We start from the raw sequence: 57,671 nt of genomic DNA on the forward strand, positions 1-57,671 counted from the left end.
GCGTGTAATACAATTCCGGCGGCTTTTGGCTGCTGACGCAATGCATGACTGTGCTCGCTTAGCAGCCCGAGCTGCCGTACATACTCCTGTGACTGACGGTTTGCGGTTTGCAGCAAATCGTCCAGTCGACGATTTAATTCTTGTGAGTCAAGCTGAGAGTTTGAGGCTGACTCTGACAATGGCATCTTTACAGATGATGATGCGTCTAATCCCCTTGACTGTTTTGAATGTTCAGTGAATTCGTGTGTATGTGCTTGTGGAGCAGCCGACATCTGTTTCCATTCCTGATGCCACGCCTGATCTGCCGGATCGAGCGCGCTCCGTTGCTCTTCAAGCAACTCTATGGCGGTGCGTTCCGTCTGTTCGAATACAGTCCGCCAATCATCCAGCAGCCGTACATAAGTAGGCTCCAGTCCCTCGGTAGCGGATTTAATCACTTCCACATGCCAACTTTCCTGCTGCTTCCAATGCCGAATTTCCTCCAGCACACGTAAGGGCAGAAAAGACCCATAAGTACTCAGCATCGTTTTTTTACCTCCCGTATCCTACTATGGCTATCCGGCCGATCTGGCAGATCTGCCCTGGATGCATACGTACCCAGTATATTCGCTGTCTCATCAGGAATATGTCTATGAACTCCCTTAATCCGGTCACATCTGTTACGTAAAACAATAAATACCCATGGAAAACGAAAAAGAAGCCCAGCTACGGCACGGGTTAAGTGTCCATAGACAGGCTTCTTCAAGGGGAAGAATAGAATACAGTTCTTCGAAAAATAATTCTTTACTTCGTAGTCGTTTGTTTGTGGGCATCAGCGATGGTTTTCTTGTCCTCCAGCTCCTGTACACTGCTTAGAAACGTCGATACCCGTCGCAAATATTCACGAGGGTGCTCTCTGAAAATAAGCTCATGTATCCCGTTTTTGACAATCCATACACTGGAAAGCGGGTTGGTTTGATTGGCAGCGAGCTTTTCCGCAATAGGATAAGGAGCTTTTTCATCCTGTGTACCATGCACAAACATGATCGGGAACGGATAGTTTTCCTTTTTAACCTCCTGATATGGAATCTGATGCAAGCTGGTGCCGTTCAAGACTGGAAACAGCAACTCCAGAATTTCCAAAGACGGATGTCTTGGCAGATTAATTTGATTGTGAATGTTATGGTACAGCGTATCCGGCTCCAGCAGGAAGGTGCTGTCCAAAATCATTGCGTCCACATCCTTGGTTTGCAAGCCCGCCTGAAGAGCGGTTCCTGCCCCCATGGAGAAGCCCCATACGATAATCTCCGACGAGCCGCGTTGCTTCGCAAGCTGAATTGCTCCGAGGAGCTGTTGGGATTCTGCTTTGCCTCCGGTTGCGACTGCTTTGCTGTTTTGTGACGCAAATCCATAATCGAACATGACCACATTAAAGTTCAAACTGTGGGCATAATGCGCCAGATCATACATGGGAATCCAGCTTTCTTCGCGGTTAGCCCCATAGCCATGACTGAAAATAATCGTTTTCCGCGATTGATCCGCCGGGATATACCAGCCTTGTACGATGCGGCTACCATCCTTGGCAGGGAAGCTGACTTCCTCATAAGGCATGTTTTTGGCCTGCATCGGATTAGAGTACAGTGGTGCAACGGTGGGATTCGTAAGTACCCATGCGATGTAAGCATGCAAGGCAATAAAACAAAACAACAGAAAAAAGACGACCGACAGCAGCAGAGCAATCACAACGTGCTTGAACCGCAGCAGACGGGGATTAAAGAGTGGGGTGGACGGCTCCTGAACAGCGGTCTGTAGCTGAGCGTTGCGCTGGGATGTCGAAATCATGTAAGAGCCTCCTTATATAAAATTGATCTTCGTTTCATAGAATTTAGGTATAATTCCACTTGAAAATAGTAGTGTAGGTCCGTATAGATACCTATTATCGTATGATGGGGATTATCCAAAGTCAACGCCTGAACCGGAAAAGTAAAAATGATGCAAAGAATTGTCGATGTTTGTTCTCGTTCTGTAATATGGTTGTCACAAAAACATCGGTTTACAGTAGCCGCGACTATTCTATATAATTTATGTAACCATGTTTCATAGTGTGAAACGAATATGGATACAAGAGGAGCGGTTCACGATGGAAGACCGTAAATTAACCGTTCGCGCTGTAGAGCGTGCACTTGATATACTGCTGTGTTTTACCGCAAATTCGGATCTTGGCCTGACGGAGATTGCCTCCAAAATTGGTCTACATAAAAGCACGGTTCATCGGCTGCTGACTACGTTGGAGGATCGGGGCTTTGTCGTTCGGAATGCCGAAACGGAAAAATATCGACTGGGCTTCCGCATTTGGGAGCTATCCACGCATTTGTCCCAAAGTGACGAGCCGGCGGTGCTGTTACAACCTGCAATGGAAGGACTACGTGACCGTCTGGGTGAGACGGTCAGCTTGTACTTACGGGACGGCAGCATGCGTATTCGCATACAAGCCGTGCAGAGCAATCAGGCGATCCGCAGGGTCGCGCCTGTAGGTGCGCGTATGCCGCTGGCTGTAGGGGCCTCCAGCAAGGTGCTGGCGGCCTTTATGCCGCCGCAGGAGCTGGAAGCCCTGCTAAGCGGGGATGAATGGCCGCCCTCAGTAGACCCGGAGGTCTATAAAGCCCAGCTGCAGGACATTCGCGAGAAAGGCTATGCGACCAGCTATGAAGAACGGGAACCAGGGGCTGCTGCTGTGGCAGCGCCAATTGTGAACCGGAAGGGACAGGTCACTGCGGCTTTATCTGTATCTGGCCCGGTCAGTCGACTTGCACCCGAGACGCTACATGACTTTGCTCCGATTTTGATCGAAGCGGCGAAGGAAATGGGGCTTATGCTCCCGTAACAAGAATGAACACAGTTGAAGCAAGCAGAGTGATTTGATGGGGAACGTCTCCTTGGTAAAGGGAACCTAAAAGGGTTGCCAAAGCCATAAATTTGAAGTAGTCTGGTAAGGAAGGCGGGATGTCTGTTATATCCGCCTCATGTGAATAGAAGTATCACAGTTACTGGGGGAGCCTGTAATGCCGGGCTGAGATGGAATCGTGCAAGATTCCGGACCCTTTGCACCTGATCTGGATCATACCAGCGTAGGGAAGTAATCGGCCATTGAAATGTATACGCGGCTGCTGTCTTCAGTGGCGCATTGGAATGGATTACTCCATATGCGTACTGTCTGGATAGCTGTCTCGTTAGATTAGCCGGTTCCCTGGGGAACCGGCTTTTTTGCATAGATCAGCGCCACCCTGGGAATGGTTCCGGATCGGTGTGTCATTTCATCGAAACGGGAGGAATGGACAATGAAGCCGACAGAAGCAGAAGGAACAAAAGGAACAGAATTGAAATCAGCAGAAGTAAGATTGGTAGGAACAAAAGAAGTTGAGGTAGAGAAGACAAACAGGGAGCAAGCCAGTGGGGTAACGCCCTTTCCAGGGAGCCGTAAGGTATATAGTCAAGGCTCACGGCCGGACATTGCCGTGCCAGAGCGCGAAATTGCTCTTCATCCTACACATACGCCGCAGGGCACGGAGCATCATGAGCCATTGCGTGTATATGATACAAGCGGTCCCATGACCGACCAAGCCTATCAGGTCGATATCCGTCAGGGCCTGCCTCCATTACGGCGAGCTTGGGCACTGGAACGGGGCGATGTGGAGGCTTACGAGGGACGCGCCGTCAAGCCGGAGGATAATGGACTGAAACCTGGCTCCAAACGGGAGACAGTGGAATTTCCCGGCGTGACCAACCGTCCGCTTCGTGCTTCGCAAGGGCGTACAGTGACGCAAATGCATTATGCACGGCGAGGGATCATTACGCCCGAAATGGAATTTGCGGCGATCCGCGAAGGGGTCGAGCCTGAGTTTGTACGGCAGGAATTGGCGGCTGGACGAGCCATTTTGCCTTCGAATATCAATCACCCGGAAAGTGAGCCAATGGTCATTGGGCGTCATTTTCACGTGAAGATCAATGCGAACATTGGTAATTCTGCGGTTACCTCCTCCATCGAGGAGGAAGTGGAAAAAATGACCTGGGCTGTGCGTTGGGGCTCCGATACGGTTATGGACCTGTCCACAGGCCGTAATATCCATACAACACGTGAATGGATCATTCGGAATTCTCCTGTACCGATTGGGACTGTACCGCTGTATCAGGCACTTGAAAAGGTGAACGGCGAAGCAGAAGCGCTGACGTGGGAGCTGTATCGCGATACGCTGATTGAGCAAGCGGAGCAGGGAGTGGACTATTTTACAATTCATGCGGGTGTATTGCTGCGATATATACCGATGACGGCGAATAGAATGACGGGAATTGTATCCCGGGGCGGGTCGATCATGGCAGCCTGGTGCCTTGCGCACCATCAGGAGAATTTTTTGTATACGCATTTTGAAGAAATCTGCGAAATTATGAAAGCCTATGATGTGGCCTTTTCTCTCGGGGATGGTCTACGTCCAGGTAGTATCTATGATGCGAATGATGAAGCACAGTTTGCAGAGCTAGAAACGTTGGGCGAGCTAACGCAAATCGCATGGAAGCACGATGTTCAGGTTATGATTGAAGGGCCAGGACATGTCCCTATGCATAAAATCAAAGAGAATGTGGATTTACAAATGGAGATTTGTAAGGAAGCTCCTTTCTATACCTTGGGACCGCTCACGACGGATATTGCCCCCGGATATGATCATATTACTTCAGCCATCGGGGCGGCGATGATCGGTTGGTTCGGGACGTCCATGCTGTGCTATGTTACGCCTAAGGAGCATTTGGGTCTGCCCAATAAGGATGATGTCCGCGAGGGTGTCATTACCTACAAAATTGCGGCACATGCTGCCGATCTGGCGAAGGGTCATCCACGGGCGCAGCAGCGGGATGATGCTTTGTCCAAGGCACGCTTTGAGTTCCGGTGGCGGGATCAGTTCAATCTGTCGCTTGATCCCGAGCGGGCCTTGTCTTACCATGATGAAACGCTACCGGCAGAGGGCGCCAAGGAAGCACATTTTTGCTCGATGTGTGGTCCCAAATTTTGTAGTATGCGCATCACGCAGGACATTCGCGCCTATGCAGCGGATAAGGGGCTGAACACTCAAGAAGCAGTAGCTGCCGGGATGCGTGAGAAGGCAGAGCAGTATCGGGATGGAGGTCAGTAAGACGAACGTGTGAGTTTAGGAACAAATGAATTAAAAAAGCCGTGGTTCTCTACAGTCGATGTAGGAAACTACGGCTTTTTAGCTTATGTAAAGCGGATCATGCAACCGGATAAACGGCGCCTTATTTTTTACCCATTTTTTCATTTAAAATGTCCTGAAAGCTGAGCTTCTTTTCCGAGCTATCTTCTTTCTTCTGCATACTCACCGCGTTGGCACGTTGGTATTGGTGGTGAAAGGGCATCAGGGTGTGGACGGTTAAGTTCATTGTATTCATGTAGGTCATTCCTCCAATTCCATATTGTCAAATTCAGATTGAGTTGCTTAGAACGTCTGTATAGGACTATTTGTATGTACTTGATGTCGTAATGCTATGTAGGTTGCTTGGTAATGTTTCAATCATTATACCCACATTTTTTCAAAGTAAAACGCTTTTGACATAAAACAGGAAGATGGTCATATGTGTCCAAAATGTCGATTAGGAGGATGGTCGTTTTAGAGGAAAATGTGCCTAGGTCTAAAACAAGGGCTAGAGGCCCGTTTTCTTAGTTTAGTAGTCGGGATTGTGTTTTTTTGTCGAATAACCTTGTAAAAGGAGAATTTTGCGGAATCCAAGTCAGGATTGAGGCAGTCTGGTGGCGAATTAAAGTGTCAAAGTTGTATTGACTTTATGTTTGGTAGTAGATACCATGAACTGGTTGTCAGCGTATTTTGGCAACAAGAGTCAGCCAATCCATCTGGCGATTCATCCTTTGAAATGTTATAGAAAGGATTAGAGCATATATGAAAAAAAGTATTGCAGATATCGCATTTATTATTCTGGGTGCGTTTTTTTTCGCGCTAGCTGTTAATCTGTTTGTGATCCCGAATGAGTTTGGCGAGGGGGGCGTTACAGGGGTTACGATCATTTTGTACTACCTGTTTCAGTGGTCTCCCTCGATCGTCAATCTGGTGATCAATGGCTTGCTGTTGATTGTCGGATATAAATTTTTGGACAAGAGAACGACCCTGTACACTATAATTGCGGTCGCTTTTAACTCGCTGTTTTTACATTTAACGGTCAACTGGCGGATTGATTCGCATGAGCCGACGATTAATGCTGTATTTGCCGGAGTTTTGGTGGGGGTCGGCATTGGCTTAATCGTACGGGTAGGTGGCACTACGGCGGGAACGGTCATTTTAGCCCGGATTGCCAACAAGTATCTGGATTGGAATATCAGCTATGGCTTGCTGTTTTTTGATTTGATTGTCGCATTCTCTTCCTATTTTATTATTGGTCCGGAAAAATTGATGCTAACTATCGTTATTTTGTACGTTGGTACAAAGGTGATGGACTTCATGATCGAAGGACTGAACCCGAAAAAAGCGGTCATGATCATTTCGGAGCACCAAGATAAAATTGCCGAGATGGTTATCACAAAAATGGATCGTGGAGTTACCGTCCTGTCAGGCCACGGATATTACACTAAAAATCCAAAAGAAGTGCTGTATATCGTCATTAGTAAACAAGAGGTGTCAGCGCTTAAAAAGATAGTGAAAGCCATCGACACAGCAGCATTCATTACCATTCATGACGTGCGGGACGTGTTTGGAGAGGGCTTTCTGGATATTTCGAAGTAGCTCGCGTGCGAAGGTAAGGTTATAAGAGAACGTGGCTAGAAGTCGGTCCTGAGGGATCGACTTTTTTTGTTTTATATAAATAAGATGAACTTGAAAAATGAATATCAAAACGGAGTAGGCGGAATGGTGCTGTACAAGCGAAGCGGTCGCTTTTGTCCCCGGATTTCTACCCTGGATTAGGGGCTTATTCAAGAAATCCGGGGGCGGTGGCGATGGGAAGCACCATCCGACTGCGCAGTGGCGCTATAGGTAACTCTTAAGTTCGGTTTGTATAAATAAAAAAATACCCCCGATTGCAGCTTTATCTGCAAAACGGGGGTTCTTTACATATGAAGTTCATAAACTTAGCTTTCGATCATCTGACGCAATACGGTTTGCAGAATACCACCGTTGTGGTAGTAGTCGATATCGACGGTGCTGTCTAGACGGGCAATTACCGGGAATTCGAACTTTGTGCCATCCTCGCGTTTAGCCACCACTGTAAGCTCTTGACCAGGCTTCACGTCATTGTCGATGCCAAGAATGTCAAACGTTTCACGACCGTTCAGGCCCAGGCTGGACCAGCCATAGCCCTCCTGGAATTGCAGAGGCAGTACACCCATGCCGACCAGGTTACTGCGGTGAATCCGCTCGAAGCTTTCGGCAATGACAGCCTTAACGCCCAGCAGAAGCGTACCTTTGGCCGCCCAGTCACGAGAGCTGCCTGTGCCGTATTCCTTACCAGCAATGACGATCAGGTTCTGATCGGCTGCCTGATATTTCATGGATGCATCATAGATGGACATTTCCTCATCCGTTGGCAAGTATTTGGTCACGCCGCCTTCAGTACCTGGAGCCACATTGTTGCGGATACGGATGTTGGCGAATGTACCGCGCATCATGACCTCGTGGTTACCGCGACGGGAGCCGTAGGAGTTGAAGTCCTTGCGTTCCACGCCATGTTCCTTCAAGTACAGTCCTGCCGGGCTTGAAGGGGCAATGTTGCCTGCTGGTGAGATATGGTCCGTTGTGACCGAATCATTCAACAGGGCAAGCACACGGGCATTACGGATTTCCTTGATATCCTGCACGCCATCCTGAAGTTTTTCAAAGAATGGTGGATTTTGAATATAAGTTGATTTTTCATCCCATTCATATAGTTCGCCTTCAGGAACCGGAATGGAGTTCCATTTTTCGTTAGCAGTAAATACATTCTCATATTTACGACGGAACATATCCGGGCTGAGAGACAGGCTGATGGCTTCCTTGATCTCCTCGGAAGTGGGCCAGATATCTTTCAGGTAGACAGGCTGATTGTCCTGATCGTAACCGAGAGGATCATTCACCAAATCAATGTTCACCGTGCCTGCCAGCGCATAAGCGACAACCAGTGGCGGTGAGCCGAGATAGTTGGCTTTGACCTGTGCATGCACACGGCCTTCAAAGTTCCGGTTGCCAGAAATAACTGCGCTAACCGTCAAATCATTGTCTGTGATGGCTTGACTCACTTCGTCAGGAAGTGGGCCGGAGTTACCGATACAGGTTGCGCAGCCGTAGCCTGCTACATGGAAGCCGAGGGCTTCGAGCGGTCCGATTAATCCGGCTTTTTGCAGGTATTCCGTCACGACGAGGGAGCCCGGTGTCAAGCTTGTTTTAACATAGCCTGGCTTTTTGAGCCCACGCTGCACTGCTTTTTTGGCCAGCAAGCCCGCACCGAGCATAACGCTTGGATTGGATGTATTCGTGCAGCTTGTGATAGCCGCAATAACGACTGCTCCTGTACCCAACTCGCTGGTGGAGCCGTCCGGATGGGTCAGCGGAATCTTCTGTGCGATTTTTTCATCGCTCAGTCCATAGCCGCCCTTGTCCACCGGGGTACGGATAATGCCTTCGAACGTTTCTTTCATGCGGCTAAGCTCAACACGGTCCTGCGGACGTTTGGGTCCGGCGAGACTCGGTACAACCGAAGCCAGATCCAGCTCAATGGTATCACTGAACACAGGGTCCGGTGTATCGGATGTGCGGAACATGCCTTGGGCTTTGTAATATTCCTCTACGAGGCTTACTTGCTCATCGGAACGTCCGGTGCTGCGCAGGTAGGCCAGCGTTTCCGCATCGACTGGGAAGAAGCCAATCGTTGCGCCGTATTCCGGTGCCATGTTGGCAACTGTCGCACGGTCAGCCAAACTGATGTTAGCCAGACCAGGCCCGTAAAATTCCACGAATTTGCCGACTACGCCTTTTTTACGCAGCATTTGTGTAACAGTGAGCGCCAGATCGGTGGCGGTGGAGCCTTCCGACAGGCTACCTGTCAGTTTGAAGCCAATCACATCGGGAGTGACAAAATACAGCGGCTGCCCCAGCATACCCGCCTCTGCCTCGATCCCGCCGACACCCCAGCCTACAACACCCAGCCCGTTAATCATCGTGGTATGGGAGTCTGTTCCTACGAGGGAATCTGGAAAGACGACCGTTTCACCGTCAATGGTTTTGGTAGCGGCAACGGAGGCGAGATACTCCAGATTGACCTGATGGACGATACCGGTGGATGGCGGAACGGCCCGGAAGTTGTTGAACGCCGTTTGCGCCCAACGCAGAAAACGGTACCGCTCCTCGTTGCGTTCAAACTCTACATTAATATTGTAATCCAGCGCATCACTGGTACCAAAAGCATCGACCATGACCGAGTGATCGATAACGAGATCGACGGGAACGAGCGGATTGATTTGCTTCGGGTCCCCGCCTGCTTTTTTCACCGTATCACGCATAGCTGCTAAATCGACAACCACCGGGACACCGGTAAAATCCTGTAGCACGATGCGTGCAGGAATGAACGGAATCTCCTTGTTGGTGTCCCGATCCTCAGCCCAGCCTGTCAGCTGTTGCACATGTTCTTCCGTAATGGCGCGACCGTCAAACTGTCGAACCGCGGCTTCCAGCAATACTTTAATGGAGAAAGGCAGCTTGGCGATACCGCTTTTTCCTTGTTCCTCCAGTGCCTTAAGACTGTAGTAGCGATAAGGCTTCCCGTTAACTTCCAGACTACGGGCGATGGAGAATTGATCTTTTCCTGACATAAGTATTACCTCCTTGAAGTGGATGCTTGGGGGAAAATAGGGATGTCGTTTTTTCGACGTCTTTCACAGTTGGTTTAAATTGGTTGCGTTCTCAATTACATCTTCAGTGCTTCATAACGTGTTAGAGGTTGAGATGAATGTAATTTGTTTCATTAGATGAAACATGATTTCAAAATGATTGCTTTTGGATTAAGTATACCGTTTTCAGACGGTTCCGTAAAGTTTTTTTGGCCTAAATGATGCGTTGCAGATTGGAAAATAAAACGTTCCGCTCCCTCGCGTTTCGATGTTCATACCAAGCTTTAGAGATTCATACTTATAGATAGAGAGCATTTCAGACCAGAGAGGGAAGAAAGGAAGTTATTCATCATTCCGGTTATCCCCGGAAAAGGATAGCGGGACGAATATGGAGGGATTGGGATGGGGGAGCGGGAATGGAAACAGGCCCTTTTTGCTTACGTGAATCAATACAATCGCAGTGAAGTGAATGGTGTACCGCAGCCGGATGAGTATCTGGAGGTGGGTCAGCGGATGGAACGAGCAGCACGTGCGGTCAGATTGGAGCAGTGGTACAACGAACGGGATGCTGTTCCCCTACGCAGCGAGACACGCGCCAAGCCGCTACGAATGGTGCAGGATACCCCGGATGAGGCTGTGGTAGATGTACAACTGCATGTCCGACTCTTTTATGAGAAGGGTGGGATGACTCACCGGGAGGATCGGATCGAACGGGAGCGTCTGACGTTCACACGCGAGGGTGAAGCCTGGCAGGTAGCGAGAATTGAGCGCGATCCGGCAGAAAGGAAGCCAGCGGGGGGAGAGGTTCCTTTTGAACAGGCTTCGTTTAATCAAGGAGGAAGTCTGCCGCTGCTGAATCGCGGTGTGCTGGGCTTCGGCTCATCAGCACGTCCCAGCCGATATCGCCGCGAAGAAGCAGCGGCCTATGCAGATCAGTGGTGGGATAGCTTCAATCCGGAGTTTGAAGGTTTTGATGTGGATTGCACCAATTATATCTCGCAATGCCTCTTTGCAGGGGGAGCACCGATCCACTATACTGGTAAAAGAGAATCGGGCTGGTGGTATAAAGGACGGGTCGCCGGACGTGAGCTGTGGAGCTACAGTTGGGCAGTTTCCAACAGTTTGGAGCGGTATTTGGGCTCCAGTTCATGGGGGTTGACTGCTGAGCAGGTGAGTCGCCCAGAGCAGCTCATGTTGGGGGACGTCATTTTTTACGATTGGGATGGTGACGGAACCTTCCAGCACAGCACGGTGGTCACGGCCTTTGATGCGGGCGGCATGCCGCTAGTCAATGCACATACGGTAAGCTCCAGACATCGTTATTGGGACTATAAAAATTCGTATGCGTGGACGGACAACACGGTATATCGCTTTTATCACATCGCCGACTATTTTTAAATGAGATGGTGGATAACAGGTACAGTGATGCAAATCAGTCACAATGACGAAAGCAGGAAAGCGGAGGATAGGCATGGCAAATCAAAAATTGACCGTAGGGCTAGTGTACGGAGGCAAATCGGGCGAACATGAGGTTTCGCTGCAAACGGCGTATGCGGTAATGAACGCTTTTAACTATGAGAAATACGAGATTATTCCTTTTTATATTACGAAGGCTGGCGATTGGCGTAGAGGGGCGCTATTAAGCGCTCCTCTGGCTTCTGTAGAGCAATTGAAGCTGGAACGCGCAGAGGGCGGCACCAAGGCGGCATTAGATACATTGTTCGGCAAGCTGTACGGAGAGCAGACGCTGGATGTACTGTTTCCGTTGCTGCACGGCACCTTTGGCGAGGACGGAACGATTCAGGGTCTGTTCGAAATGGCGGATATGCCTTATGTCGGTGCGGGAGTGCTGGCTTCGGCAGCAGGTATGGATAAAGGCGTCATGAAGAAGCTGTTTGAGCATGTAGGATTGCCGCAAGTGAAATACTGTTATTTTAATAGTACACAGTGGGCCCAAACCAGTCATGATCTGGTACGCAACATGGAAACCGAGCTAGGTTATCCTTGCTTTGTCAAACCGGCCAATCTGGGATCAAGTGTCGGTATTTCCAAAGCCAGTAACCGAGAAGAGCTGGAAAAGGCTGTAGATCTGGCTTTGCAATTTGACCTAAAGGTGATTGTCGAGGAGTACGTCGATGCCCGTGAGATTGAGGTCAGTGTACTGGGCAATGATGAGCCGATTGCCTCGGTACCGGGTGAAATTGTATCGTCGAGTGATTATTACGATTACGCTGCCAAATATACGGATGGCCAATCGGAAATGCTTATTCCGGCACCGTTGGATGAGGAAGTGGCAGATCGTATTCGTGAAGCCGCATTGCAAGCATTCCGAGCTCTGGAAGGCTGCGGGATTTCACGTGCCGATTTCTTCGTCAGACGCTCGGACGGACATATCCTTATTAATGAAGTGAATACAATGCCTGGTTTTACACCGTTCAGTATGTATCCATTACTGTGGAGAGAAACAGGCGTATCCTATGCAAGTTTGCTGGATCGCATGATTGCCCTTGCACTGGAGCGTTATGAGCGCAGGTCGGCACTGCACTACGAGAACTCATAAACGAAACAAAGGGGAGCTGATCACTCTCCTTTTTGTTCATATATATGGCATATCTTTGAGCACTACACTAAACCCTTAATGATGAAAGGTGGCGGCTACACATGGGATTTCAAACTGAATTTAACTCAGTGTGCAAATTCAAGAGCGAGCAAGAACTTTACGAACTCCTGGAATACGGACGTGGCAAAATGGTTAAATCCGGGCTGCGCGTGTTTCCGACAGGCCAGAAGGTCATCGCTTACAGCGTGGACAACGTGGCAGTAGCCATTGTGCAGATTGTGGGCTGTATCGCCGAAATTAATTTCCAGGGCGATGAAGTGACCGAAGTTGAGATGATCCTCATTCGTAAGCTGAATGAAGAGGAATCAAGAATTCAGACCGCATTGGCGGATGAAATGTTTTTTGGAGCACAGCAGCAATCCTAGCTGTTTTCTTCTTGCAATTTGTGCGATAACACCGAATCAGCAGGTGCTTTTCCGGGTATGATCAGTAGAAAAGGGTTTTAGGTCACAGAACGAAAGCGGCCTTACCATCTACTGCGACTGCTGAAAGGAAGACACCCTATGATCGTAAGGTTCGGTTATGTAGCCATGTCGGTTACCATTCAAAATGCATCCCCCTCTAAAACCATGACATTGAGCAGCTTTAACAAGATTGGAGACCGAGAAGCTGCAATCCGCAAGCTAGAACGGATAGCAGCCGAAAATCTCCATAATACTTTGAGGCTGCTGCGCCATAATCGCGCGAGTGATATCCAGGTCTATCGTTTCTCATCCAAGCTGATTCCGCTAGCGACCCATCAGGATCTGCGGGATTGGGACCCTTTTCAGGCGCTTGCTGCTGACTTTGCAGAGGTTGGGAACTATGTCAAGGCGAATAGGATGAGGGTATCGTTTCACCCCGATCATTTTACAGTGTTAAGCACCCCCCGTCCTGAGGTGTTGCAGAGCTCCATTAATGATCTGAAGTACCACAAAGCGATGCTGGAGGCCATGGGACTCGGTGCCGAAGCCAAGAACAACATTCATATTGGTGGTGCTTACGGAGATAAGGTGACCTCAGGCCAGCGTTTTGTAGAGCAGGTTAGTGCGCTGGATCTTTCGTTAAGAAAACGGTTAACGCTGGAAAATGATGATAAAACGTTCAATGCGGTGGAAACGCTGGAGGCTTGCAAATTGACGGGGTTACCGATGGTTCTCGATATTCATCATCAATGGGTGAATAATGAGGGGGAGAAGCCGTGGGAGCTATGGCCGGATATTTTGGATACCTGGAAAGGGGAATTGGCCCAAGCCGGATCTTCTGTGGATCATCCATTGCCGCCCAAAATCCATGCGTCCAGTCCCAAAAGTGAAAAAGATCCTCGGGGCCATGCGGACGGTGTTCTAGTGGAGCCGTTGCTTACCTTTTTGCGCAATATTGCCGGATATACGGATCGGATTGATGTCATGCTTGAAGCCAAACTTAAGGATGAAGCGTTATTCGGGTTGATGAATGAACTGCGCCTTCAGGAAGCTAATGGGGTTAAAGTGCTGGATGGAGCTTCCGTAGAAATTATGCCTTAGAAAGTAGCATTTTGCGGATAAAGCTCCCATTTAGAGAAACTTTATGCAGCTTATTGTGTATACTAGAATGTGTAAACTAGCAAACTTGTACTGAAACAGAGATGGTTAAGAGACTGTGTTGTAGAGCAGCTTCGTAAACCACGTAACAATGATATAGAAAGTAGAGTGAACACGTTGAACGAAAATGAAAACGAAAAGGTTCCCTATATCGTATCAGGAAAAAGCTATACTGCCGTGGCTATTAACGCGGCATCCAAAGCCGGGGAATGGATTAAAAGCAGGCTGGGAACTGTTGAACATTTGAATACCAAACAGTCTCCTACGGATCTAGTGACCGAGGTAGATAAAGGTGCAGAGCAGATGATTCGCAGACTGATTCTGACCCATTTTCCCGATCATGCTATTTTGGGTGAAGAGGGTGTAGAGCCGGGAGCCGAAGCTTCGGCCCGCGCATTAGAGGTTGCCCGTGAAGAGGAATATCTATGGATTATTGATCCAGTAGACGGGACTACCAATTTTGTGCACAGTCTGCCCTTTTACAGTGTATCTATTGCATTGGCCCATCGTGGAGAGGTGATTGTCGGGGTTATCTATGATCCGTCCCGTGATGAAATGTTTGTAGCGGAAAAAGGAAAAGGCGCTTATGTACATGGCAATCGCATGCAAGCATCGAGAGAAGAAACACTGGGAGATAGTCTGGTGTGCATCGGCTTCCCGCCGGATCGTACGTATGCACAACCGCTAAATATGAAAATTACGCAGGTTCTTACACCTCAGGTACGCGGCATTCGGGCGCTGGGCTCGGCAGCATTGCATCTGGCTTATGTAGCATCAGGACGGCTGTCGGCCTATTGCGAAATTGGTTTGAATGCGTGGGATGTGGCAGCGGGCGCTTTGCTGGTACAGGAATCAGGCGGCACCATTACCGATACATTGGGCAGACCTTATGACCTGAGTGTACGGCATATTGCAGCGACGAATACAGCTATTCATTCTCAACTTATTCAAGTGCTGAAAGAAGCAGACGCAACCGGGTTATAATTCTACGTAGAACATCATCATGAAGGAGGAAATCGCGATGAGCCAATCCGAAGAATTGGAACGCCAGCTCAGTGAACTGCTGACGGAAGGCGAAATTCGTGAGAATGAGGCCCAGAAGCGGGAAAGACTCAGTCCTAAATATGAGGTGCGGGTTCAGACTCATATCGATCCCATTGTTGAGGAGACGCGTAAATACCGGAGTATGGCACGGGAACTTGATGACCGATACGACGAATATATGAGCAAGGCGGACAAATCGAAACCAACCGATCAACGCTAAGCAAATACAAATACCTCTTGCCGAATGACCAAGGCATGGGGTATTTTGTATGTTATAAAGGAGGCGACATTCACTGATTACCTACTTTAAAAGCGCTTACAAAAATGCTGGAATCCATCATAAAATGGTACTGCTGATTACGGTGCTTATGCTGGTTAATTTTGCAGTTGTTGCAGTCATACTTAAGTACGTATTTCATATTTATGATAATCAAATGTACAAAAAAACATCCGAAGTACTCAATATTTCTTCAATCGGCATAGAAAATGAGCTGAAGGATGTGGAAAAAGTTACTTTCAAGGTAACAACGGACGAGCAGCTCCAACGTTATTTGCTGCAATTGGAAAAGGAAACGTCACCTTATACCAAAATGGTGCTGCGTAAAAAAATAACGAATAGGCTCGTCGCCTTTGCCGGCTCTGAGACCTATGTCTATTCTATGATAGTCATCGACAAAGAGGGACAGGTCATGAGCGCGGGCAACCGCGAAGGTATTCCCCAGGAGCTTCGATCCACCCTGTCGGAGCTGGCAGACGAACATGACGGTTCCAATGCATGGTATGCGGCAGGTCATTCCTCCTTGCTGGCCGCTCGGCAGTTCAAATCCTTTACCGATTCCAATTTTACACTGAATGGGCTCGGAACGCTTGCGATTCGTGTGCGAATTGACCGGATTGTAGCGGATCGTGTGCAGACCTCCGGCCGTGACGGACAACTGATGATTACAGATGGAAGACGGATGATTTATCCCGAAACACCACTTTTGAGTGAGAGTGATATCCAGGCGGAGCTTGGCCGAAAGCAGCCTTACGGGATTGCGACCTACTCAGGAGGAACCTTTTTCGCTGCTCAAATCAAATCCTCTTATACGGGGTGGACGTATTTGCATATGACCCCCTTCGATGATATGTTTCGCAGTATTACGATCATCAAAGAAGTTGTAAGCGCTATTTTTGTTATTATGCTTCTTATCGCATTGGCACTGGGGGCTAGGTTGTCAGGGAGCATTACCAAACCGATCGTTCAACTAATCCAGAACATGCGTAAAATAGAAAAAGGCGATCTCGACCGTTTGGAAGAAGAAGCACTTGGCGCGGTCCCCCTTTCCACACAGGATGAGGTAGGCTTGTTACATCGGACATATAAGAAAATGATTCGTCGCATTCGTGAGCTCATTAATGAGAATGTTGCCAAGCAGCTATTACTGCGGGAAACAGAGCTAAAGGCATTACAGGCACAGATTAATCCACATTTTTTATACAACACGCTGGAATCCGTGAACTGGCTCGCCAAGGCCAATAAGCAGGATCGGATTTCAGAGATGGTGGAAGCACTTGCTTTTCTATTGCGTAGTGCGGTCAGTTTTGAAGAGCAGCTGATTCCGCTTCGAAAAGAACTGGATATTGTAAGGAGCTACGTAACGATCCAAAAAACACGTTTTGATGAACGTCTCGTTTTCCATCTGGATGTCCCGGAAGAACTGATGGATGCACAAATTCCGAAGCTAACGCTTCAGCCCTTGGTGGAGAATGCCATCCATTATGCGTTGGAGCCGCGAATTGAACCCTGTCGGATTGCTATTATTGCGAGAGAAAGCGAGGGGGCTCTATTTCTGCAAGTTGAAGATGACGGACCGGGAATGACGCCTGATTTCTTGGAAAAGCTGCGGAGCGGGCAGGTCATGACTCGTGGGCAGGGCATTGGACTTACGAATATTCAGGAACGGATTAACCTGACATTTGGTACACCTTGGGGGATAGAGCTGCATAGCGAGTCAGGAACAGGAACGTCAATTCATGTCTGTATTCCATATGTGAAAGGGGATCAGGGTCGTGTACAAGGTGCTACTGGTTGATGATGAGCGTATGATTTTGGAAGGCATATCACAGGTGGTTGATTGGGGCAAAGCGGGAACGAGACTAGTTGGTACAGCACGTAATGGGATTGAGGCTTATGATCAGATTCAGGCCAGCCCGCCTGATTTTGTGATCAGCGACATCTCTATGCCTGGACTGGACGGTATCGGACTGGTTGCCAAAACGACGGAGCATTTTCCAGACGTTCGTTTCATTCTGTTGTCTGGTTACAAAGATTTTGATTATGCCTGTCGGGCCATGCAATACGGGGTGAAGCACTACTTGCTGAAGCCATGCAATGAGCGGCAAATTCATGAGGCTCTGACCGAGTTGGGGCAGGAGCGGGAGGAGCAGGAAGAACGCAAGCAGTTTGTAAACCGGATGAAGCTAGATTTTCAGCGTATGCTGCCTCATGTGAAGGAACACTTTTTGAAGGAGTTTATTTCCTATAAAACTTACGGTAGCCGCGATATCGCATTTTATGAGCGGTTATTCGGACTTGAATTGCAAGATAAGCAGGTTCGAATGCTACTGCTGCGGGTGGAGGAATCACATGAGCCGGAGCATTTGTTTGCATTGCAAAATATAGCGGCAGATTTGATGGATGATGTCTTGCTCAGTACGACCATGCAGGGGCAATTGCTCATCGTGCTGGAAAGTGAGGATGACACGTCACGGTTTATGAAACAGATTGAAGCGGTACGTGCGACATTTCATCGCTTTTACAAGCTGGAGGTAACGGTCGCAGTTAGTGAGTCGGATAGTATGCAGCATTCACGGGGGATGTATCGGGAGACACTGCATTGTATGAATCACCGTTTTTACACCGGGGAAGGCAGTCTGATTACGAAGGAGGATTTAGCGGCTGAGGATACCCGGGAGATGGCAGATTTGGAGCTGGACGAGGAGAAGTTCGGTCTGCTGATCAAGGCTGGAAATACGGTGGAGGTTGCACAGGAAGTGGATCGGTTGTTCGGTATTCTGTCCCGTATGAAGCTGGAAATTTCCGTGACCCGCTCCTATGTGCTTCAGCTCTATGCTGCTATGATTCGTATATGCCCTGAAGAAGAGCGTGCAGCGTTTACGAGCCGAATGGTGGTGCTGGCAGAGCAAAAAACGCTGGCATGTCTCAAATCTTTTGTACAGGAAGCTGCCGAACGAATGACCGCAATCTATTATAAAAGTAATGTGTATCGCCAATCTTCCACCGTTGATAAAATGATCACTATTATTGAGCAAAACTACAGAAAATCCGATCTGTCGCTGAACGGAGTGGCAGGTCAAATGCTGTATATGAATTCCGACTACTTAGGAAAAATTTTCAAAAAAGTGACAGGTGAAAACTTTTCACACTACGTCAATCGTTATCGGATCGAACGTGCGGCTGAGCATATTCGAGAGACCGGGGACGTGAAGGTATTTGAACTGGCGGAATGGTTCGGCTTCGGTGGGAACGCGCAATATTTTAGCCAGGTGTTCAAAAAGTGGGCGGGTATGACGCCTTCCGAGTATATTAAATCACATGAACGGGGATGAGCGGGCAAGTCTAGTTCTAACTTCCTTCCTAAAAAAAGAAAAAAGGAGCTCACGGCTCCCTTAAACTTTCAGGTATACATCATATTAACGTTAAAGTTTACACGTGTGACAATTTATATGCAGCTTGTTCATTAGTTGATTCTTCAAACTCAGGTTTGAAGCCCAAAGCAAGTACTACTTTCATTATAGTCTCCATAGAGGATACAGACGTTGAAGTTCCTAGTCTTGTCGCTTGGACTCGAGTGCTTTCTAAGCTACATCACGTTGTATAAGTCCAAGTTTTTTAAGCATGCGGACGATATCAAATAACAAGTCGACACTCAGATTTTATACCGTGAATTTTTTCGTTCTTGCAATACCTTCTCCCTTTGTTCTTTTGTTTTTTTTAGTAGCTCTGATTTTTCTATAAATGCTTCGTTAATACATTGTTCTAAACTATATAGCCATTTGTTTCTATAAATTAATGCTGCAAATATAAGTACCAAAGGTGCTATTATTTTAGATATTTCTTCAAGGTGTGCATCTTGTAATTTACTTAATTCAGCATTGTAATTTGTTTTCTCTTTCTTCAACTCATCACTCAAATACTGTTCTTTTTCCTCAATACTATTTATATTTTGTAGCTTTTCTTTATGCAATATAACTATGTACTCATGGGTCCAATCTATTGTTTTAGAGAACTGTTGTAGATAAAAAGTTATTGGGGATAATGCAAATGTTAATATAAAGGAAGTAATGGCTAGAATCAAGGTAAGTTGTTGAGAAAACTTTACTTGAGATGCAATACCCGCTCTCAAGTCCCTTATTTCTTCTATAGTAGCTTCATTAACCAGTTTTTTTCTAACCTTACTAAAGGTTTCAAGCGAGATGCTTCCCAGAGCCATAAAATGTCCGTTTGCACCGTACTCTAATCTGATATGTCTTCCAGCAGAACCAGCTTTGAATTTCATGTAATTCATCCTCCTTTTTATTATATATCGGTAGATTGTTAAGGAAGACAAAATGCCTAAAGCATGATATACCCATTTCCACTAATGGTTCAGAATAACGGGGGCTTATAAACGGAGTAGGTGGAATGGTGCTGTACAAGCGAAGCGGTCGCTTTTGTCCCCGGATTTCTACCTTGATCATATGCTTAATTCCAGAAATCCGGGGGCGGTGGCGATGGGAAGCACTATCCAACTGCGTAGTGGCACGATAAGAAACTTTTAAGTTCGGCTTTTATAGGTACAAGCAAGCCCCTCTGTTTTTTTAACTTAGGAAACCTGATTTGTGTATTCCAATGTTTCTCGGCTTTTGGGAAAATAACAACAGGAGCTAATGTAAACGCTGTCAAAATTGCGGAAATGCGTTGTCACTCGTGATTTGGCTCCTTTCTAGAACAGCGAAAAGGGGAGAGATAGGTGGGCAAAAAGGGATGGTTTCTGATCATAGCTATGCTGCTCGTTTTGACGACGGCATGTAGCGGAGCGGACGGCGGCAGCAATTCGGGCACAAGTGCAGACGGGAAAGTAAAGTTACGTATCGCTTGGTGGGGATCGGATACGCGTCATGAATACACGCAGAAGGTCGTTGATTTGTATAAGCAGAAAAATCCAAATGTAACGATTGATGTGGAATATGCCTCTTTTGATGACTATTGGAAAAAGCTCGCCCCGCAGGCTGCGGCTAATCAGTTGCCTGATATCGTGCAAATGGACATTTCGTACATTAGCCAATATGCGAAAAATGGTCAACTGGAGGATCTCGCGCCTTACTTGAATCAAAAAATTCAGGTCGCTGATGTGACCGAAAATGTACTCAAAACCGGCGTAATTGCCGGAAAGCAATATGGTATTCCAACCGGTGTCAATGTCCTGGGTTTCCAGTATGACCCGGCGTTGCTCAAAAAAGCGGGTATAGACAAAATCCCTGACAACTGGACATGGGATCAGTACAAAGAACTGGCTTTAAAGGCTGGTTCCAATAAAGTATACTTTGACAGCTCGATGGCTGCTGATATTTTCTTCCACTACTATTTGCGTACGCAAGGAAAGACTCTCTACAATGCGGAAGGAACAGGATTGGGGTATGACGACGATAAGCTGTTTGTTGACTTCTTCAGCGGATTGGCTGATCTGATTAAGAAGGGAGCGACCCCGCCTCCTGAAATTATGAACCAGACCAAGGGGATTCTTGAGGAATCCGATATCGTAAAAGGAACAGGCATCGGCATTTGGCAGTGGTCCAATCAGTATGTGGGCTTACAGCAGGTTGTTAACCGCCCAATGGCACTGGCTCCAATGTTTGGGCCGAATATGGAAAAAGGCGTATACATGCAGCCTACGATGTACTGGACGGTTGCTTCCCGTTCACAGGTGAAGGATGAGGCCGCAAAGTTTATTGATTTCTGGATGAATGATGTAGAAGCGAATAAATTGATTAAAGGCGAACGGGGCGTGCCGATTTCCTCCAAAATCAAGGAGGCTGTTGCGCCAGAGTTAAGCGAGCCTACGAAGCAGGTGTTTGAATTTGTAGCTTCCATGGAGCCGAAGGCTTCTCCAATGAGCCCGCCGCCACCAGTCGGATCGCCGGAAGTGATTGCGACTCTGACCGATTATATTGAGCAGGTCAATTTCGGACAGATGACGGCTGAAGACGCAGCGGCCAAATTCCGGGCTGATGCGAATACTATCCTTGCGAATAACAAGCAATAATGAGCGCAATGAGACCTTTAGGATATCTGACATCGTTTTAGCACAAGAACGACAAGATCCAAGGAACGTTTCGTTAAGTTAACCGTGCGTAGTCCAAAGCATGATTGCGCACGGTTGATTCGACGAACCAACTGCATAAGCACCCTTTGTAGATATCACAATAATATTCATATAACAACGAATTATTAACACTATAAAATTTTACCAATTCTTTAAATGCAACAGAAGGGAGGCTTGATGAGCTTGCGAAATCATCAGAGCTTGAAAGCCAATATGACCGGATATGCGTTTATCAGCCCGTTTATTGTGGGCTTTCTGGCGTTTACGTTAATTCCAATGTTTATTTCGCTGTATCTGTCCTTTACCACCTACAACCTGTTCACCCCGCCCAAATGGATTGGCCTGGGTAACTTCGAAAAAATGTTCACAGGCGACCCGAAATACTGGAATTCGATCAGGGTCACGTTTACGTATGTATTGGTCGGTGTACCGTTGCGACTGATTTTCGCGCTATTTGTGGCTATGATTTTGAATACCAAATCGCGCATGGTCGGCACCTATCGGACAATGTACTATCTGCCATCCATTATCGGAGGTAGCGTTGCGGTATCCATTATGTGGCGGAACATTTTCAGTAATAACGGCATAGTGAACAGCCTGCTTTCGACCTTAGGGGCGACTCCGGTGAAATGGTTTGGTGATCCGGATGCTTCGCTTACGATGCTGATCACCCTGTCCGTATGGCAATTTGGCTCCTCCATGCTGATTTTTCTGGCAGGTTTAAAGAACATTCCTGTTGAATTGTACGAGGCGTCCAGTGTAGATGGCGCTAAGCCAGTACGAAAATTTTTCAGTATTACGCTGCCGTTGCTTAGCCCCATTATTCTATTTAATCTGATTATGCAGACGATCAGCGCTTTTATGACCTTCGTCCCGGCTTATGTTATTTCTAAGGGTGAAGGAGGCCCGATGGATGGAACGATGTTGCATTCTCTGTATCTGTTCCGGCAGGCGTTTATGTTCAGCAACATGGGATATGCGGCAGCCATGGCCTGGGTCATGCTCATTATGATTGGGATACTGACAGCGATTTTATTTATAACCTCCAGATACTGGGTATTTTATGAAACGGAAAAGGGGCGCTGATACTGATGGCATGGAAAACGGTCAAATGGCCAATTTATCACATACTGGTTGCTGCACTGGCGCTCCTGATGCTTTATCCCGTTTTTTGGATGCTGTTCAGCTCGTTTAAAGAAAGTCGGACGATATTCGTCACGGCATCCTCGCTTTTCCCTACAGAATGGATCTGGCAAAACTATGTAACAGGTTGGAAAGGGACGACTGGCTACAACTTTGGCACGTACATTCTGAACTCGCTCACGATCGTGGTGATTTCAACGATTGGAGCTGTGCTTTCCTCCTCATTGATCGCATTTGGCTTCGCACGCTTGAAATTCAAAGGGCGTAACTTGTGGTTTGCTTTGATGATGGTGACGCTTATGCTACCAGGGGATGTGGTACTGGTACCGCAATATATTATTTTCACCAAGCTCGGTTGGATCAATACGATCTTACCGTTAGTGGTACCCTCCTTCTTCGGGATGCCGTTCTTCATCTTTCTGATGGTGCAGTTTATACGGACGATTCCAGCAGAGTTGGATGAGGCGGCGACGATTGACGGATGCGGCAAGTTCCGGCTGTATTTCAGAATTATTTTACCCTTACTTAAATCGTCGTTGGCTACAGCGGCAATCTTCTCTTTCTACTGGAAGTGGGAGGATTTGCTTGGTCCGGTACTGTATCTGAATTCGCCAGAGAAATATACCGTATCTATTGCACTCAAGATGTTCCTCGACAGCGAGTCGGCTTCCAACTGGGGAGGAATGTTCGCGATGTCTATCCTAAGCCTGCTTCCAGTTATCGCTGTATTCTTCGCATTCCAGAAGCAAATTGTAGAAGGAATGAGTACGAGTGGTTTGAAGGGGTAAGATCCAAAATCCATAGCGTGAGGACATGAAGCTTACGAGTGGAAATGGAAGGCATCCGGGATTGTACGATTGAATGGACGGGATTTGAGGGCGATGGCTGAGAGGTGAGTAAATTGTGGAAGTTTGATTTTGGTCCGGGGGAGCCTGCAGATGGCTACAAGGGAGTGTCTCCGGATTGCTTATATACAACTGAACAGGGCTATGGCTTTGAGACTACGGAGCATGTGTACGGTCGAAAAAGGCAGAGTGCAGCCAAGGATGCACGCACGCGGCTACGAAGCAGCTTTTGTATTCCACTGAACGCTGCATTTGTTGCAGATGTGCCAGACGGGATGTATCTCGTCACCGTACTGGTCGGCGATTCGCAGGCGGAAACGCTCACGCGATTCAAGGCTGGTGAAGGCAAGCACATGCTTCCCCCAGTACACACGCTGCCGGGCCAGTTCACCGAAGCACTGTTTGCGGTGCCTGTCCGGGGTGGCAAACTACGCCTCACCGTGTCAGGCACTGCGCCACGGCTCAATGCGCTGGAGATTGCGCCAGCGCCACAGACCCTCCGGCTATTCCTAGCCGGAGATTCCACGGTTACGGATCAGGACGCATTCGGCTATCCGTATACTGGCTGGGGCCAGGCTTTGCCCGCCCTGTTCAAGCATGATGTCTGCGTGGATAATCATGCCGTATCGGGACGAAGCTCCAAAAGCTTCGTGGACGAAGGAAGGCTGGATGTCATTTTGGGCGAAATAAAGGCAGGAGATTTCCTGTTCATCCAGTTCGGTCATAATGATCAGAAGCCTGATCCAGAGCGGGCTACAGAGCCTTTTACAACCTACAAGGAGCATCTTCGCCTCTACATCGACGGCGCAAGAAGCCATGGGGCAACCCCGGTACTGGTCACGCCCGTACATCGTCGCTATTTTAACGAGGATGGTACGCTATCTGACACACATGGTGACTATGTAACAGCGGTTCGTGAGCTGGCGGAAGAAGCGAATGCGCCGCTAATTGATTTGTCTGCCCGCACACAGGAGTTATATGAGCAGCTAGGTCCCGAAGAGAGTAAAGAGCTTTTTATGTGGCTACTGCCTGGTGAATACATGAACTTTTCCAGCGGCTTAGAGGATAACACGCATTTTCATGAGAATGGCGCGGTTCGTATTGCAGACATGGTGGTGGATGCTGTGAAGGAACTGGATTTGCAACCGCTGCGCATGTATTTACGTTGAAGGATGACCTTTTCATGTACGGGCGTCAAGGAGGTAACTCACGTGAAACTTACCAAAGGGGGAGACGTGGAAATGCCTGCATTGATTTTTGATGAAGAACAAGTTAAGCAGGTGATCGACCGGGTCGTAGAACGCACATTTCAAATGCACTACAGCTGGGATTGGCCGGGTGGAGTCGCCTTTTACGGAGTATGCGAAGCGTATGAAGCGACAGGGAACGAAAAGTATTTGACCAAGCTGAAAGAATGGGTTGACGAAAATATCGAGGATGGACTTCCATCTCTTTCGGTGAACGGCGTTTCTGTCGGGCACTGTTTGTTGACGCTTTATCAGGCCACAGGTGAGCAAAAATACCTTGATATTGCCATCGAGATGGCAGAATTTTTGGCCCAAAAAGCGGAGCGATTTGCCGACGGCATTTTCCAGCATACGGTGAATTCACTTCATGATGTATTTCCGCAGCAAGCATGGGTGGATACGATGTTTATGGCAGGTTATTACTTGCTGCGCATCGGTCATCTGTTGGGCAACAAGGAGTATTGGGAGGATGGGGTTCGTCAATATCACGGGCATGAAGAATTTTTGCAGGACCCGGATACGAATCTGTATTATCACGGATGGGATCATGCGAATCAAAGCCGGATGTCAGGAATATATTGGACGCGCGGCAATTCATGGGCAGCCCTCACGATGGCAAAAGCGCTGAAATTGGTGGAGGTGCAGCATCCATCTTATATGATCATCGACGGCTCGCTACGTGACCAGCTCAATGCACTGGTGCGGCTGCAATCCCCAGAAGGGCTGTGGCATACGGTGCTGAACGATGATACCTCTTATCTGGAAACCTCGGGCTCGGCAGGAATTGCGACTGCCTTGCTTATGCAAGGAAGATTGTTTAACAAATACACCCAAAAGGCGATCGACGGTATTCTTTCCCGCATTAAGGACGACGGCACAGTAACGGGGGTATCCGCTGGAACTGCTGTAATGAACGATATTGACGGCTATCGAAACGTTCCATATAAACGCATTCAGGGATGGGGTCAGGGATTGGCGCTTGCTTTTCTGGCTCAACTGTTGCGTACCAAGGAGAATCCGTACGGCTAGAAGAAGGGACATAGGGAAACGAAAGTATTCATAGGTCAAAGGAGGCCGATAGCATGGGAGATACTGAACTTTCTCAGGAGCTTTCTCATGGAAAAGTAGCTAATCAGCCGCGAGGCAGCCTATTCTGGGTTATCCCCGATGGGTATATTCCACCGGAAAGCCGGGGAGGGCTGCTCAGTCATGAGAGTATATGCGTGCTGAATTGTGGGAGCCGTGTGGCAAATCTGAGTATAGACATCTATTTTGAAGACCGCGAGCCATTGGAGGGATTGATCGAGGTGGTGGAAGGAAGACGAACCCGTCATATCCGAACAGCCTCGTTGGAGAAATCCGGCGAGCAGATTCCGGTAGGTATTCCTTACGCAATTACGGTCACTAGCGATGTGCCCATCATCGTACAGTATAGCAGATTGGACACGACACAGCCGGAATTGGCGTTAATGAGTGTCATGGCGTACCCGGTCTAGTCACGACGAGGACTAAGAAGTGAAAAAAGAAATCTCCAGGCTGGAATTGCGCAGCTGGGAGATTTCTTTTTTTGCAGGCAAATTAATGTCTATTTTTAGCCCATTTTTTATGATTTTGACGAAGTTGTTTTGATCGGCGTGAAGTTTTTTCGCCCTCCGAAATTGGTACCTAGCACGCCGATGATGATTATCACAGCCCCAACAATGTGATAGTAGGCGAGTTGCTCCTTCAAAATATAAGCACCCGCAATCATGGAAATGAGGGTGGATAAATTGCCGATCACACTCATTTTGGAGGCTTCGATCCACTTCAAGGCAAAGCTCGATAACAGCGAGGTGACGAGGGTAGACAGAATGCCCAGATAAATCAGTGCCATCCAATAACCAGGCTTCACCAGTGGAGCAGTATAGGCGCTCATGGAGCCATCTATGGCATGATATCCCAGTGCCACCACGTTAAAAACGATACATCCCAAAATAGAGGTAACGTAGGTCAATTCCATTGGGTTGTACTTTTGTGTTAAGGGTCGTGCCAGCACATTATAGCCGGATAGGCATATCGCAGAAAGCACGAGCAGAAGAATACCGCCATAGCTATTGGATGCTAGCGGTGCTCCGCTTTTCATCACAAATATAAAAACCACGCCAAAGACAGAGAGCAGTAAGGAAATTTTTTGGACTACCGTTGTACGCTCTTTAATAAAATAGGAAGCTAACAGCAGCGTAAAAATGGGAACGGTTGCTTGGATAATTCCACCTTCCGATGAAGAAGTGCTCATCAGCCCGAAGGCTTGTAGTGGAAAATACACTAATGGCGAGAGCAGCGCCAGTGGTAAAATGCGCAAAATGTCACGCATCTTGATGTTGATCTTGATCCAACCGAGCAACACGGGAATGGTCAAAGCGATAAATGACAGCGCAAAGCGATGGGCAATCACATCCAGCGGGCTTGCCTCTGTGACTGTCAATTTTACAAATAAAAATGAAAATCCAAGTATAGCTGCATAGCTGAGAGCTGCCAGATAGGCGGCTCCATTTCTGGAACGACTGTGCATAATAAACCTCCGTAATCATGACCTTAACCTGTTGTTCTCTCAATATACCCGGATGGCACAACCTGATACAATCCATAAAATCTGCAACTGTACGGGTACAGTTGTGAAATGGAAAAAAGCCGGAACGAAGTCCCAGAGGTCGAATACCCTTCCCTAAGACTACTTCCAGCTCTTATCATAATTCATATTTTATCACTTACTGCTGGGTTTACTTCCCTTGTGACATCGCCCGGAACGAATCGTCCGCCGCTTCCAGCGTAGCATCCACATCTTCGTCCGTATGCGCTGTTGTGAGGAACCAAGCTTCGTACTTGGATGGTGCCAGATGAATACCGCGATCCAGCATGTGACGGAAGAAGGATGCGAATGCTTCGCTATCCGTATCCTGCGCCTGTGCGTAATTCGTGATCGGATGATCACAGAAATGCGTCGAGAAGGCTCCACGAATACGGTTGATCGTCAATGGCACGCCGTAGCGTTCGGCAGAGGACTGGATACCGTCAGTCAGCCTCACAGCCAGACGTTCCATCTCTTCGTACACGCCTTCCCCTTGAAGGACTTCAAGGCAGGCGATGCCTGACGAGATGGACGCCGGGTTGCCGGCCATCGTACCCGCCTGATAAGCCGGGCCGAGTGGGGCAACCTGCTCCATGATGTGCTTGCTGCCGCCGTAGGCACCAATCGGCAGACCACCACCCATGATTTTGCCCAGCGCGGTCAAATCTGGCTGAATCGCATCATGGTTGTCCAAACCTGCATACGTTTGGGTGGAACCGAAGTGGAATCGGAATGCGGTAATGACCTCGTCATAAATGACGAGTGAGCCGTTCGCACGCGCCATCGAGCAGAGCCCTTCCAGATAGCCTGGCTGCGGCATAACCATGCCGAAATTACCGACAATCGGCTCAACCATGACTGCCGCCACATCGTCGCTCCAACGCTCCAAGGCTTGGCGCAACGCGTCGAGATCATTGAATGGCACGGTAATAACCTCGCTCGCAATGTTGGTCGTAATGCCTGCGCTGTCCGGTATGCCCAGTGTGGAAGGACCGGAGCCTGCGGCTACAAGTACCAGATCCGAGTGACCGTGGTAGCAGCCGGCGAATTTGATGATCTTGTTCCGCCCAGTATAGGCCCGTGCCACACGAATCGTCGTCATAACCGCTTCTGTGCCAGAATTCACAAACCGGACCTTGTCCATGGAGGGAATTGCTTCCTTCAGCATCTTGGCCAGTTTAATTTCCAAGACTGTTGAGGTTCCGTACAATACGCCGTTCGCAGCCGCTTCGCTGATGGCCTTGGTAATATGGGGATGGGCGTGTCCGGTAATAATAGGGCCATAAGCCGCCAAATAGTCGATATATCGATTATCATCCTCATCCCAGAAATGAGCACCTTTAGCGCGTTTCATGAATACTGGAGCGCCGCCGCCCACAGCTTTAAAGGAGCGTGAAGGGCTGTTAACGCCCCCGACAATATGCTCCAGGGCTTCTTTATATAGTGCTTCGGAGTTTTCCCGTTTCATCATCAAAAACTTCCTTTCCGTTCATTAAAATAGGGTATACACACGCCAAAGGGCAGCGTTCACGGCTGCCCCTGCATACATCATTATAGCTCTTTTTGACCTGTCTTTGTTGTTGATTGTGTGGAAGCATCCTCATTACTGGTTTTACTGCCCCCTGTAAAAGAAGCTTTATCCTTCTTGGTAGACGATGCACTGTCTGGCTGTTTCGTTTCGTTCTGATCCTTGTTTTGTTCCTGTGTTTGTGTGGGTGGATTATTAAATATATCCTGCACATACGTTTTCAGTTCTTCCGGATCGCGGACAGTAAGAACTGCCGCGCCGCCCACATTCTCTTCTCCGAGCATCTTCATCGGTGGAACCTGTTCGCTGCCTGCAAAGTTGCTTTGGTACCCCACATTTGCCAGCTTCCACATATCGTTAACACTGAGATTCGTGTCGATGTACGGGTTAACCTGCTCTAAAATATTCGGCAAGTTAGCGATGGAAGTCGTGGTCTGCATTTTCTGGGCTACGGCTTCCAAGAATGCCCGTTGCCGTCCTGATCGGGAGAAGTCGGACATTGCATCGTGGCGGAACCGCACATATTGAAGCGCCGTATTGCCATCTAGATGCTGCATGCCCTTTTTCAAATCAATATCGTACTGATGTTTATCCGCATTACTTGTATAATGCATATCCTTTTCCACTTCAAAATCAATCCCGCCTACGGCATCCACCAGTTTGATAAAGCCCTGGAAATCCGTGTACACATAATATTGCACCGGGATGCCTAACAGGTCGCCAGCCGTCTTCATGGCCGTGTTGGGTCCGTGAGTAATGGCAGTGTTAATTCGATTTTTTCCATAGCCGGGAATATCCACGTACGTATCACGCAAAATAGAGAACAGGTGGATTTTTTTCTTAACGGGGTCCAGTGATACAACCATCATGCTGTCTGATCGGGGGACTTCCCCTTTCTGGATACCGCGCCCATCGACACCCATCAGTAAAATGTTAACCATATCGGTACCTTCCCACTTGGGTGGTTCTGGCGTACGAACCTGATCGACCTGCTTTACATTTTTGAAGGGGGAGTTAGCGCCCTCTTTATGCAGATTATCCAGCTGATTATAAATGGATGTAAAATAGTACACGGCAAAGCCGACAATCGCGACGATTACCACGGCTAGAACCGACCATATCGTCCTTTTGGTTCTGCTTGTCATGGATGCTCTCCCTTTCGCTTTTCAGTTCATTACATTATAATTTCTTTTTGGAGCACAATCAATTTAACTATGGATTTTACAAATCCTGATTGAGAGGTATAACATGCTGGCAATTGATGTGCAGGATCTGCGCAAAACATTCAAGGTTCAAAAAAATCGCGAGGGCTTAAAGGGTGCCTTCCTTGATTTATTCGCCCGCGAATACAACGAGGTAGCCGCGGTCAAAGATATATCTTTCCGTATTCCGCAAGGAGAAATATGCGGTTATATCGGTGAGAACGGCGCCGGAAAGTCCACCACGATTAAGATGCTGACAGGCATTCTCGTGCCGACATCGGGACATCTCAAGGTGGGCGGTTATGTCCCCTATGAGGAACGCGAGAAATTTGTAGGCAACATTGGCGTTGTTTTCGGTCAGCGCAGTCAACTTTGGTGGGACATCGGTGTGATCGAGTCTTTTCAACTACTGCGGAAAGTATATCAGGTTCCGGCTACCGACTTCAAACGTAGGCTGGATGAGCTGGTAGAGAGGCTGCAATTGCAGGATCTGCTAAGCCGCCCGGTACGCAAGCTTAGTCTCGGGCAAAGGATGCGCTGTGAGCTGGTAGCTGCCTTGCTGCACAATCCGTCTATTGTTTTTCTGGACGAGCCGACCATTGGGCTTGATATTATGGTGAAATCCGAAATTCGTGAGTTTCTGAAGGACATGAACCGGGATCACGGTACGACTATTTTGCTGACGACCCATGATTTGCAGGATATTGAAGCGCTGTGCTCGCGCGTCATTATGCTGGATGATGGAAATATCATTTATGATGGTGGTCTGGAGGATCTGAAGGCGCGTTGGGGTACAGGTCGAGAAGTACGGTTCCAGTTTGGCACATCGACCCAATTGGAGCAATTACAGGCATGGACTGCTGATATGCCACTGGCTTGGACGATGGATAATGATTTGGCTGCCAAAGTATGGATTCCTCTTCATATTAATGTATCGGATGTGCTCGCTTGCGTAGTCGGTCGCACGGACATTACGGATATCAAAATCATTGAAACCAATACGGATGATATCGTCCGCAGTATCTATCAGTCTGGTTCGGCTGAACGCCAGGGCAATCCGATAGTGGAGGCCAAAGTTCATGCTTAGCGTATACACCGATTTTATTCGTATCCGATTTCTCACGATGCTTGCGTATCGTGTGAACTATTATTCAGGAATCCTTATTTATTGCATGAATATTGGCGTGTATTATTTCACATACAAAGCGATATATGGCGATGCGGGTAGCATTGGAGGCTTTACCGCTGCTCAGATGACGACGTACGTAGCAGTATCGTGGATGGCGAGAGCCTTTTATTTTAACAATCTGGATCGTGAGATCTCGACGGATATACGTGATGGAAGCATTGCAATTCAGATGATCCGACCTTATAACTATGTACTTGTTAAATTTATGCAAGGACTCGGCGAGGGTATGTTCCGTTTTCTGCTGTTTATGATTCCAGGCATGGCGATTGCGATGCTGCTATTTCCGGTGAAGCTTCCCACGGATCCGGTAGCCTGGGTTGGTTTTCTGGTCATGCTGTTTTTTAGCTTTATGATCAACACTCAGATTAATATTATTACGGGATTAACGGCCTTTTTTATCGAAAATAATGAGGGCATGATGCGTATGAAGCGCGTAGTTGTAGATCTGTTTTCTGGGTTGATTTTGCCAATTAGTTTGTTTCCAGGCTGGCTGGCGACGATCGCCCAATGGATGCCGTTTCAGGCGATAACCTATTTGCCGGGTTCTGTATTTACGGGACGTGTAAAAGGCGTTGGCATCTGGAATGTACTGGGTATCCAAATCATTTGGCTGGTCGTTCTGCTCGTGCCGATGATCATCATTTGGCGACTGGCGCGCAGGCGTCTGTTCGTGCAGGGAGGGTAAGCCGATGATGTACTATTTGGGTCTCATTAGCGAATATTTGAAAAATTACATGAAGTCACGGCTCACCTATCGGGCCGACTTTTGGGTAGAAGTTATTTCAGACCTGCTGTTTCAGGCCACGAATCTTATTTTTATCCTGGTTATTTTTATGCATACAGACAGTTTGGGGGGCTGGAGTGAAAATGAAGTCGTGTTCGTTTATGGATTTTTCATGGTTCCTTACGGACTATTCAGCTGTTTTGTGAATCTTTGGAACTTTAGCGAACGTTATATTGTGAAAGGTGAGCTCGACCGGGTAATGACTCGTCCTGCATATAATCTGTTCCAGATTTTCCTTGAAAATGTGGACCCGCCCGCGCTGGTGGGCTCAGTGATCGGTCTGATTATTATGGGGATCAGCGGGGCACAGATGGATTTGGCTATGGAGTGGTGGTTCGTACCAGCGCTGATCATTTTGAGCCTAAGTGCCGTGGCAATCTATACGGGCATATACACCATCTTGACTTCTCTTTCGTTCTTTTCGGATGCGCCTACAGGAATTATCCCGCTCATGTACAATATTCAGGGCTACGGACGTTATCCAGTAACGATCTATAACCGTGCCATTCAGGTTGTGCTGACTTGGATACTGCCTTTTGCTTTTGTTGGCGTATATCCAGCCTCCCTGTTCCTTCACCGAGAGGACATGCGCCATATGGCGCTCTTAACTCCTGTGATGGGGATTGTCTTTCTGACCTTGGGCTTACTGGCATGGAACTGGGGGATTCGCCGTTACAGGGGCGCAGGCTCATAAGGGCGGATCACATAAGAACCCCCACAAGAAAGGAGATGATGAGATGTCCACGATATTTACCGTTATTGGGCAAGAGGCACCGGATTTTGAATTGCCTGGGAGTGAAGGAAAGAGTGTCAAGCTGTCTGATTATCGAGGCAGTAGGGTGTTGCTGTATTTCTATCCCAAGGATTTGACCTCTAGCTGCTCGACCCAGGCTTGTGATTTTCGGGATAAACATACGGAGTTTGAAGGTTTGAACACGGTGATTCTGGGGATTAGCCCAGATCCACTCAAGCAGCATGACAAGTTTATTGCAAAGTATGGACTCCCTTTTCAGTTGTTATCTGATGAAGAGCATCAGGTCGCTGAGACGTATGGTGTATGGCAGCAAAAACAGATGTACGGCAAGCAGTACATGGGTATTGTTCGGTCTACGTTCCTTGTTGATGAAAATGGCATTTTAGTTCATGAATGGCGTGGTTTAAGAGTGAAAGGGCATATTGATGCTGCGCTGGCATACATTCAGGATATGGCGTAAGTGAAGAATACAAGAAAACCTTTTGAAATCGGATTATGCTTTTTTAAGCATCGGTTTCAAAAGGTTTTTGTTAATTTTTAGATGCGTTTTGTCGATGCTTCCACTTTTGCTTGCAGAGATAAACACCCCATAAAACAAGCGGAATGATCAAGCCGTTGGTATAATGCCAAGTAGACATGGGATAAACAAGAGTTCTTACATAATAAAACACATTTGGGGTTATCAAAATGGTCATGCCAAACACAAGCCCTCCTGCGGGGATGACAAAGGGACGGATATTAGAAATTCGGAATAGCTGAGTTGTTCCGAAAGTAAACGCGTAAAAGAAAATGACTCCCTTGAAAAAAGCGGCCAGTGCCCAGGTTAATGAGACAAGCGACTCAATGCGTGTAATATAATTCAGCTCATTGATTTTTGTTGTAAGTGCAGAAGAAATGTATGGACTGTAGTTGGTCACAAAGGGCCCAATGATAAGGAGGGAGAGCAGTAAAAAGAGGGTAATCAGCACTCCGCCTAAGAGAGATGCCAGCAGCATATCTCTTTTAAAGTGGCCTCTTTTGTTTACAAAAGGAAATACCATGAGCATGATAGACATGCCGGCAAAAGGCATTCCCGCGCCTGGAACCATCCCTTTAGCAACAGGAGCCAGCCCGTTTTCCAAAACAGGCCGTACATTAGAAAGCTGAATTTGTGGTAGGAGTGCCAAGATCAGACCACAGAAGATGAGTACATACACAGGTAGCAACATCTCGCTAACCCGACTAAAGGCTTCAATTCCCGCTAGCGCAGTAAGCACCAGTAGTGAAACTTCCATCGCCAGTAGAACGCTCAAAGGGGTTTCTTCAAATAATTGTGTATTCAGAAAATCTCCTACCTCTCTCGCATTAAGGGCGGTACCCATAAAAAAATAAAACAGATACCAGCAGGAAACAATAGACCCGAACACAGATCCCAAAATTTTGCGGATGGCTTCAATAAGCGAAAGATTCGGGTAGAGCTCATGAACGCGAATAAGTACATAAATGATAACTAAGCCCAACGGGATAGATAATATAGAGCTGATCCAGGCATCCTGCTGAGCAATATGTGTAATGATAGTCGGATAGATTAAGAGCATATCCCCGATTAAACTCAGGAACATCAGGACAGTCACTTGCCGAACGCTAATACGTGCTTTTTTTAACATGTGGCTGCCTCCTTTCTAAAAACCAAATATATTTGACACAAAAGCGTTAACAGGGTTATAGATGATTTCAATCAGAACCAGCGGGCTTGGCGTAACCTCTGATTTGGCCGCAAGGACACTAAGCCATGTGCCTAATCCGAGCATAATGATGTACACGAACATATCCTTAAAGCGATGTTTTCGGTACAAGCCTGGCAAATCTTTGGCAGCAATGGCTAGACCGATACAGATAATGACAGTGGTGATCAGCATATGTATGCTCCTTCCATTAAGGGTGAGGGTCAACCAGGTCCCAGGCTATGATTTCCTTTTGTTCTAAACTTGTATACGACAAGCAGCAGCAAAGGAAGGACAATGGAATCAGTCAAATCCCAGTAAATCCAGGCATGGACGATCGTATCCAGATAATAAGTAATGTTGGGTGCCGACACGATAATCAAGCCAAATAGAATCATGAAGCTGGGGCCAAGAAAGCTCCTTACATTGTCCAGTCTTAGCAGTTGAGTCATACCCAGTGTAAAGGCATAGAAGTGTAAAATGGTTTTAACAAAAGTAGTGATAATCCAGGCTGTGCTCATCATGGATTCAACCCTCTGTAAGAAGTTTCCTATGTTAATTTTTTTAGAAAGCGTGTAAGAGGTGTACACGCTGTTTTCGGTTACAAAAGGGCCTAAAACCATGAGAGAAACCAGAAGTAGTACGCTTAACAGAACGCTAGCAGTAAGGCCGGCTAATAAAATTGATTTTTTTAGACCCGGTTTTTTGCTCACATAGGGGAAAATCATGAGTAAAAAAGCTAATTCTCCGAATGGGTAGGAGAGCGCAAATATGCTGCCTTCCATAATCTTAGGAATACCTTGCTCCATAATAGGCTTAAGCTGCTGACTTTCACATTGGGGAAGCAAGCACAGGATTAAAAATAATGTAAAAACCAGGCACAGAGGAAATAACATTTGAGCAGTACGTGCAATAGGCTCCAGCCCCATATATATCCCCCACATAAGCACAAGGATTAAGAGTAAATTGATAACGGGAAGAGGTGTCATCACATAGGTCTGGCTGTTCATAAAATCTCCAACTTCTCTTAAATAAATCGCTGAATTCATCATTAAATGGAACAAATACCATATTGAGATGAGGGCGCCTAGCCACGGACCCAAAATTCGCTGGCAGAGCTGAATAAAGGTAAGTTCAGGGTATAGCTGGTGTACCCGCAGGAGCAGCAGCAGTACAGCTAGTCCTGCGGGGATGCTTAGAAATGAGCTGATCCAGGCATCCTGCTTGGATATGCTAGTAATGAGGGAGGGATACACCAATACGCAGTCTCCGATAATACTCAAAAATACGAGTACGGCTATATTTGTAATGCTGATACGCCCTTTCTCCTCCACACAGCTCACTCCTTCATTTCTTTTTGGAACGATTCAAACAAAGAACCAATTTTTTTGATCGTAGTCTTTGCCTTATATTCAATCTGTAAGTCCATAAATGGATTTTCTTTTTCTTCTTTTAATCTTTTCCAAAGCTCTGGTTTGGACTGGTGGATCAGCTGACCAAAGCCGAAAATGTCTGATTTAAACTCACGACGAACAGTCTCTACGGAATGCTTCATAATTTCAACGATTTTTTCATTGCTTGCGGCCTCAATTTCTTTAATATCAGCCATACTGCTTAATTTCATATGCTTACAATTGACCTCTCGTACAGTGCTGTCGTTGGTAACAGATATGGAGATAACAGGTTCTCCATCGCGAATGATCACTTTTTTTTGGGTTTCGCTGTTCAAGGCTAATAAGGCGATATTCCCCCCTCCCTGACAGTCGACGTGTCCTGTAGTTGATTCCACTGTATTCCGAATGTAATTGAACCCTTTGCTGTCTTGTTCATTGATCCAGCCCAGCAAGCGGTCTTTTTTTAAGACACCGATACCGGAGAACCTCAGTATGGTTCCAGGAGATATGCTTTTGGTGTTATCTATACCTTTTTCATTAGACGATTCTATATCTCCCAAAGCTTCCAAAGCGGGCAGAGTGGACTGGATGTCAGGATTAGCCAAGTCGCTCAGCAGTTGATCCATGGTTACTTTGGTGGCAGGAGCCCATGTTTTGGTTAACGTATCCAATGAAGCGAACATTTTATTGGCCGGTAACTTTTCAAGTGGAGTGGGGATCTTTAACATCGTGGAAGCCTTGTTATCTTTGGCTATCGCAATATAAAAGTCACTTCTAGTAAAAGGCTCTCGCATCAAGGCTTCAATCGCATCAGAAATTCCTCTTCTCGCATACTCTTCACCTAAAATCAGCATACGAATATGAGATAAATAGATGGAGCGCGGGCTTGTATCCGTCATTTTTTGAATAGCCTCATGAATCGTGGGCGCAGTTGCCTGATAAGTAACGACCGGAGAGCCTGCACTTGGTGAGGACTTGGAAGCTACTGCAGAAGGAATGACCACCTGAGCCGTCACCTCATACTGGTCTCCTGCCATATCCACTCCGATCCCAATAGCGATGCCCAACTCGTTTAATTCTGTTCGATCCCAGCATCCACCCAATAGTAAAGCAATCAGCCCCCAGACGATGAGCAAATGTATGGTCTGCTTCATGGTTGATCCCTTCTGGTATTTGGTTTATGGCTAATCCGTCTTTTTTTCGTTTTTTGGCGGATCGTATTTTGGATAGAAATGGATTGAGGCCGTGTCGTCATGCGAGGCCAAGGTAGGCGAAACAGTGTATCTTTCATATCGCTTTCCACATAGGGACCAAACGGGCTCATATAAGATACTCCAAACGATCGCAGACTGGTTAAGTGCAGTAAAAGCACGATTAAACCCATCAATATTCCAAGAAGCCCGAAGGCTGCGGCTAGCATCATTAAGGCGAAGCGTATAATACGAACCGCTATCGACAGGCCGTTTTCTGGAATAACATAGCTGGAGATGGCGGTGATTGACACGATAATGACCATAGCCGCCGAGACAACCCCCGCATCCACGGCTGCTTGCCCAATGACCAGTGTGCCTACAATAGATACAGCCTGTCCGACTGTCCTCGGAATTCTGACTCCTGCTTCACGCAAAATTTCATAAGTAATTTCCATGAGCATCGCCTCGACAAAGGCTGGAAACGGTACGCCTTCCCTTTGTGCTGCGAGACTGACCAATAAGTTTGTAGGAATCATCTCTTGATGAAAGGTAGTTACCGCAATATAAACTGCTGGTGCAAGCAAAGCGATAAAAAAGGAAAAGAAACGCAGCAAACGCAGCAAAGTGCTGATGTCAGCACGCTGGTAATAGTCCTCCGCCGACTGGAAAAATTGAACGAACAATGCGGGTATCAACAGTACAAAGGGGGTCCCGTCCACCAAGATAGCGATTCGGCCCTCCAGTAGGCTGGCAGCGACCGAATCCGGGCGCTCGCTGTTATAAATGGTGGGAAACGGGGTGAAGGTTTCATCCTGAATTTCCTCCTCGATGTAACCCCCTTCCAAAATCCCGTCAATATCAATTCGGTCCAGACGTTCTCTCAGTTCCTGAATAACTCCTTCGTCAGCAATCCCTTTGACATACATCACGGCCACATTGGTATGAGTCACTTGACCGATCTGTCTTGTTTCCATCCAGAGACGCGGATCGCGGATTCGCCTACGAATTAGGGCGGTATTGGTACGCAAATTTTCGGTAAAAGCCTCCATTGGACCCCGTACGACACTTTGGGATTGGGGTTCGCTGACATTGCGATCCTCCCAACCGACCGCATCAATCCATATGCCCTTTGCGTATCCGTCCAGCAAAATGATAATACCGCCAGATAGCATCTGGTTGAATAAGGCATCCATTTCGTCCACACTACCTGAGTTACCTGCAATCAAAACTTGATCCTTTAAATAGTCGAACGGTTCCGCACCCTCCGGTACATGATGCTCGTTTACCCGCATTAATGAACGCAGAACGGAATCATGGAGCAATTGAGTGTTAATCAGACCATCGATATAGAACAAAGCTGCTGGCCATTTTTGCATCCATAATAGCTCTTTAATGATTATATCTCCGCTGTTTCCAAAGGAGCTTTCAATATGGTTTACATTATCCCTCAAGTTAGAGGACACATGAGTAAGTGGACAACTTTTATTCTGATTTGGCATACGTAAAATCCTCCGATATTGGAGTTTGTTGGCTTAGTATGCTCTGAATATATGAATTTATGCCTTGACGATTATAGAGCGATTTTCATAAATTAGATACATAACTAATTAGATTTATGTATAATAAATAAATCCTAAGTATCGGAGTTGATTTAAAATGGTAGATAGGCAATACAGGAAGTTATTTGCCGCAGGTATCATTAACGGAATGGGAGACCGATTCTGTCAGATCGCTTTGTTGGCTTTAATTTATCGGCTTACCGGTTCGGGATTCAGTGTGGGTATCATGCTGGGATTGCGGGTGATTCCTTTTTTAGTCCTGTCACCTGTGGCGGGCGTGCTTATTACCCGCATATCCCGGCGTATGCTTATGATGACCACGGATCTTTTCAGAGGCTTGGCAGCCCTTGCCTTTTTAAGTGTTCATAGTCCTGAGGACATATGGATCATTTATGGAGTCAGTACCCTGCTAGCCTGCGGAGAAGCTTTGTATGCTCCTGCTCGTAAATCATCCATTCCGCTGCTTGTTCATCCCTCCGAATTATTGAAGGTGAACAGTCTTGAGCAGGTGATGAGCGGGCTGGTGCTGGTCGTTGGTGCTGCTGCCGGAGGCATCATATCTGCTCTCTTTGGACCACAAGCTGCATTTATATTGAACGCAGCAAGTTTTTTTGCCGCAGGTCTGATCGTTCGCAATATTGCATTTCCACCTGTCATGAAGGAGAAAATAAGCAGGGCGGGAGACCCCATTGTATTTACAGGGTCCATTGTTGGGCATGCTGACGGCGTGGAGCCAAGGTATCATCGGACTGTCTATGTTTGGAGCAGGGGTGGCGATTGAAATGATGGAGCCGCGTATGTTGGGTTTGGTTGGAGGCGCGGGATTTGTGGTGATATCTATCGTGATTTCGATGTATTATGCAAGGATTCGTAGCCGTAAGGCAGCAGGAGTTTGACTACTTCAAGTCATCCTTGTTGCTGGTTTTCACCGATTTTTCGGATTTGCGTAGCGAGCTAAACAGGAAGCTTCTCCACCGGTAAATAATATACAGCAGGATTATGAACCCGACGACTCCCGCAATTCGCAGCGCATACAGCTCTACCAAATGGAAAATGGCATCCCATTGGGGACCAAATAGCTTGCCGATGCTTAGAAAGAGGATGACCCAGAATAAAGCGCCGCTGTAAGCATACATGACAAATTTACGGAAAGAAAGAGCAATAATCCCGGCAAAATAACCGGTAAAATGCCTGACACCGGGGATAAAATATCCAAGGAAGATAAGCCAGTATCCATATCGTTGGAACCATTTTTGTGTTTTCTGAAGCTTGTCCGGCGATAACAAAACCCATTTACCGTATTTCTGAATAAAGGGGAGTCCAGCCCATCTTCCAATAAAGTAGGTAATAGTCATACCGAGGGTTGTGCCCAGAAAAGCTAGTAGCACCAGTTTACCGAAATCCAAGGTACCGGCATAGGAGAGATATCCCGCATAAGCCATTGTGGTTTCCCCGGGAAATGGTAAAGCAATAAACTCAAGCAGCAAGCCGAAAAAAAGGACGCCGTAGCCGTATTCTTCGAACAATTGCGCGATCCACTTCAGCACATCCATCGTTTACACTCCTACGAACAGATTGAGTATTTTAGAATCAATTCATTTTAACAATCTTTTCATGCCCACTCAACTCCGGTTGATTTCTTGACGTCTTGTTTTATCGTTGCGTATAATGAAACGAACAATTGAGGGAGGCACGGTAATGAATAAGCCTAATGAAATCGTTGTAGTTCTTGATTTTGGAGGACAATACAACCAGTTAATCGCAAGAAGAATTCGGGATCTCGGCGTATATAGCGAGCTCCTTCCATACAATACGCCTGCGGAGAAGCTGAGAGAGCTGGCGCCAAAAGGGATTGTTTTCTCAGGCGGACCTTCCAGCGTATATACAGACAATGCTCCTCAGGTGGATCGGGCAATTTATGATCTTGGCATCCCTATCTTTGGTATTTGTTATGGCATGCAGCTGATGGCTCACCAACTGGATGGTAAGGTAGAACGTGCGGGCAAGCGTGAGTATGGCAAAGCAGATGTGCAATTCAATCAGGATGCCCGCTTGGCTAAAGGATTGGATTCTCGTCAAACCGTATGGATGAGCCATGGGGATCACGTTACAGATCTGCCGACTGGCTTTACACTGGATGCAGGAACAGAGAGTGCACCGATTGCCGCGATGAGTAACCTGGAGCGGAATCTGTATGCGGTGCAATTCCATCCAGAGGTACGTCATTCCGTTCAAGGTAACAAGATGATCAGCAACTTCCTTTATGAAGTGTGCGGTTGTGAAGGCAACTGGACCATGGAGTCGTTCATTGAAGATCAGATTCGTGAGATTCGTCAACAGGTAGGCGACAAGAAAGTATTGTGTGCCTTAAGCGGTGGCGTGGATTCTTCCGTTGTAGCGATGCTCATTCACAAAGCGATCGGTGACCAACTGACGTGTATGTTCATTGACCATGGATTGCTGCGCAAAGGTGAAGCCGAGAGTGTAATGGAGACGTTCGTTGGTAAATTTGATATGAAAGTTGTCAAAATTGACGCACGTGAGCGCTTCTTGTCCAAGCTGGCAGGAGTCGATGATCCAGAACAAAAACGTAAAATCATCGGTAACGAGTTTATCTATGTGTTCGAGGAAGAATCTTCTCAATTTGACGATTTTACTTTCCTGGCACAAGGTACGCTGTATACGGATATTGTAGAGAGCGGAACAGCAACGGCACAGACCATTAAATCTCATCATAATGTGGGTGGTTTGCCGGAGAACATGAAGTTCAAGCTGATCGAGCCGTTGAATGCCCTGTTCAAGGACGAAGTGCGTAAAGTCGGCGAAGAATGTGGATTGCCAGCTGAGATTGTATGGCGTCAACCATTCCCAGGTCCGGGTCTTGCCATTCGTGTGCTGGGCGAAGTGACAGAGGACAAGCTAACGATTGTTCGTGAGTCGGATTACATTTTGCGCGAGGAGATTGCTAAAGCCGGTCTGGACCGGGAAATCTGGCAATACTTCACCGCTTTGCCGAATATGAAGAGTGTTGGCGTTATGGGCGATGCTCGTACGTATTCTTACACTGTAGGTATTCGTGCAGTAACCTCCATCGACGGTATGACCGCCGACTGGGCACGTATCCCTTGGGATGTGCTGGAGAAAATTTCGGTACGTATCGTAAACGAAGTGGATAACGTGAATCGTATCGTGTACGATATCACCTCCAAACCACCAGCAACGATTGAGTGGGAATAAACGCGGGAACTCCCGCCCTGTAATCACAAACCTTTTGAGATTCACCAATACAACATCAGGACTCCTCCGCATCGGCCGAAATATCGCTGTGCGGCAGGAGTCTTTTTTATGGATTCAAGGTCGAACATCTGCTCCCACTCCAAAATGAGAGCGGGGAAGAGAGTATTTTATGGGCCAAAATCAAGGAACCCCAGTTATTTTCAGCGGATACGAGGTTGAAAAAGAGGAGATATTATTCAATAATAATGTCTCCTTTTTTTATATGACTTTATCAGCTTCAACCTTTTTTATGTATCCTCCAATGGTGTCATGTTTTGATACTAATATATTTTATAATATACCTAGAATAAAGTGTTACATATCCCGTTTCATTAAACGCTGTTCTAAGGAGAATAAAGAGATGAAAAAATTATTTTTGTCGTCCTCATTTAAGGATGTTGCACCATGGTTAGTCCATTTCGCCGGTGAAAACTTGGAAGGAAAAAAAGTCACCTTCATCCCAACCGCAAGTATTCCAGAGAAAGTTAAGTTTTATGTGGAATCAGGAAAAAAAGCATTAGAGAGTTTAGGATTAGTCGTGGATGAAATCGAAATAAGCACAGCAACCTGGGATGAAATAGCGAGTAAAATTAGAGGGAATGACTATATTTATATTACCGGAGGCAATACATTTTATTTACTTCAAGAGTTAAAAAGAACTGGGGCTGACAAAATCATTGCTGAAGAAGTTAATGCAGGGAAATTGTATATAGGCGAATCTGCCGGTTCGTTGATTTTATCACCGAATATCGAATATGTTCAACTTATGGACGATGTTCAGGAGGCCCCTGCATTAGATTCCTTTGCTGCGCTAGGGGTCATTGAATTCTATCCAGTCCCCCATCATACGAACATTCCGTTTAAAAAAGCGGTGGAGAACATCATTGAGGAATATGGCAGCCAATTAAATTTATATCCAATCAGCAACGCGGAAGTTATTTTGGTTGAAGGTGACAGGATAAAAGTGGAGAACACATGACTTCATTAAAAAGGCAGCACAATATAAAGAACCTTTAACTCCACATCTATCGTGGTGTTAAAGGTTCTTTTTTTATAATTCTACCTTACCATACGATCTTTTTCCCAGTTGCAGCCGATTCCTCAATGCGGTCCAGTAGCTGATGCAGCTTTAAGGCATGGTTGAAATCGGGAGCGAGACGGGTGTGTGTCAAAATATCCTCGGCAAAAACATAATGAGCCTTGGCTACATTCAGGGTTACCCCTTGTTTTGGGAAATCCAGGCTTGTATTAGGCTCTCTACTTATACTTATTTGTTCAAAAGCGCCATTAGGGCCATGACTCTGCGTACTGCTTGGATCGTACACAAGTTTTTCGAGCGTTAGATTCCCAAATTGAACATGCCCAAGCGAAGGATTCTGTGTCAAACGCAAAATGCCCTTTTTCCCCTGAATCTCTATCTCAAACTTAGAATTTACTCCACCTTGAATGTGAACGGATACCGGTACTCCTTTTTCCAACAGCCCGTGAATCAAAATCTGATCGGCTGTATCCTTGGAAATGACTTCACCCGTTTCCTCAATAGTGGCTTCGTTATAGCGGGATGATGTGATGGCCGATAGCTCGCGGAATTCGCCAACGATGTATTGCAGCGCATCTAGGGAATGCCCGCCATTAATCGTGAGCAGATTAGCCCCATTGGCTCTATTCAGCAAATAAGCAGTGTCCTGATTTACTTGTCCTCCTTTGCCGGGAGTAGCTACTTGCATATGACAGGATATAATTTCACCAATCTCTCCGCCCTGTACGAGTTTTTTCATCGTTTGCACTTCAAGATCCTGTCGTGCCTGCAAGCCGACGGTATGATGAATGCCTGCCAATTCCGCCGCCTTGGCCATTTTAGCAGCTTCCGCAGTGTTTGCCCCCAAGGGCCATTCACAAAAAATATGCTTTCTCTCTTGAATTGCCGCCATCACCGCCTCGTAATGATGGGGAACTTTTATGCTCACCACGACCATATCCACATCCTCGGAAGCTGCGAGCTTTTTGGCATCATCAAAAGCCAGTGCCGCGCCTACTTCTTCTGCGCTTTGTCGCGCACTCTCCATACGAGAGGTACCGACGGCAGTGATATCCAGGTTCAAGTGCTTGAGCAAAGCCGGAATATGCGTTTGACTGGCCCATTTATTATTCATCGAACCTCCTACGATACCTACACGAATCTTCTTTTTGATCATGTTGCCATACCTCCTGAGTTTTTAAAATGAGGGTGGAAAATAGCGTCCAAGGCCAATATAATACATTTAACTCATAAATAATAATGCTTGTTTATGATATAGATATCATTTTATTTGATGGGGGATGAAGAGATGGATATTGAAAATATGCAGGCATTTGTTTCGGTGGCAGAGCTGAGAAGCCTGACAGAAGCAGCTCAAAAGTTGAATCACCTGCAATCGAATATGACGGCCAAAATAAAGAAGCTGGAGGCTCATTACGGCACAGCGTTATTTTACCGAAAGCCCCGTGGTATGGAGCTGACACCTTCAGGAGAAATCCTATATGCTCAGTTCAAGCAAATGCTGTCGCTATGGCAAGACACGGAGATGAAAATGAGACCGCAGGAGGAAAAGCTGCGCATTGGTACGATGCAGTCCGTTGTTGCGGGGGAAACAACAAGGGCGCTTACGAAGGTATACGAGCTGTACCCGCAGGCCTCGGTTACATTAAAAACCGGAACCACCACGGAAATGGAGCGATTGATCCTCGACGGCGAGCTCGATATTGCTTTTGTCACAGGGTATCCCACCAACCCGTATATTCATTATCAAAAAATATGCCGTGAAGAGTTGGTGCTGGTGGGAAAAGGCATACATGAAGGTTCAGACCTCAAACAGGTGCTGCAAGGAGCCTCTATTATCATATTGTCGGATGGCTGCCTGTACCTAACGCATTTAAAGAAGATGTACCAGGACATGCAATTGACCCATGGCGAGGTGGTGGAGGTCGGTGTGTTTGATACCATGGTGGAATTTTCCTTGATGGGAATGGGAATCACCCTTATGTCTAAAAGGCTTGCGCGGCAATTCAAAGTAACATCCTATTTGCCCACTCCCCCAACTTTCGGCTACATGGATACATATTTAATATCTCGTCCAAATCACGAAATGACAGCGATTGAACATAAATTTATCGAAATCAACAATACGATCTAATAGAGTAGGGGGAATTGATTTACAGAATCACGGCATATCCGGCAGCAGTGTAGCCAGTAGCGGTTTTGAACCGATGTGCGAGCGCCCATCGACAAAAACGCGTACGTTTTATGGTGCGCTCAAGCATATTGCCGAAGGATTAATTAACCGTTACCCGGACAAGCTGATCGTCTTTTTGCCCCCCCTCACGGATCAAGTGATACGGTTCCTGAGCATCTGCCTAATGCCATCACAGGTCAAGTCTATAGCGCGTATGCACAGGCTGCTCAGGCTATTCGTTTAGCTTGAGCATTTTTTTGTGATTGTAGGATTTGTATATACTTGTCTCAGACTTGTTTATTTTTAGTGAGGGTGTATAATACTTGATATATCAATTGATGGGTCAAGCATTAGAAGGAGGGTTTGTCATCGAACATTGCTCTGAAAGAAGCCAGTTGTTTTATCGCATGCATCTTTTGTGTAAAGAAATGAATAACGCTTTTGAAGCACAATTAAAAACCAGTTTTACCAAGGTCGAAATTTTGTATCATATTGATCATCGTCAGGAACTAAGTCAGCTGGAGCTCCAACATCTGCTCGTTCTGGATGGTGCAGCAGTGACCCGACATCTGAGAAGGCTGGAAGAGGAAGGTCTGATTTTACGTAGTAAAAAAGAGCAGGATAAGCGTGTGACCTATATACGTTTGACCGAATTAGGGGTTCAAGAGCTGCAAGTTTTGTCAGAGCAAAGACAAGCCTTTCAGGAAAAGCTGCTATGTAAGTTTACAGATGAGGAAATTGTGGTTTTGACAGATGTGCTACAACGTATGTCTAGCAATGTAAAGAATATGTAAATGTGCGAGGAGGAAATGAATATGAAAGCCATCGTTATAGATCAGTATGGAAGCAAGGATGAATTGAAAGAAAGAGAAGTGCCTACTCCTACACCACAGGCTCACCAGGTTGTAGTCAAAGTGGCGGCTACCTCCATCAATCCAATTGACTGGAAGCTACGTGAAGGTTACTTAAAACAAATGATGGATTGGGAGTTCCCGATTATTTTAGGCTGGGATGTAGCCGGTACTATTTCGGAAGTAGGCAGCGAGGTCACCGATTGGAAAGTGGGAGATGAAGTGTTTGCACGTCCGGACACCACCCGATTCGGTACTTATGCCGAGTATACCTTGGTGGATGATCATCTGCTGGCACGTAAACCCGCCTCAATTTCTTGGGAGGAAGCCGCTTCTGTACCTTTGGCGGGGTTGACTGCTTGGCAGGCGCTCTTTACACATGGTCAACTGACCAAAGGGGAAAAAGTATTAATCCACGCAGGTGCAGGTGGCGTAGGTATGTTTGCTATCCAGTTTGCCAAACAAGCCGGAGCCTATGTCATTACTACAGCCAGTGAGCGTAATCATGAATTGCTTGCTTCATTGGGAGCCGACCAAATCATTGACTATCGTACAACTCGTTTTGAGGAAGTTTTATCTGATGTGGACGTGGTGTTCGATACGATGGGCGGGGATGTTCAGAAGAACAGCTTTAAGGTAGTGAAAAAGGATACCGGACGGATCATATCCATTGTCAGCAATTTTGACGAAGAGTTGGTCAAGGAGTACAACGTAACAGCCCAAAATATATGGCTGGAGCCCAATGGACAGCAACTACAGGAAATTGCCGATCTGTTGGAGCAAAAGAAAGTAAGATCGGTAGTAGGAGCTACGTTTCCTTTTTCACAAAAAGGTTTGTATGACGCACACGCTTTAAGCGAAACCCACCACGCTGTTGGTAAAATTGCAATAACCTTCCCATAAGGACGCATACACATATACAGCACGAAAGGAATTGCACGATGAAGATTTTAGAAGATTATTTTCACTACTATGATCTATCGTTTATCTGGAAAATATACCGGACTCAGCGAATGCCTTTGATAAGTACAAAATATCTGATTCCTCTAAATGATAACCCGTCAGCTGCATAATAGCTTGCGGGTTTTCTGTTTTCCGAACAATACATATGTGTTCAATTTGTAACATTCGCTTTTTCTGTTGACAAGCAGTAGGTGAGAGCCTAAAATAACGAATGTAATAATATAGCGCATATGAATGCGAATATTACTTCAAACGAACGACAACAATACGAGTATGCTTTGCGTAGGAGGAATTACGACTCATGGAGCGTTTCTTTAAATTAAAGGAACATGGCACGAACGTCCGCACAGAGATTATTGCGGGGATTACTACTTTTATGACCATGGCTTATATTCTGGTGGTCAACAATACCTTTTTAGGTCCGACTGGAGCAGGTATGCCCAGTGAAGCTGTCTTTTTTGCGACGGCGGTAGGTGCAGGTTTGGTTACCATACTGATGGGGCTATTCGTTAATGTGCCGATCGGCATGGCGCCGGGTATGGGCTTGAATGCTTATTTTATGACTGTAGTCCTGAGTTCCAATGGCATGATTACTTGGCAAGCGGCACTTGGCGCTGTATTTATATCCGGTATCGTCTTTCTGATTTTAACCGTGACACGAGTAAGACAGATGCTGCTTGTTGCAGTTCCGGAAAATTTAAAGACAGCCATTACAGTGGGTATCGGTTTGTTTATTACGATTGTCGGCTTCAAGCTTTGTAATCTGGTTATGGTGAGCATCGTTCCAGGGACAGATGTTGGTCAACCGGTTCCGGGTCATGCTTTTAATTTGATTCTGGGAAGTCTGGTACATCAAAAGGATGCACTGCTGGCGCTAATCGGATTGCTTATTATCGCAGCACTGATGGTCGTTCGGGTCAAAGGTGCATTGCTGATTGGGATCGTAGCTACTACATTAATCGGTATTCCGATGGGAGTAACAAATTTGAGTAGCTTGACAACAGGCAACTGGATTCCTGATTTCAGTAATTTGGCTGTAGGTCAGTTAGACTTGAAAGCAGCTTTGCATATCGGTCTGTTTGATATCATTTTCATTTTCACATTTGTAGAGTTGTTTGATACGTTCGGTACCTTGGTAGGTACGGCTACACGCGCGGGTATAATGAAAGATAAGAAAAAAGGCGAGAAAATTATCGGTAAAGCAATGCTGGTGGATGCAGTTGGGGTAAGTACTGGTGCAGTATTGGGTACAAGTACGATTACAGCATTCGTAGAAAGCTCCGCAGGGGTAGAAGAAGGCGGACGTACCGGACTGACTGCTGTAACGACAGGTGTTCTGTTCTTGTTGGCCCTGTTTATTGCACCGTTGGCTCTGGTTGTGCCTTCTGCCGCTACTGCTCCAGCTCTGATTATCGTTGGGGTCCTAATGATGAGTCAGGTTCGCAATATCGACTGGGATAACTTCCTGTTGGCGTTTCCTGCATTTTTGACCATCGTGCTGATGCCTTTCACAGGTGGAATCGCGAATGGTATCTCTGCTGGTATTCTGTCTTACGTTGTGCTGGCTGTGTTTAGTAACCTGTTTACCAGCAATAAAGTTAAAATTCACTGGCTCATGTGGGTGCTTGCTATTATTGTAGTGATCCGCTTTGCCTTTATGGGCTCCGAATAATCAGTAGATATAGAACACAGAACCTCTTTCCTGTTGCTTAAGGGAAGAGGTTCTTTTTTTTGTAGTTAGACGCAGATAGATACAAAGGAGCTATTATATAGAAGGAAAACGAATAATAATAAAGTATTGTGAAACCTTATCTAATAAATGCTTGCAAAAGGGATATGTATATGGTATATTCTAATTCCGGCCAAGAAATACAATATTGCGAGCGAGTGTTACAAAAAAAGATTTCAAAAAAATGCTTGCAAAGTTGGTTCGGACATGGTAAGATATAAGAGTTGATGAGGCGACAAACCAAATCGACAAGAAAAGAATGTTTGATCTTTGAAAACTGAACAACGAGTGAGTAAAACGATTTTGTTCGCAAAATCAAACAAGAGATATTTTATCTCGTCAGTTTCAAAATGAGCTTATCGCTCTTTCTATAAACCAACTTTGGTTGGTCTTTAATGGAGAGTTTGATCCTGGCTCAGGACGAACGCTGGCGGCGTGCCTAATACATGCAAGTCGAGCGGGGTTATGTAGAAGCTTGCTTCTACATAACCTAGCGGCGGACGGGTGAGTAACACGTAGGCAACCTGCCCACAAGACAGGGATAACTACCGGAAACGGTAGCTAATACCCGATATATCCTTTTCCTGCATGGGAGAAGGAGGAAAGACGGAGCAATCTGTCACTTGTGGATGGGCCTGCGGCGCATTAGCTAGTTGGTGGGGTAAAGGCCTACCAAGGCGACGATGCGTAGCCGACCTGAGAGGGTGATCGGCCACACTGGGACTGAGACACGGCCCAGACTCCTACGGGAGGCAGCAGTAGGGAATCTTCCGCAATGGGCGAAAGCCTGACGGAGCAACGCCGCGTGAGTGATGAAGGTTTTCGGATCGTAAAGCTCTGTTGCCAGGGAAGAACGTCTTGTAGAGTAACTGCTACAAGAGTGACGGTACCTGAGAAGAAAGCCCCGGCTAACTACGTGCCAGCAGCCGCGGTAATACGTAGGGGGCAAGCGTTGTCCGGAATTATTGGGCGTAAAGCGCGCGCAGGCGGCTCTTTAAGTCTGGTGTTTAATCCCGAGGCTCAACTTCGGGTCGCACTGGAAACTGGGGAGCTTGAGTGCAGAAGAGGAGAGTGGAATTCCACGTGTAGCGGTGAAATGCGTAGAGATGTGGAGGAACACCAGTGGCGAAGGCGACTCTCTGGGCTGTAACTGACGCTGAGGCGCGAAAGCGTGGGGAGCAAACAGGATTAGATACCCTGGTAGTCCACGCCGTAAACGATGAATGCTAGGTGTTAGGGGTTTCGATACCCTTGGTGCCGAAGTTAACACATTAAGCATTCCGCCTGGGGAGTACGGTCGCAAGACTGAAACTCAAAGGAATTGACGGGGACCCGCACAAGCAGTGGAGTATGTGGTTTAATTCGAAGCAACGCGAAGAACCTTACCAGGTCTTGACATCCCTCTGACCGGTCTAGAGATAGACCTTTCCTTCGGGACAGAGGAGACAGGTGGTGCATGGTTGTCGTCAGCTCGTGTCGTGAGATGTTGGGTTAAGTCCCGCAACGAGCGCAACCCTTATGCTTAGTTGCCAGCAGGTCAAGCTGGGCACTCTAAGCAGACTGCCGGTGACAAACCGGAGGAAGGTGGGGATGACGTCAAATCATCATGCCCCTTATGACCTGGGCTACACACGTACTACAATGGCCGGTACAACGGGAAGCGAAATCGCGAGGTGGAGCCAATCCTAGAAAAGCCGGTCTCAGTTCGGATTGTAGGCTGCAACTCGCCTACATGAAGTCGGAATTGCTAGTAATCGCGGATCAGCATGCCGCGGTGAATACGTTCCCGGGTCTTGTACACACCGCCCGTCACACCACGAGAGTTTACAACACCCGAAGTCGGTGGGGTAACCCGCAAGGGAGCCAGCCGCCGAAGGTGGGGTAGATGATTGGGGTGAAGTCGTAACAAGGTAGCCGTATCGGAAGGTGCGGCTGGATCACCTCCTTTCTATGGAGAATCGTTTCCTGCAATGGAAACATTCAAATATGAAGCGTAAGCTTCAAAAACTACTCACTCGTTGCTCAGTTTTGAGAGCTCAAACTCTCAAAAAAAGCTGGTTGTATACAGCTTTGCACCTTGAAAACTGGATACCGAAACGAAATTGCGTTTTAGAATATTCCTTTAAGCTGATCTTGTGTAAACAAGTGAAATAAAGGTAGCTGCCTTGAATTTCATTCACACATTCGTGTCGAACCGAAATTCAGAGCAAATCGTATTTACCATGTAAATACTAGGTTAAGCTACAAAGAGCACACGGAGGATGCCTAGGCGCCAGGAGCCGACGAAGGACGTGGCGAACAACGATAAGGCCTCGGGGAGCTGTAAGCAAGCTTTGATCCGGGGATGTCCGAATGGGGAAACCCGGCTGTCTTCATCGACAGTCACTTTCTGCTGAATACATAGGCAGAATAGAGGCAGACCAGGGGAACTGAAACATCTAAGTACCCTGAGGAAGAGAAAACAATAGTGATTCCGTCAGTAGCGGCGAGCGAACGCGGATTAGCCCAAACCAAGGAGCTTGCTCCTTGGGGTTGTGGGACGTCTCACATGGAGTTACAAAGGAACCGGTTAGATGAAGAGGTCTGGAAAGGCCCGCCAGAGAAGGTAAAAGCCCTGTAGTTCAAAACTTGTTCCCTCCGAGACGGATCCCGAGTAGTGCGGGGCACGTGAAACCCCGTATGAATCCGGCAGGACCATCTGCCAAGGCTAAATACTCCCTGGCGACCGATAGTGAAGCAGTACCGTGAGGGAAAGGTGAAAAGCACCCCGGAAGGGGAGTGAAATAGATCCTGAAACCGTGTGCTTACAAGAAGTCAGAGCCCTATTTATGGGTGATGGCGTGCCTTTTGTAGAATGAACCGGCGAGTTACGTTCCCGTGCAAGGTTAAGGTGAAGAGCTGAAGCCGCAGCGAAAGCGAGTCTGAATAGGGCGAATGAGTACGTGGACGTAGACCCGAAACCGGGTGATCTACCCCTGTCCAGGGTGAAGGTGCGGTAACACGCACTGGAGGCCCGAACCCACGCATGTTGAAAAATGCGGGGATGAGGTGGGGGTAGCGGAGAAATTCCAATCGAACCCGGAGATAGCTGGTTCTCCCCGAAATAGCTTTAGGGCTAGCCTCGGAAAGAAGAATCGTGGAGGTAGAGCACTGATTGGGTGCGGGGCCCGCAAGGGTTACCAAGCTCAGTCAAACTCCGAATGCCATAGATTTAGTTCCGGGAGTCAGACAGTGAGTGCTAAGATCCATTGTCGAAAGGGAAACAGCCCAGACCATCAGCTAAGGTCCCCAAGTGTGTGTTAAGTGGGAAAGGATGTGGAGTTGCACAGACAACCAGGATGTTGGCTTAGAAGCAGCCACCATTGAAAGAGTGCGTAATAGCTCACTGGTCGAGTGACTCTGCGCCGAAAATGTAACGGGGCTAAACACACCACCGAAGCTATGGCTTGATGCATTGCATCAGGGGTAGGGGAGCGTTGAATGCGGGTTGAAGGTGTACCGTAAGGAGCGCTGGACTGCATTCAAGTGAGAATGCCGGTATGAGTAACGAAAAGATCTGTGAGAATCAGATCCGCCGAAAGCCTAAGGGTTCCTGAGGAAGGTTCGTCCGCTCAGGGTAAGTCGGGACCTAAGGCGAGGCCGATAGGCGTAGTCGAAGGACAACAGGTCGAAATTCCTGTACCACCGTAATCCGTTATGAGCGATGGGGTGACGCAGTAGGGTAGTGACGCGGACTGATGGATGTCCGTCTAAGCAGTGAGGCTGATGTGTAGGCAAATCCGCACATCGTTAAGGCTGGGCTGTGATGGGGAGCGAAAATTGTAGTAGCGAAGGTCATGATCTCAGACTGCCAAGAAAAGCCTCTAGCCAGGAGAAGGTGCCCGTACCGCAAACCGACACAGGTAGGCGAGAAGAGAATTCTAAGGCGCGCGGAAGAACTCTCGTTAAGGAACTCGGCAAAATGACCCCGTAACTTCGGGAGAAGGGGTGCCTCGGTAGGGTGAATAGCCCGAGGGGGCCGCAGTGAAAAGGCCCAAGCGACTGTTTAGCAAAAACACAGGTCTGTGCGAAGCCGCAAGGCGAAGTATACGGGCTGACGCCTGCCCGGTGCTGGAAGGTTAAGGGGAGTGGTAAGCCCTTCGGGGCGAAGCTATGAACCGAAGCCCCAGTAAACGGCGGCCGTAACTATAACGGTCCTAAGGTAGCGAAATTCCTTGTCAGGTAAATTCTGACCCGCACGAATGGCGTAACGACTTGGGCGCTGTCTCAACGAGAGATCCGGTGAAATTTTAATACCTGTGAAGATGCAGGTTACCCGCGACAAGACGGAAAGACCCCATGGAGCTTTACTGCAGCTTGATATTGAATTTGGGTACGATCTGTACAGGATAGGTGGGAGCCGTAGAATCTTGAGCGCCAGCTTGAGAGGAGGCATCCTTGGGATACCACCCTGATCGTATCTAGGTTCTAACTTGGTACCGTGATCCGGTGCGAGGACAGTGTCAGGTGGGCAGTTTGACTGGGGCGGTCGCCTCCTAAAGAGTAACGGAGGCGCCCCAAGGTTCCCTCAGAATGGTTGGAAATCATTCGAAGAGTGCAAAGGCAGAAGGGAGCTTGACTGCGAGACCTACAAGTCGAGCAGGGACGAAAGTCGGGCTTAGTGATCCGGTGGTACCGCATGGAAGGGCCATCGCTCAACGGATAAAAGCTACCCTGGGGATAACAGGCTTATCTCCCCCAAGAGTCCACATCGACGGGGAGGTTTGGCACCTCGATGTCGGCTCATCGCATCCTGGGGCTGAAGTAGGTCCCAAGGGTTGGGCTGTTCGCCCATTAAAGCGGTACGCGAGCTGGGTTCAGAACGTCGTGAGACAGTTCGGTCCCTATCTGTCGTGGGCGTAGGAAATTTGAGAGGAGCTGTCCTTAGTACGAGAGGACCGGGATGGACGTACCGCTGGTGTACCAGTTGTTCCGCCAGGAGCACCGCTGGGTAGCTATGTACGGAAGGGATAAGCGCTGAAAGCATCTAAGCGTGAAGCCCCCCTCAAGATGAGATTTCCCAATTAGTAAGACCCCTTGAAGACGACGAGGTAGATAGGTTGGGGGTGGAAGTGCAGTAATGCATGGAGCTGACCAATACTAATCGGTCGAGGGCTTATCCTAAAATAAAACGCAATGAGTTTCGGATCCAGTTTTCAGGGTGTAAGTTTTGTGTTGTATAGGCTCAAGTAGCTTATATGAAACAAGCGAACACACAGCATTTGGCGATGCTGATTCCTGAAAAAGAATTTGCGCAGCAAATTCATGTTTGGTGGCGATAGCGGAGGGGTTCCACACGTACCCATCCCGAACACGACCGTTAAGCCCTCCAGCGCCGATGGTACTTGGACCGCAGGGTCCTGGGAGAGTAGGACGTCGCCAAGCAACAAGTAAAAGAGACCAAGATCTTCTGAAGATCTTGGTCTCTTTTTTGCGTTATAAGGCACTGGGATTTTATTTAAAGTGAGTTTGTTATAAGTTCAACTGGATAAGTGGATATTAACTAATAAATAAGAAGACGGTTTTAAAATAATTTAGTACCAGGTATTAGTATCTGGTGTTATAATATGAATAAGGATTACAAAGGAGAGTGATCAGATTGTTGAATTCAAAAGCTAAGCTTACCGCCTTTGGCACTTATGTACCTGAACGGATTTTGACGAACGCTGACTTGGAGAAGCTTGTGGATACGAGTAACGAGTGGATTGTACAGAGAACGGGTATGCATGAAAGACGCATTGCGGCTGAAGATCAATATGTATCTGATTTATGTATACAAGCTATTACTCGTATGATTAACCTGTATGACGTAAATATAAACGATGTTGAGATGATTATTGTAGCGACGAGTACACCTGATTACTACTTTCCAAGCACGGCTTCACGTATTCAGGCTCATTTTGATATTCCAAACACAGGGTCAATAGATATTAGTGCAGCATGTGCAGGTTTTTCCTATGGACTTCATTTGGCAAATGGCCTTATTACGAGTGGTCTGCATCGTAAGGTGCTGGTAGTGGGAGCCGAAACGTTGTCCAAAATTACAGATTATACGGATCGGACGACGTGTATACTTTTTGGAGATGGTGCAGGGGTTGCACTTGTAGAATATGACGAGGATGAAGGATCATTTTTAACTTCAGATATAGGTACCTATGGGCAAGGGGGAGCACATCTTTACCGTGTGGGATTATCTGATCATTTGGATGGAGAGAAGCTGCAAGACCATGGATTTATTGCTCAAAATGGACGTGAGGTTTATAAATGGGCTGTTCGCTCTGTTCCAACGGGAATGGAACGATTATTGGATAAGGCAAATATGAAGAAGGAGGATCTTGACTGGTTTGTACCTCATAGCGCTAATTTGAGAATGATCGAGTCCATATGTGAAAGAAGTACAGTACCTTTGGAAAAAACGCTGACAAGCGTAGAATTGTATGGTAATACATCGGCGGCATCCATCCCGTTGGCTTTGCAGTGTGGTTTGGATGATGGACGTTTACGGTATGGACAACATGTGTTGTTATATGGATTTGGGGGAGGCCTCACCTATGCGGGTCTGCTATTAAAATGGAGTGTGCCTGATTTGTAAGTTATCCTAACCCATGTAGAAGCAATAGCACTAGTATGTACGATCATGTTAATAAGAGCCGTTGGCATTAGAATTTATCGTAAGTTGGCAGGATGCTATAATTAACACTATGAGAGAAAGGAGCGTAACATGAAGGTATTGGTATTGGCAGAAAAACCGTCCGTGGCCAGAGAGATTGCACGTGTGATGGGTAGCCGCGAGAAGCATAAAAGTTATATAGAAGGACCCCAGTACGTGGTGACGTGGGCACTGGGACATTTGGTCGGCTTAGCAGAGCCAGAGGATTACGATTCTAAGTATGCGACCTGGAATTTGGAGGACTTGCCTATTCTTCCGAAGAGTTCAAAGTTAAAGGTGCTGCGCGAAAGTAATCACCAGTTCAAAGCTGTGCAGCAGCTCATGAAGCGGCAGGACATTGGAGAGCTTATCGTGGCAACAGATGCTGCTCGTGAAGGTGAATTGTTGGCACGCTGGATCATCCAAATGGCAAACTGGAAAAAGCCCTTCCGGCGCTTATGGATCTCCTCGCAGACGGACAAGGCGATTAAGGCAGGTTTCGCAAAGCTATTGCCTGGTCAGCAGTTTGATCGTTTATATGAATCGGCTCGCTGTAGAGCTGAAGCAGACTGGATGATTGGTCTCAATGTAACTCGCGCGTTGACTTGTCGTTATAACGCCCAACTTTCGGCTGGAAGAGTGCAGACACCAACGCTGGGGATGATTATGGAGCGTGAGAAGGAAATTACCGAATTCCGTTCTCAGGAATATGATACTCTGACGGCGGATTTTGGCGATTTTCAGGCAACTTGGCGGGCAGAAAGCGGGGATTCACGCATGTTTGACCGCACTCAAGCAGAGGCTTTGCGCCGAAGACTTGAGGGGGCCAAAGGCACAGTTGCGAGTGTTAAAAAGAGCGAAAAGAACGAGCCTCACCCGCTGGCGTATGATTTAACGGAGCTGCAAAGAGATGCTAACCAGCGCTATGGCTTTTCAGCTAAACAGACGTCTAATCTGCTTCAGCGTCTGTATGAGCAGCATAAGCTGGTGACTTATCCACGTACAGACAGCCGTTATCTGACATCCGATATGGTGGATACACTTAAGGAAAGGCTCAGTAGTGTAGCAGTAGGTCCGTATGCTTCCTTGGCACGTCCGCTATTGCGTAACAACTTACCAATCACAAAGCGAATTGTGGATGACAGTAAAGTCACGGATCATCATGCGATTATTCCTACTGAGCAGACATTATTGCTTAATCAGTTGAGCCCAGAGGAACGTAAGCTGTATGATCTGATTGCACGACGTTTTATCAGTCTATTCTATCCACCTGCACGTTATGATGCTGTAGCCGTATCAGTAACGGTGGAGCAGGAGACGTTTCAGGTAAAAGGCACAACGGTAAAAGATAGCGGATGGCGTGCTGTATATGACGCGAACCATTATGATATGGATGATGAAGAAGCAGAGGATCGGGAAAACAATGGACGAGGCGTTATTTTACCTGAGCTGCAAAAAGGAGATTCCGTCCGGTTACAGCGTTGTCTTGTACGAGCTGGGCGAACGATGCCGCCGAAGCGGTATACAGAAGCTGCCCTGCTCGCTCAGATGGAAAAACATGGACTGGGTACTCCTGCTACCCGTGCCGATCTGATTGAGAAGCTTGTCAGCTCGGATACGATTGAGCGTCAGGGGAACGTGATGCATCCAACCGGGAAAGGTAAACAATTGATTGATCTGGCGGCTCCACAGCTTCGAACGCCCGAATTGACGGCACGTTGGGAAGCGGAGCTAGAACGGATTGCTCGTGGTCAAGGACAACCGGAACCGTTTTTGAATTCTATTCGTGCTATGGCGAAAGAGCTGGTTTCCACTGTGAAAAATAGCAGTGCGGAGTACAAGCCTCATAATGTGACGAATAGTCATTGCCCAGATTGTGGTACAAAGCTATTGGAGAAGAAGGGCAAGAAAGGCAAGTTCCTTGTATGTCCAAGTGCGGATTGCGGTTACCGTCGTTCAGGGGAAAAACGTTTGTCCAATCGACGTTGCCCGCAGTGTCATAAGAAAATGGAAATGAAAGAGGGCAAAGCAGGATTGTATGTAAGATGCCTGCCCTGTGGCATTACCGAGACGTTGGATAAGGACAAGCAACGGGTAAACAAACGGGAACAGCAAAAGCTAGTAAGACAATTTGAAAAGCAGGAATCTTTTGGCTCCAGTTTGGGTGATTTGCTTAAAGCAGCGATGGAACAAAAGCAGGGCAAATAACGGATGACCAAAAGTGCTACAGTCACATAATCAGCAGGTATACGTCGGTATAAAAACGATCACTCCTTGGCATGGTAAGCCGAGGAGGTGAGTATTTATGCCCAAACATAAGCCGCTTAAAATCAATAATCAGCAAAATAAATCAAGC

The 57,671-nt window shown here is 47.2% G+C and carries 46 protein-coding genes, 3 rRNA genes and 1 riboswitch (2 of these 50 cut by a window edge); of the genes, 34 read left to right on the forward strand and 15 right to left on the reverse strand.

Translation table 11 applies throughout. The annotated features are described in order from the left end of the window. Together MHI21_RS03970 and MHI21_RS03975 are read right to left on the reverse strand one after the other, a co-directional pair. Positions 1 to 524: the 5' portion of a Fe-Mn family superoxide dismutase gene (locus MHI21_RS03970; RefSeq protein ID WP_341162284.1), read on the reverse strand. Its footprint begins 856 nt before the window's first position; only the first 524 of its 1,380 coding nucleotides appear in the window; it begins with the start codon at positions 522 to 524; its stop codon lies off the left edge, out of view. Between the two features lie 259 nt (positions 525 to 783). Continuing rightward, positions 784 to 1,821 carry an alpha/beta hydrolase gene (locus MHI21_RS03975; RefSeq protein WP_341162283.1) on the reverse strand — a complete coding sequence of 346 codons (1,038 nt, stop codon included), beginning with the start codon at positions 1,819 to 1,821 and terminating at the stop codon, positions 784 to 786. Positions 1,822 to 2,119: 298 nt separating this feature from the next. On the opposite strand from MHI21_RS03975, the gene MHI21_RS03980 reads away from it, so the two are divergent. Both MHI21_RS03980 and thiC read left to right on the forward strand, forming a co-directional pair. Further along, positions 2,120 to 2,863, forward strand: coding sequence for an IclR family transcriptional regulator (locus MHI21_RS03980; RefSeq protein WP_061831535.1), 744 nt, complete (start codon positions 2,120 to 2,122; stop codon positions 2,861 to 2,863). 155 nt (positions 2,864 to 3,018) lie between these two features. Continuing rightward, positions 3,019 to 3,131: riboswitch (TPP riboswitch) on the forward strand. 186 nt (positions 3,132 to 3,317) lie between these two features. Continuing rightward, positions 3,318 to 5,162, forward strand: coding sequence for a phosphomethylpyrimidine synthase ThiC (thiC, locus tag MHI21_RS03985; RefSeq protein WP_342419480.1), 1,845 nt, complete (start codon positions 3,318 to 3,320; stop codon positions 5,160 to 5,162). A 121-nt stretch (positions 5,163 to 5,283) separates the two neighbouring features. On the opposite strand, the gene MHI21_RS03990 is transcribed toward thiC, so the two are convergent. Continuing rightward, complete coding sequence (locus MHI21_RS03990) at positions 5,284 to 5,436, reverse strand: hypothetical protein (protein WP_010348453.1); 153 nt, start codon at positions 5,434 to 5,436, stop codon at positions 5,284 to 5,286. Between the two features lie 506 nt (positions 5,437 to 5,942). On the opposite strand from MHI21_RS03990, the gene MHI21_RS03995 reads away from it, so the two are divergent. Beyond that, positions 5,943 to 6,779, forward strand: coding sequence for a YitT family protein (locus MHI21_RS03995; protein ID WP_023987004.1), 837 nt, complete (start codon positions 5,943 to 5,945; stop codon positions 6,777 to 6,779). 344 nt (positions 6,780 to 7,123) lie between these two features. On the opposite strand, the gene acnA is transcribed toward MHI21_RS03995, so the two are convergent. Continuing rightward, positions 7,124 to 9,835, reverse strand: coding sequence for an aconitate hydratase AcnA (gene acnA / locus MHI21_RS04000; RefSeq protein WP_342419481.1), 2,712 nt, complete (start codon positions 9,833 to 9,835; stop codon positions 7,124 to 7,126). A 420-nt stretch (positions 9,836 to 10,255) separates the two neighbouring features. On the opposite strand from acnA, the gene MHI21_RS04005 reads away from it, so the two are divergent. The 8 genes from MHI21_RS04005 (at position 10,256) to MHI21_RS04040 (ending at position 18,691) form a co-directional block, all read left to right on the forward strand. Next, a complete protein-coding gene (locus MHI21_RS04005) occupies positions 10,256 to 11,251 on the forward strand; it encodes an amidase domain-containing protein (RefSeq protein ID WP_342419482.1) in 996 nt (331 codons plus the stop codon). A 73-nt stretch (positions 11,252 to 11,324) separates the two neighbouring features. Next, on the forward strand, positions 11,325 to 12,413 hold the full coding sequence (locus tag MHI21_RS04010) for a D-alanine--D-alanine ligase (protein ID WP_342419483.1): 1,089 nt from the start codon (positions 11,325 to 11,327) through the stop codon (positions 12,411 to 12,413). A gap of 101 nt (positions 12,414 to 12,514) precedes the next feature. Next, positions 12,515 to 12,838 (forward strand): hypothetical protein, encoded by a 324-nt coding sequence (locus MHI21_RS04015; protein ID WP_007428793.1) that lies wholly within the window; start codon positions 12,515 to 12,517, stop codon positions 12,836 to 12,838. Between the two features lie 138 nt (positions 12,839 to 12,976). Further along, positions 12,977 to 13,978 (forward strand): UV DNA damage repair endonuclease UvsE, encoded by a 1,002-nt coding sequence (uvsE, locus tag MHI21_RS04020; RefSeq protein WP_342419484.1) that lies wholly within the window; start codon positions 12,977 to 12,979, stop codon positions 13,976 to 13,978. Positions 13,979 to 14,152: 174 nt separating this feature from the next. Next, a complete protein-coding gene (locus MHI21_RS04025; protein WP_341162278.1) occupies positions 14,153 to 15,019 on the forward strand; it encodes an inositol monophosphatase family protein in 867 nt (288 codons plus the stop codon). A 37-nt stretch (positions 15,020 to 15,056) separates the two neighbouring features. Beyond that, positions 15,057 to 15,299 carry a hypothetical protein gene (locus MHI21_RS04030; RefSeq protein WP_029515768.1) on the forward strand — a complete coding sequence of 81 codons (243 nt, stop codon included), beginning with the start codon at positions 15,057 to 15,059 and terminating at the stop codon, positions 15,297 to 15,299. Between the two features lie 124 nt (positions 15,300 to 15,423). Continuing rightward, positions 15,424 to 17,154 carry a histidine kinase gene (locus MHI21_RS04035; protein WP_342419485.1) on the forward strand — a complete coding sequence of 577 codons (1,731 nt, stop codon included), beginning with the start codon at positions 15,424 to 15,426 and terminating at the stop codon, positions 17,152 to 17,154. After that, positions 17,132 to 18,691 carry a response regulator gene (locus MHI21_RS04040; RefSeq protein WP_023987013.1) on the forward strand — a complete coding sequence of 520 codons (1,560 nt, stop codon included), beginning with the start codon at positions 17,132 to 17,134 and terminating at the stop codon, positions 18,689 to 18,691. The genes MHI21_RS04035 and MHI21_RS04040 overlap by 23 nt, the downstream gene beginning before the upstream one ends. Positions 18,692 to 19,011: 320 nt before the next feature. Here the strand turns inward: MHI21_RS04040 and MHI21_RS04045 are convergent, their stop codons facing one another. Then, positions 19,012 to 19,641, reverse strand: coding sequence for a hypothetical protein (locus tag MHI21_RS04045; RefSeq protein ID WP_342419486.1), 630 nt, complete (start codon positions 19,639 to 19,641; stop codon positions 19,012 to 19,014). 453 nt (positions 19,642 to 20,094) lie between these two features. Here MHI21_RS04045 and MHI21_RS04050 point away from each other — a divergent pair, with 453 nt between their 5' ends. The 6 genes from MHI21_RS04050 (at position 20,095) to MHI21_RS04075 (ending at position 26,178) form a co-directional block, all read left to right on the forward strand. Beyond that, entirely contained in the window at positions 20,095 to 21,387 is a 1,293-nt protein-coding gene (locus MHI21_RS04050; protein WP_069291103.1) for an extracellular solute-binding protein, read from the forward strand. Between the two features lie 237 nt (positions 21,388 to 21,624). Further along, positions 21,625 to 22,533 (forward strand): sugar ABC transporter permease, encoded by a 909-nt coding sequence (locus MHI21_RS04055; RefSeq protein WP_023987015.1) that lies wholly within the window; start codon positions 21,625 to 21,627, stop codon positions 22,531 to 22,533. A 5-nt stretch (positions 22,534 to 22,538) separates the two neighbouring features. Continuing rightward, the gene (locus tag MHI21_RS04060) at positions 22,539 to 23,378 is read left to right on the forward strand and encodes a carbohydrate ABC transporter permease (RefSeq protein WP_023987016.1); all 840 of its coding nucleotides are present in this window, start codon (positions 22,539 to 22,541) and stop codon (positions 23,376 to 23,378) included. Between the two features lie 113 nt (positions 23,379 to 23,491). Further along, on the forward strand, positions 23,492 to 24,604 hold the full coding sequence (locus tag MHI21_RS04065) for a rhamnogalacturonan acetylesterase (RefSeq protein ID WP_342420171.1): 1,113 nt from the start codon (positions 23,492 to 23,494) through the stop codon (positions 24,602 to 24,604). A 72-nt stretch (positions 24,605 to 24,676) separates the two neighbouring features. Beyond that, the gene (locus MHI21_RS04070) at positions 24,677 to 25,711 is read left to right on the forward strand and encodes a glycoside hydrolase family 88 protein (RefSeq protein ID WP_342420172.1); all 1,035 of its coding nucleotides are present in this window, start codon (positions 24,677 to 24,679) and stop codon (positions 25,709 to 25,711) included. Positions 25,712 to 25,764: 53 nt separating this feature from the next. Continuing rightward, complete coding sequence (locus tag MHI21_RS04075; protein WP_342419487.1) at positions 25,765 to 26,178, forward strand: sensory rhodopsin transducer; 414 nt, start codon at positions 25,765 to 25,767, stop codon at positions 26,176 to 26,178. A gap of 107 nt (positions 26,179 to 26,285) precedes the next feature. Here the strand turns inward: MHI21_RS04075 and MHI21_RS04080 are convergent, their stop codons facing one another. From MHI21_RS04080 to MHI21_RS04090, 3 genes are all read right to left on the reverse strand, one after another. After that, positions 26,286 to 27,233: a DMT family transporter gene (locus MHI21_RS04080; RefSeq protein ID WP_342419488.1), complete on the reverse strand. Its 948-nt coding sequence runs from the start codon at positions 27,231 to 27,233 to the stop codon at positions 26,286 to 26,288. 208 nt (positions 27,234 to 27,441) lie between these two features. Beyond that, on the reverse strand, positions 27,442 to 28,758 hold the full coding sequence (locus tag MHI21_RS04085; protein WP_269465967.1) for a glutamate-1-semialdehyde 2,1-aminomutase: 1,317 nt from the start codon (positions 28,756 to 28,758) through the stop codon (positions 27,442 to 27,444). A gap of 83 nt (positions 28,759 to 28,841) precedes the next feature. Beyond that, entirely contained in the window at positions 28,842 to 29,963 is a 1,122-nt protein-coding gene (locus tag MHI21_RS04090; protein ID WP_069291107.1) for an LCP family protein, read from the reverse strand. 103 nt (positions 29,964 to 30,066) lie between these two features. Here MHI21_RS04090 and MHI21_RS04095 point away from each other — a divergent pair, with 103 nt between their 5' ends. The 4 genes from MHI21_RS04095 to bcp are packed head-to-tail and all read left to right on the forward strand — an operon-like array spanning position 30,067 to position 33,207. After that, the gene (locus MHI21_RS04095; RefSeq protein ID WP_028540997.1) at positions 30,067 to 31,107 is read left to right on the forward strand and encodes an ABC transporter ATP-binding protein; all 1,041 of its coding nucleotides are present in this window, start codon (positions 30,067 to 30,069) and stop codon (positions 31,105 to 31,107) included. Then, positions 31,100 to 31,894, forward strand: a complete 795-nt coding sequence (locus tag MHI21_RS04100) for an ABC-2 family transporter protein (RefSeq protein WP_053324641.1) — start codon at positions 31,100 to 31,102, stop codon at positions 31,892 to 31,894. Before MHI21_RS04095 ends, MHI21_RS04100 begins: the two co-directional genes overlap by 8 nt. A gap of 4 nt (positions 31,895 to 31,898) precedes the next feature. Further along, a complete protein-coding gene (locus MHI21_RS04105; RefSeq protein ID WP_342419489.1) occupies positions 31,899 to 32,687 on the forward strand; it encodes an ABC-2 family transporter protein in 789 nt (262 codons plus the stop codon). 43 nt (positions 32,688 to 32,730) lie between these two features. Beyond that, a complete protein-coding gene (bcp, locus tag MHI21_RS04110) occupies positions 32,731 to 33,207 on the forward strand; it encodes a thioredoxin-dependent thiol peroxidase (RefSeq protein WP_342419490.1) in 477 nt (158 codons plus the stop codon). Between the two features lie 70 nt (positions 33,208 to 33,277). Here bcp and MHI21_RS04115 read toward each other — a convergent pair whose 3' ends face one another. From MHI21_RS04115 to MHI21_RS04135, 5 genes are read right to left on the reverse strand one after another with little or no spacing between them, the layout of a single operon-like run. Next, positions 33,278 to 34,393: an endospore germination permease gene (locus MHI21_RS04115; RefSeq protein ID WP_342419491.1), complete on the reverse strand. Its 1,116-nt coding sequence runs from the start codon at positions 34,391 to 34,393 to the stop codon at positions 33,278 to 33,280. A gap of 15 nt (positions 34,394 to 34,408) precedes the next feature. Next, positions 34,409 to 34,645, reverse strand: a complete 237-nt coding sequence (locus MHI21_RS04120; protein WP_341162272.1) for a hypothetical protein — start codon at positions 34,643 to 34,645, stop codon at positions 34,409 to 34,411. 29 nt (positions 34,646 to 34,674) lie between these two features. After that, on the reverse strand, positions 34,675 to 35,784 hold the full coding sequence (locus MHI21_RS04125; RefSeq protein WP_341162271.1) for an endospore germination permease: 1,110 nt from the start codon (positions 35,782 to 35,784) through the stop codon (positions 34,675 to 34,677). A gap of 5 nt (positions 35,785 to 35,789) precedes the next feature. Then, complete coding sequence (locus MHI21_RS04130) at positions 35,790 to 36,998, reverse strand: Ger(x)C family spore germination protein (RefSeq protein WP_341162270.1); 1,209 nt, start codon at positions 36,996 to 36,998, stop codon at positions 35,790 to 35,792. After that, the gene (locus tag MHI21_RS04135) at positions 36,995 to 38,536 is read right to left on the reverse strand and encodes a spore germination protein (protein WP_342419492.1); all 1,542 of its coding nucleotides are present in this window, start codon (positions 38,534 to 38,536) and stop codon (positions 36,995 to 36,997) included. The genes MHI21_RS04130 and MHI21_RS04135 overlap by 4 nt, the downstream gene beginning before the upstream one ends. Before the next feature lie 157 nt (positions 38,537 to 38,693). Here MHI21_RS04135 and MHI21_RS04140 point away from each other — a divergent pair, with 157 nt between their 5' ends. Continuing rightward, positions 38,694 to 39,377: an MFS transporter gene (locus MHI21_RS04140; protein WP_342419493.1), complete on the forward strand. Its 684-nt coding sequence runs from the start codon at positions 38,694 to 38,696 to the stop codon at positions 39,375 to 39,377. A 115-nt stretch (positions 39,378 to 39,492) separates the two neighbouring features. Here the strand turns inward: MHI21_RS04140 and MHI21_RS04145 are convergent, their stop codons facing one another. After that, complete coding sequence (locus MHI21_RS04145; protein WP_342419494.1) at positions 39,493 to 40,149, reverse strand: DedA family protein; 657 nt, start codon at positions 40,147 to 40,149, stop codon at positions 39,493 to 39,495. Between the two features lie 145 nt (positions 40,150 to 40,294). Between MHI21_RS04145 and guaA the strand changes: the two genes are divergently transcribed. Next, positions 40,295 to 41,833 carry a glutamine-hydrolyzing GMP synthase gene (gene guaA / locus MHI21_RS04150; protein WP_342419495.1) on the forward strand — a complete coding sequence of 513 codons (1,539 nt, stop codon included), beginning with the start codon at positions 40,295 to 40,297 and terminating at the stop codon, positions 41,831 to 41,833. Positions 41,834 to 42,233: 400 nt separating this feature from the next. Further along, the gene (locus MHI21_RS04155; RefSeq protein ID WP_061831557.1) at positions 42,234 to 42,851 is read left to right on the forward strand and encodes a Type 1 glutamine amidotransferase-like domain-containing protein; all 618 of its coding nucleotides are present in this window, start codon (positions 42,234 to 42,236) and stop codon (positions 42,849 to 42,851) included. Between the two features lie 85 nt (positions 42,852 to 42,936). Here the strand turns inward: MHI21_RS04155 and MHI21_RS04160 are convergent, their stop codons facing one another. After that, on the reverse strand, positions 42,937 to 44,067 hold the full coding sequence (locus tag MHI21_RS04160) for a Gfo/Idh/MocA family oxidoreductase (protein WP_342419496.1): 1,131 nt from the start codon (positions 44,065 to 44,067) through the stop codon (positions 42,937 to 42,939). A gap of 132 nt (positions 44,068 to 44,199) precedes the next feature. Between MHI21_RS04160 and MHI21_RS04165 the strand changes: the two genes are divergently transcribed. The 10 genes from MHI21_RS04165 to MHI21_RS04210 all read left to right on the forward strand — a co-directional run. Beyond that, positions 44,200 to 45,045 carry a LysR family transcriptional regulator gene (locus MHI21_RS04165; RefSeq protein ID WP_342419497.1) on the forward strand — a complete coding sequence of 282 codons (846 nt, stop codon included), beginning with the start codon at positions 44,200 to 44,202 and terminating at the stop codon, positions 45,043 to 45,045. A gap of 362 nt (positions 45,046 to 45,407) precedes the next feature. Continuing rightward, positions 45,408 to 45,878 (forward strand): MarR family transcriptional regulator, encoded by a 471-nt coding sequence (locus MHI21_RS04170; RefSeq protein ID WP_160788983.1) that lies wholly within the window; start codon positions 45,408 to 45,410, stop codon positions 45,876 to 45,878. A 21-nt stretch (positions 45,879 to 45,899) separates the two neighbouring features. Beyond that, entirely contained in the window at positions 45,900 to 46,838 is a 939-nt protein-coding gene (locus tag MHI21_RS04175; protein ID WP_342419498.1) for an NADP-dependent oxidoreductase, read from the forward strand. Between the two features lie 361 nt (positions 46,839 to 47,199). Further along, positions 47,200 to 48,570, forward strand: coding sequence for an NCS2 family permease (locus MHI21_RS04180; RefSeq protein ID WP_023987039.1), 1,371 nt, complete (start codon positions 47,200 to 47,202; stop codon positions 48,568 to 48,570). 449 nt (positions 48,571 to 49,019) lie between these two features. Continuing rightward, a 16S ribosomal RNA gene (locus MHI21_RS04185) occupies positions 49,020 to 50,575 on the forward strand. A gap of 286 nt (positions 50,576 to 50,861) precedes the next feature. Then, positions 50,862 to 53,790, forward strand: a 23S ribosomal RNA gene (locus tag MHI21_RS04190). A 144-nt stretch (positions 53,791 to 53,934) separates the two neighbouring features. Continuing rightward, positions 53,935 to 54,051, forward strand: a 5S ribosomal RNA gene (gene rrf / locus MHI21_RS04195). Together the 16S, 23S and 5S rRNA genes form the textbook arrangement of a ribosomal RNA operon. Positions 54,052 to 54,265: 214 nt before the next feature. Further along, the gene (locus tag MHI21_RS04200) at positions 54,266 to 55,258 is read left to right on the forward strand and encodes a ketoacyl-ACP synthase III (protein ID WP_341162262.1); all 993 of its coding nucleotides are present in this window, start codon (positions 54,266 to 54,268) and stop codon (positions 55,256 to 55,258) included. A 129-nt stretch (positions 55,259 to 55,387) separates the two neighbouring features. Then, positions 55,388 to 57,523, forward strand: a complete 2,136-nt coding sequence (locus MHI21_RS04205; protein ID WP_209950375.1) for a DNA topoisomerase III — start codon at positions 55,388 to 55,390, stop codon at positions 57,521 to 57,523. Positions 57,524 to 57,620: 97 nt separating this feature from the next. Next, positions 57,621 to 57,671, forward strand: the start of a protein-coding gene (locus tag MHI21_RS04210; RefSeq protein ID WP_016819760.1) for a hypothetical protein. 87 nt of this gene lie beyond the right edge of the window; the window shows 51 of its 138 coding nt (coding positions 1–51); its start codon is at positions 57,621 to 57,623; the stop codon falls past the right edge of the window.

The sequence above is a fragment of the Paenibacillus sp. FSL H8-0168 genome, from assembly GCF_038592955.1.
Taxonomy (GTDB): domain Bacteria; phylum Bacillota; class Bacilli; order Paenibacillales; family Paenibacillaceae; genus Paenibacillus; species Paenibacillus polymyxa_B.

Excerpts from the sequence above, each read along its gene's own strand:
- MHI21_RS03975 (WP_341162283.1), bottom strand. The coding sequence starts at position 1,821 with ATGATTTCGACATCCCAGCGCAACGCTCAGCTACAGACCGCTGTTCAG.
- MHI21_RS03980 (WP_061831535.1), top strand. The coding sequence starts at position 2,120 with ATGGAAGACCGTAAATTAACCGTTCGCGCTGTAGAGCGTGCACTTGAT.
- thiC (WP_342419480.1), top strand. The coding sequence starts at position 3,318 with ATGAAGCCGACAGAAGCAGAAGGAACAAAAGGAACAGAATTGAAATCA.
- MHI21_RS03990 (WP_010348453.1), bottom strand. The coding sequence starts at position 5,436 with ATGAATACAATGAACTTAACCGTCCACACCCTGATGCCCTTTCACCAC.
- MHI21_RS03995 (WP_023987004.1), top strand. The coding sequence starts at position 5,943 with ATGAAAAAAAGTATTGCAGATATCGCATTTATTATTCTGGGTGCGTTT.
- acnA (WP_342419481.1), bottom strand. The coding sequence starts at position 9,835 with ATGTCAGGAAAAGATCAATTCTCCATCGCCCGTAGTCTGGAAGTTAAC.
- MHI21_RS04005 (WP_342419482.1), top strand. The coding sequence starts at position 10,256 with ATGGGGGAGCGGGAATGGAAACAGGCCCTTTTTGCTTACGTGAATCAA.
- MHI21_RS04010 (WP_342419483.1), top strand. The coding sequence starts at position 11,325 with ATGGCAAATCAAAAATTGACCGTAGGGCTAGTGTACGGAGGCAAATCG.
- MHI21_RS04015 (WP_007428793.1), top strand. The coding sequence starts at position 12,515 with ATGGGATTTCAAACTGAATTTAACTCAGTGTGCAAATTCAAGAGCGAG.
- uvsE (WP_342419484.1), top strand. The coding sequence starts at position 12,977 with ATGATCGTAAGGTTCGGTTATGTAGCCATGTCGGTTACCATTCAAAAT.
- MHI21_RS04030 (WP_029515768.1), top strand. The coding sequence starts at position 15,057 with ATGAGCCAATCCGAAGAATTGGAACGCCAGCTCAGTGAACTGCTGACG.
- MHI21_RS04035 (WP_342419485.1), top strand. The coding sequence starts at position 15,424 with ATGGTACTGCTGATTACGGTGCTTATGCTGGTTAATTTTGCAGTTGTT.
- MHI21_RS04045 (WP_342419486.1), bottom strand. The coding sequence starts at position 19,641 with ATGAAATTCAAAGCTGGTTCTGCTGGAAGACATATCAGATTAGAGTAC.
- MHI21_RS04055 (WP_023987015.1), top strand. The coding sequence starts at position 21,625 with ATGAGCTTGCGAAATCATCAGAGCTTGAAAGCCAATATGACCGGATAT.
- MHI21_RS04060 (WP_023987016.1), top strand. The coding sequence starts at position 22,539 with ATGGCATGGAAAACGGTCAAATGGCCAATTTATCACATACTGGTTGCT.
- MHI21_RS04070 (WP_342420172.1), top strand. The coding sequence starts at position 24,677 with ATGCCTGCATTGATTTTTGATGAAGAACAAGTTAAGCAGGTGATCGAC.
- MHI21_RS04075 (WP_342419487.1), top strand. The coding sequence starts at position 25,765 with ATGGGAGATACTGAACTTTCTCAGGAGCTTTCTCATGGAAAAGTAGCT.
- MHI21_RS04080 (WP_342419488.1), bottom strand. The coding sequence starts at position 27,233 with ATGCACAGTCGTTCCAGAAATGGAGCCGCCTATCTGGCAGCTCTCAGC.
- MHI21_RS04085 (WP_269465967.1), bottom strand. The coding sequence starts at position 28,758 with ATGAAACGGGAAAACTCCGAAGCACTATATAAAGAAGCCCTGGAGCAT.
- MHI21_RS04090 (WP_069291107.1), bottom strand. The coding sequence starts at position 29,963 with ATGACAAGCAGAACCAAAAGGACGATATGGTCGGTTCTAGCCGTGGTA.
- MHI21_RS04095 (WP_028540997.1), top strand. The coding sequence starts at position 30,067 with ATGCTGGCAATTGATGTGCAGGATCTGCGCAAAACATTCAAGGTTCAA.
- MHI21_RS04100 (WP_053324641.1), top strand. The coding sequence starts at position 31,100 with ATGCTTAGCGTATACACCGATTTTATTCGTATCCGATTTCTCACGATG.
- MHI21_RS04105 (WP_342419489.1), top strand. The coding sequence starts at position 31,899 with ATGATGTACTATTTGGGTCTCATTAGCGAATATTTGAAAAATTACATG.
- bcp (WP_342419490.1), top strand. The coding sequence starts at position 32,731 with ATGTCCACGATATTTACCGTTATTGGGCAAGAGGCACCGGATTTTGAA.
- MHI21_RS04115 (WP_342419491.1), bottom strand. The coding sequence starts at position 34,393 with ATGTTAAAAAAAGCACGTATTAGCGTTCGGCAAGTGACTGTCCTGATG.
- MHI21_RS04120 (WP_341162272.1), bottom strand. The coding sequence starts at position 34,645 with ATGCTGATCACCACTGTCATTATCTGTATCGGTCTAGCCATTGCTGCC.
- MHI21_RS04130 (WP_341162270.1), bottom strand. The coding sequence starts at position 36,998 with ATGAAGCAGACCATACATTTGCTCATCGTCTGGGGGCTGATTGCTTTA.
- MHI21_RS04135 (WP_342419492.1), bottom strand. The coding sequence starts at position 38,536 with ATGCCAAATCAGAATAAAAGTTGTCCACTTACTCATGTGTCCTCTAAC.
- MHI21_RS04140 (WP_342419493.1), top strand. The coding sequence starts at position 38,694 with ATGGTAGATAGGCAATACAGGAAGTTATTTGCCGCAGGTATCATTAAC.
- MHI21_RS04145 (WP_342419494.1), bottom strand. The coding sequence starts at position 40,149 with ATGGATGTGCTGAAGTGGATCGCGCAATTGTTCGAAGAATACGGCTAC.
- guaA (WP_342419495.1), top strand. The coding sequence starts at position 40,295 with ATGAATAAGCCTAATGAAATCGTTGTAGTTCTTGATTTTGGAGGACAA.
- MHI21_RS04155 (WP_061831557.1), top strand. The coding sequence starts at position 42,234 with ATGAAAAAATTATTTTTGTCGTCCTCATTTAAGGATGTTGCACCATGG.
- MHI21_RS04160 (WP_342419496.1), bottom strand. The coding sequence starts at position 44,067 with ATGATCAAAAAGAAGATTCGTGTAGGTATCGTAGGAGGTTCGATGAAT.
- MHI21_RS04165 (WP_342419497.1), top strand. The coding sequence starts at position 44,200 with ATGGATATTGAAAATATGCAGGCATTTGTTTCGGTGGCAGAGCTGAGA.
- MHI21_RS04175 (WP_342419498.1), top strand. The coding sequence starts at position 45,900 with ATGAAAGCCATCGTTATAGATCAGTATGGAAGCAAGGATGAATTGAAA.
- MHI21_RS04180 (WP_023987039.1), top strand. The coding sequence starts at position 47,200 with ATGGAGCGTTTCTTTAAATTAAAGGAACATGGCACGAACGTCCGCACA.
- MHI21_RS04205 (WP_209950375.1), top strand. The coding sequence starts at position 55,388 with ATGAAGGTATTGGTATTGGCAGAAAAACCGTCCGTGGCCAGAGAGATT.